32 protein-coding genes (1 of these 32 running past the window's edge) are annotated in these 57,671 nt (G+C 55.6%); 8 read left to right on the top strand and 24 right to left on the bottom strand.

The annotated features are described in order from the left end of the window. From HMPREF1556_RS03655 to HMPREF1556_RS03630, 6 genes are all read left to right on the top strand, one after another. On the top strand, positions 1 to 1,596 hold the 3' portion of the coding sequence (locus HMPREF1556_RS03655; protein WP_021666915.1) for a DNA topoisomerase 3. It extends 462 nt beyond the left edge of the window; 1,596 of the gene's 2,058 nt are visible here — the last part of the coding sequence; its start codon lies off the left edge, out of view; the stop codon is at positions 1,594 to 1,596. Between the two features lie 70 nt (positions 1,597 to 1,666). Then, positions 1,667 to 2,011 (top strand): ribosome-binding factor A, encoded by a 345-nt coding sequence (locus HMPREF1556_RS03650; protein ID WP_044125182.1) that lies wholly within the window; start codon positions 1,667 to 1,669, stop codon positions 2,009 to 2,011. A gap of 17 nt (positions 2,012 to 2,028) precedes the next feature. Next, positions 2,029 to 3,270 (top strand): ABC transporter permease, encoded by a 1,242-nt coding sequence (locus HMPREF1556_RS03645; RefSeq protein WP_021666913.1) that lies wholly within the window; start codon positions 2,029 to 2,031, stop codon positions 3,268 to 3,270. A gap of 576 nt (positions 3,271 to 3,846) precedes the next feature. Next, positions 3,847 to 5,184 carry an NADP-specific glutamate dehydrogenase gene (gene gdhA / locus HMPREF1556_RS03640; RefSeq protein ID WP_021666912.1) on the top strand — a complete coding sequence of 446 codons (1,338 nt, stop codon included), beginning with the start codon at positions 3,847 to 3,849 and terminating at the stop codon, positions 5,182 to 5,184. A 616-nt stretch (positions 5,185 to 5,800) separates the two neighbouring features. Next, entirely contained in the window at positions 5,801 to 6,454 is a 654-nt protein-coding gene (locus tag HMPREF1556_RS03635; protein WP_021666910.1) for a hypothetical protein, read from the top strand. Between the two features lie 78 nt (positions 6,455 to 6,532). Beyond that, positions 6,533 to 7,420 (top strand): YicC/YloC family endoribonuclease, encoded by an 888-nt coding sequence (locus HMPREF1556_RS03630; protein ID WP_021666909.1) that lies wholly within the window; start codon positions 6,533 to 6,535, stop codon positions 7,418 to 7,420. Positions 7,421 to 7,548: 128 nt separating this feature from the next. Here HMPREF1556_RS03630 and HMPREF1556_RS03625 read toward each other — a convergent pair whose 3' ends face one another. Continuing rightward, positions 7,549 to 8,103: a pyruvoyl-dependent arginine decarboxylase gene (locus HMPREF1556_RS03625; protein ID WP_021666908.1), complete on the bottom strand. Its 555-nt coding sequence runs from the start codon at positions 8,101 to 8,103 to the stop codon at positions 7,549 to 7,551. Between the two features lie 468 nt (positions 8,104 to 8,571). Here HMPREF1556_RS03625 and HMPREF1556_RS03620 point away from each other — a divergent pair, with 468 nt between their 5' ends. Together HMPREF1556_RS03620 and fabG are read left to right on the top strand one after the other, a co-directional pair. Next, the gene (locus tag HMPREF1556_RS03620; protein ID WP_021666906.1) at positions 8,572 to 9,162 is read left to right on the top strand and encodes a TetR/AcrR family transcriptional regulator; all 591 of its coding nucleotides are present in this window, start codon (positions 8,572 to 8,574) and stop codon (positions 9,160 to 9,162) included. 55 nt (positions 9,163 to 9,217) lie between these two features. After that, on the top strand, positions 9,218 to 9,964 hold the full coding sequence (gene fabG / locus HMPREF1556_RS03615; RefSeq protein WP_021666905.1) for a 3-oxoacyl-[acyl-carrier-protein] reductase: 747 nt from the start codon (positions 9,218 to 9,220) through the stop codon (positions 9,962 to 9,964). A 111-nt stretch (positions 9,965 to 10,075) separates the two neighbouring features. Here the strand turns inward: fabG and rnr are convergent, their stop codons facing one another. The 23 genes from rnr to HMPREF1556_RS03500 form a co-directional block, all read right to left on the bottom strand. Then, a complete protein-coding gene (rnr, locus tag HMPREF1556_RS03610) occupies positions 10,076 to 12,343 on the bottom strand; it encodes a ribonuclease R (RefSeq protein ID WP_021666904.1) in 2,268 nt (755 codons plus the stop codon). A 156-nt stretch (positions 12,344 to 12,499) separates the two neighbouring features. After that, the gene (locus HMPREF1556_RS03605) at positions 12,500 to 13,225 is read right to left on the bottom strand and encodes a response regulator transcription factor (RefSeq protein ID WP_021666903.1); all 726 of its coding nucleotides are present in this window, start codon (positions 13,223 to 13,225) and stop codon (positions 12,500 to 12,502) included. A 100-nt stretch (positions 13,226 to 13,325) separates the two neighbouring features. Further along, a complete protein-coding gene (locus tag HMPREF1556_RS03600) occupies positions 13,326 to 14,867 on the bottom strand; it encodes a sensor histidine kinase KdpD (RefSeq protein ID WP_021666902.1) in 1,542 nt (513 codons plus the stop codon). A 625-nt stretch (positions 14,868 to 15,492) separates the two neighbouring features. Beyond that, complete coding sequence (locus HMPREF1556_RS03595; protein ID WP_021666900.1) at positions 15,493 to 16,668, bottom strand: porin; 1,176 nt, start codon at positions 16,666 to 16,668, stop codon at positions 15,493 to 15,495. Between the two features lie 40 nt (positions 16,669 to 16,708). Beyond that, positions 16,709 to 18,004, bottom strand: a complete 1,296-nt coding sequence (locus tag HMPREF1556_RS03590) for a histidine-type phosphatase (RefSeq protein WP_044125181.1) — start codon at positions 18,002 to 18,004, stop codon at positions 16,709 to 16,711. Between the two features lie 545 nt (positions 18,005 to 18,549). Further along, complete coding sequence (locus tag HMPREF1556_RS03585) at positions 18,550 to 25,104, bottom strand: DUF4465 domain-containing protein (protein WP_044125180.1); 6,555 nt, start codon at positions 25,102 to 25,104, stop codon at positions 18,550 to 18,552. A gap of 205 nt (positions 25,105 to 25,309) precedes the next feature. Then, positions 25,310 to 26,089 carry a BamA/TamA family outer membrane protein gene (locus tag HMPREF1556_RS08800; protein WP_369795591.1) on the bottom strand — a complete coding sequence of 260 codons (780 nt, stop codon included), beginning with the start codon at positions 26,087 to 26,089 and terminating at the stop codon, positions 25,310 to 25,312. Positions 26,090 to 26,110: 21 nt separating this feature from the next. Next, the gene (locus HMPREF1556_RS03575) at positions 26,111 to 27,898 is read right to left on the bottom strand and encodes a hypothetical protein (protein ID WP_232299032.1); all 1,788 of its coding nucleotides are present in this window, start codon (positions 27,896 to 27,898) and stop codon (positions 26,111 to 26,113) included. Positions 27,899 to 27,928: 30 nt separating this feature from the next. Next, the gene (locus HMPREF1556_RS03570; protein ID WP_021666893.1) at positions 27,929 to 32,713 is read right to left on the bottom strand and encodes a translocation/assembly module TamB domain-containing protein; all 4,785 of its coding nucleotides are present in this window, start codon (positions 32,711 to 32,713) and stop codon (positions 27,929 to 27,931) included. Between the two features lie 37 nt (positions 32,714 to 32,750). After that, a complete protein-coding gene (locus tag HMPREF1556_RS03565) occupies positions 32,751 to 33,839 on the bottom strand; it encodes a GDP-L-fucose synthase (RefSeq protein ID WP_021666892.1) in 1,089 nt (362 codons plus the stop codon). A 4-nt stretch (positions 33,840 to 33,843) separates the two neighbouring features. Further along, on the bottom strand, positions 33,844 to 34,908 hold the full coding sequence (gene gmd / locus HMPREF1556_RS03560) for a GDP-mannose 4,6-dehydratase (protein ID WP_021666891.1): 1,065 nt from the start codon (positions 34,906 to 34,908) through the stop codon (positions 33,844 to 33,846). Between the two features lie 295 nt (positions 34,909 to 35,203). Next, a complete protein-coding gene (locus HMPREF1556_RS03555; protein WP_021666890.1) occupies positions 35,204 to 36,721 on the bottom strand; it encodes a RagB/SusD family nutrient uptake outer membrane protein in 1,518 nt (505 codons plus the stop codon). A gap of 35 nt (positions 36,722 to 36,756) precedes the next feature. Next, a complete protein-coding gene (locus HMPREF1556_RS03550; RefSeq protein WP_021666889.1) occupies positions 36,757 to 39,819 on the bottom strand; it encodes a SusC/RagA family TonB-linked outer membrane protein in 3,063 nt (1,020 codons plus the stop codon). Between the two features lie 806 nt (positions 39,820 to 40,625). Continuing rightward, a complete protein-coding gene (secA, locus tag HMPREF1556_RS03545; RefSeq protein WP_021666887.1) occupies positions 40,626 to 43,928 on the bottom strand; it encodes a preprotein translocase subunit SecA in 3,303 nt (1,100 codons plus the stop codon). Positions 43,929 to 44,047: 119 nt separating this feature from the next. Beyond that, entirely contained in the window at positions 44,048 to 45,634 is a 1,587-nt protein-coding gene (locus tag HMPREF1556_RS03540) for an alkaline phosphatase family protein (RefSeq protein ID WP_021666886.1), read from the bottom strand. Continuing rightward, a complete protein-coding gene (locus tag HMPREF1556_RS03535; protein ID WP_232299031.1) occupies positions 45,627 to 46,985 on the bottom strand; it encodes a DUF4105 domain-containing protein in 1,359 nt (452 codons plus the stop codon). Before HMPREF1556_RS03535 ends, HMPREF1556_RS03540 begins: the two co-directional genes overlap by 8 nt. Positions 46,986 to 47,027: 42 nt before the next feature. Further along, positions 47,028 to 48,542 (bottom strand): D-alanyl-D-alanine carboxypeptidase/D-alanyl-D-alanine-endopeptidase, encoded by a 1,515-nt coding sequence (dacB, locus tag HMPREF1556_RS03530; protein ID WP_021666884.1) that lies wholly within the window; start codon positions 48,540 to 48,542, stop codon positions 47,028 to 47,030. 134 nt (positions 48,543 to 48,676) lie between these two features. Next, positions 48,677 to 49,252, bottom strand: coding sequence for a 50S ribosomal protein L25/general stress protein Ctc (locus HMPREF1556_RS03525; RefSeq protein WP_021666883.1), 576 nt, complete (start codon positions 49,250 to 49,252; stop codon positions 48,677 to 48,679). A gap of 475 nt (positions 49,253 to 49,727) precedes the next feature. After that, complete coding sequence (locus HMPREF1556_RS03520; RefSeq protein WP_021666882.1) at positions 49,728 to 50,765, bottom strand: discoidin domain-containing protein; 1,038 nt, start codon at positions 50,763 to 50,765, stop codon at positions 49,728 to 49,730. A gap of 23 nt (positions 50,766 to 50,788) precedes the next feature. Then, positions 50,789 to 51,973 (bottom strand): DUF1735 and LamG domain-containing protein, encoded by a 1,185-nt coding sequence (locus tag HMPREF1556_RS03515; RefSeq protein ID WP_021666881.1) that lies wholly within the window; start codon positions 51,971 to 51,973, stop codon positions 50,789 to 50,791. A gap of 18 nt (positions 51,974 to 51,991) precedes the next feature. Beyond that, a complete protein-coding gene (locus HMPREF1556_RS03510; protein WP_021666880.1) occupies positions 51,992 to 53,131 on the bottom strand; it encodes a glycoside hydrolase family 18 in 1,140 nt (379 codons plus the stop codon). 36 nt (positions 53,132 to 53,167) lie between these two features. Then, on the bottom strand, positions 53,168 to 54,712 hold the full coding sequence (locus HMPREF1556_RS03505; RefSeq protein ID WP_021666879.1) for a SusD/RagB family nutrient-binding outer membrane lipoprotein: 1,545 nt from the start codon (positions 54,710 to 54,712) through the stop codon (positions 53,168 to 53,170). Positions 54,713 to 54,743: 31 nt separating this feature from the next. Then, positions 54,744 to 57,671: SusC/RagA family TonB-linked outer membrane protein (locus HMPREF1556_RS03500; RefSeq protein WP_021666878.1), on the bottom strand; the 2,928-nt coding region annotated here is incomplete at its 5' end.

Genomic DNA, 57,671 nt, shown 5'->3' with positions numbered 1-57,671 from the left:
TATCAGTCGCTCTATGAGGCAGGGCTCGCCCGTGCCATCGGAGACTGGCTCCTCGGGATGAATGCTACCCGCCTCTACACCCTGCGCTACGGAGGGAGCGACCGCAAGCAACCCCTCTCCATCGGACGGGTACAGACACCGACCTTGGCACTGATCGTCGAGCGCCAAGAGACTATTGAGCACTTCCAGAGTGAGACCTATTGGGAGCTGAAGACCCGCTACAGAGAAGTCCTCTTCTCAGCCGATAAGGGGAAGTACACCGATAAGGCTAAGGCCGAAGCTGCCCTCTCGAGCATCATCGGCAAACCCTTCTCCATCACGAGCGTGAAGAAGAAGGATGGTAAGGAGAGCGCACCGAAGCTCTTCGACCTAACGAGCCTACAGGTGGCGTGTAATAAGAAGTTCAACATGAGTGCCGAAGAGACCCTAGCGACGATCCAGAGTCTCTATGAGAAGAAGCTCACGACTTACCCCCGTGTCGATACGACTTACCTGAGCGAAGACCTTTATCCCAAGGTAGCGGGTATACTCAGAGGACTAGTCACTCCCTACCCCACCCTCGTAGCACCTCTGCTGAGCGGAGCGCCGATACGCAAGGATAAGAAGGTATTCGATAATAAGAAGGTCACCGACCACCATGCCATCATCCCGACGGGCCAGCGTACTGGAGGGCTCTCCGAGCGGGAGCAACAGGTGTACGATCTCGTGGCTCGGCACTTCATCGCAGTCTTCTACCCCGACTGCAAGGTCAGTACGACCACGGTCGAGGGTGCTGTCGAGCGGGTGAAGTTCAAGACCTCGGGCAAGGAGATCCTTAAGCCTGGATGGCGAGTGGTATTCGAAGGGAATGCACCTGAGCCTACGAACGAGAGCAACTCCACGGGGAAGACCTCCGACACAGAAGAGCCCCAAGAAGCGCTTCTCCCTAACTTCGTCGTCGGAGAGCAAGGTGAGCACCTCCCCGAACTCAAGGAGCGCCAGACCCAACCCCCGAAGTACTACACCGAAGCGACACTCCTGCGAGCGATGGAGACAGCTGGGAAACTAGTCGAGGACGAAGAACTCCGAGAAGCCATGAAAGAGAACGGCATCGGTCGCCCTTCTACTCGGGCGAACATCATCGAGACCCTCTTCAAGCGTGGCTACATCGTCAAGGTCAAGAAGAATCAGATCCACGCCACCGACACAGGCCGTCAGCTCATCGGTCTCATCAACTACGAACTGCTCAAGAGCGCTGCCCTCACCGGACAATGGGAATATAAGCTTCGTCAGATCGAGCGACGAGAGCTCGAGACCAAGAGCTTCATCGACGAGCTGAAGGCGATGCTCTACCAGCTGACCCAATCCGTCCTTGCTCCCCAGCCGTCCCCCCCGAAGCCTGAGGAGGTACGAAGCACAGAGATCCCTTGTCCTCGGTGCGGTCGTGGCGTACTACTACGAGGGCGGACAGCCTTCGGTTGCTCGGCTTATCACGAAGGATGCGACTACCGAATACCCTTCGACCTTTGCCCCGAGACCAGTAGCATCGAGGCTCTCCAGCGCTACATCGAGCGATCGCAACAAGAGCCTGTAGAGGAGCCTTCCCTACTCTTCTAAGGTGACCAGAGGAAAGGGCCTCCCCTTTCTTTGACTAACTTTGTAAGAAACAGAATAGTAAAGACCCAAGATGGATAATACAAGAATGAGCCGTATCAATCGGCTTATCCAGAAGGAGGTCAGTGACCTCTTCCGCATACAGACACAGAGCCTCCCAGGTACGCTGATCTCCGTGACCTCGGTGACGGTCAGCCCCGACCTCAGTATCGCACGTGTACGACTGAGTATCTTCCCCTCAGAGCGTGGTGAAGAGCTACTCGAGTCCATCCGTGCCAATGCTAAGGCCATTCGCTACGACCTAGGCCTACGTGTCGGTAAGCAACTGCGCAAGCTCCCTGAACTCACCTTCTTCATCGATGACTCGCTCGATTACCTTGAGCGTATCGATACCCTCCTAGGACTACACGACAAGTAGCCTCCGCCCCACGGCTCGTGCTTAGCTTCCGTATAGCTCTTCGCTACCTCATCAGTCGCACCCGACTGCATGCGGTGAACTATGTGACGGCGATCTCTGCTGTCGCCATCGCCGTCGTGGCTATGGCGCTGGTCTGTGTGCTCTCCGTCTACAACGGCTATGTCACGATGATCCTGGCGGGGACGGAGCAGATAGATGCCGACATCCTGCTACGCACTCAGGAGGGGAAGACCTTTCGTCTAGCCGACTATCCCAACTACCGCGAGCAACTCTCTCAGTTCGGAGCGAAGGCCATTGCCCTGAGGCTCGAGAGCAAAGCACTCCTCCGCTCGGGCCAGCAGCAGTGGGTCGTCGATGCCGTGGGCATTGATTCGGCCTTCTCTTCCGTCTATCCCCTTGCCCACACCCATCCCGAAGCCTCCAAGCTACACGCCCCTACGGCACTGATCGACGGTGAAGGGGAGCCCGTCACACCGATCCTCCTTGGCTCGGCTATTCTCTTCCCGCTAGATAGTGCGCTTAATGGTGGAGGAATAGTCCCAGCAGAAGTGCTCTTCCCCAAGCGTCTCGGCTTCACCAATCCACTGAGTCCCGCCTCGGCCTTCCAGAGTCTTGAGGGGCAAGTCATCGGTCAATATCCGCCGACAAGCCAAGAGACCGACGGGGCGATCTACCTACCCCTCGAAGCCCTCCAAGAGGTACTTGACTACGATGCGGGAGAAGTATCCGCCATCGCCATTCGCCTCAGACCTGAAGTATCTACAGAGCACTTCAAGGCTGACGTCAGTAAGCTCTACAGTGGACGCTTAGTAGCGCTCGACCGTGAGGAGCAACACCCCGATCTCTCCTATCTCATCCGCATGGAGAAGCTGATGACCTACCTCATCATGCTCTTCATCCTCCTTCTGGCAGCCTTCAATGTCGCCAGTTCGCTCGCTATGCTCCTCATCGAGAAGCAAGCAGACACCCGCATCTTCTCTGCACTCGGAGCTCCACCAAGCTTCACTCAGGCAGTCTTCCGTCGTGTCGGGCTACTCATTGCCCTAGCAGGCACGTCGGTGGGTATGCTCATGGGCTGGGGGATCTGCCTCCTGCAGCAGCACTTCGGGCTGATACGTTCGGGTAACGGTATCGAAGCGATGGCGCTCCCCGTGGATGTACGTCCGCTGGATCTCCTGATCATCTTCGCCTCCGTGACCCTACTCTCCTACCTCATCTCCCTCTACCCAACCCGCTTCCTCGGGCGTAGTGAGCGATAGGAGCAATACCTTCGGCTCCAGACCGGCCGAAAGACACCTCCCGATCAAGGGATCACCACCCTCCCCTTACCTTCGTATGCATAGAGCTTCCCCACAAGCTCCCTCAACTACCTCCTGTAATGATTCACATCGCTACAGGTAATGAAGTGGCGAACTACCGGCAATGCGGTCTAGAATTACAGCAGATCTGCCTCTGCTTAGCTCGCTAATTTCTCCTCCGGCCCAGCGCAAGCAAGCCATTCCCCACACGAAGGCGGAGCTCGTATGGATAGAATAATTTCCCCCGACACTCCATAATCATAGAGAAGATCTAAAATTCCTCGTCCTGACTCCAGCACTATACCACGGAATATTTTCATAAATCCGAGGGATAATTCATGATTTTCACACGCCTTGGAGACAAAGAGCAGGCATTTCTCTTCATAGGGAAAACAGCGGTAGTTACAGCCTATTTCCTAAGAAATTAAAAGAAAGAGGATGATTTGCCAAGCCAAAAATCATTGCATACATTTGCCTATGAAATAATGGCTCTCAACCATAAGAGCCGTACACGCAAAACTATTAGATCGATCAGTTATGAAATCAGCTGAGATTCTAGCCTCTCTCGAGGCAAAGCACCCTGGTGAAAAGGAATTCCTCCAGGCTGTCAAGGAAGTACTTCTCTCCGTCGAAGAAGTCTACAACCAGCACCCCGAGTTCGAAAAGGCAGCCATCATCGAACGCCTTGTAGAGCCAGACCGTATCATTACCTTCCGTGTACCTTGGATCGACGATGCCGGTAAAGTCCATGTAAACATCGGCTACCGCGTGCAGTTCAACAACGCTATCGGCCCATACAAGGGCGGTATCCGCTTCCATCCTTCTGTCAATCTCTCCATCCTCAAGTTCCTCGGTTTCGAGCAGACCTTCAAGAATGCACTCACCACGCTCCCAATGGGTGGCGGTAAGGGAGGTGCAGACTTCTCTCCTAAGGGTCGCAGTGACCGCGAAATCATGACGTTCTGTCAGAGCTTCATGCGTGAGCTGTGGCGCCACATCGGCCCAGATACCGACGTACCTGCTGGTGACATCGGCGTAGGTGGTCGTGAAGTAGCCTACATGTATGGCCAGTACAAGCGCCTGGCTAACGAGCATACCGGTACGATGACGGGTAAGGGCTTCACCTTCGGTGGCTCTCGTCTGCGCCCCGAGTCTACGGGATTCGGCGCTGTGTACTTCGTACAGCACATCTGCAAGCAGCACGGCATCGACCTCAAGGGCAAGACAGTCGCTATCTCTGGCTTCGGTAACGTAGCTTGGGGTGTGGCTCAGAAGGCTACCGAACTCGGTGCAAAGGTCGTCACGATCTCCGGTCCTGACGGCTACGTCTACGACCCAGACGGCATCAACACGCCTGAAAAGTTCCAGGCTATGCTTGATCTCCGCTCCAGCGGTAACGACGTCGTCTCTGACTACGCTAAGAAGTTCCCCAACGCTCAGTTCTTCGCAGGCAAGAAGCCATGGGAACAGAAGGTAGACATCGCAATGCCTTGCGCTACGCAGAACGAAATGAACGAAGAGGATGCCAAGCTACTTCACGCTAATGGTGTCACGATCGTAGCCGAAACTTCTAACATGGGTTGCACCGCCGAAGCAGCAGAATACTTCGTAGAAAAGAAGATGCTCTTCGCTCCTGGTAAGGCTGTCAACGCTGGTGGTGTAGCTACTTCGGGTCTGGAAATGACGCAGAACGCTATGCACCTCTCTTGGACCAACGAAGAAGTCGATGCTAAGCTCCATCAGATCATGAGTGACATCCACGAACAGTGTGTCAAGAATGGTCGTGAAGGTGACTACATCAACTACGTCAAGGGTGCTAATGTCGCAGGCTTCCTCAAGGTAGCTCAGGCGATGCTCGAACAGGGCGTCATCTAAGGAGACGACTCCATTCACCTAACATCATACGAGACCAGCCCGCATTCCCTCCACGGGGGATGCGGGCTGGTCCTTTTATGTCCTATCGGCGGGGCTGATGGCTCTCCCTCTTCTACTAGGAAGAAACGCCCAAATGAGAAGCCAAACATACCGAGCTGAGACGAAGAGCCGTTAGAATAGTGCATGCATCTTCGTCCGCTCTTCCCCTAGCGATACTTGGCAGTATAAAGGAAGAAGGTGCGTCATTACTACTAAAAGAAACTTTATTACTAGATAAAAGGCATGCCACTACCCATAACTAGGTGTGCCACTACTAACAAAAACGAACGCACCTTCCTGAGGGGAAGGACTACTGCTACTAATGGGACGAACGCACCTTCTTGAGGAAAGGAGCACCGCTATCGATGAGATGAATCGCTCCTTCTGTATAGAAGGTGTACGAACTCAATTAGCGAGGCACTTCACTTCCACCAGAATAAAGCGCCACGTCCTAATGTAAGAGGTTTCTTCCCGAGCAGACGCTTCGCCATTCTCAAGCGATGAGGCGCTCCATCCCGGACGACTTAGGAGCTTCTCTCCCCGAACAAGTTACTTCACTACTAATAAGACTAGACCCATGATGGAGAAGATCTTCTCCGCCCTGCTTACGATCGGCTCGATCACTGCGGGCGCCCAAGCTCAAAACTTCGAGGGCCGAGCCCTTCAGACTACTGCTTCTCCACAAGGAGTGTCAGCCCTTCTCCCCTCCGAGACTTCGACCAGCGAAGCCAGAGACTATGCACTCAGCTTCAGCGAAGCGGCACCACGCCGTCACTACCAGTATAGAAGCACCTCGGCATCGGCCTATGCGGGGACACTCGAGCTGGGCTTTGTCTCGGCCGATCGCAATGGACGTATCGAGTTCCTCGGTTCTTTCGGCACGCTCGTTAGCCCCACGATCTACCTCGGTGGTGGCTTGGGCTTCGATGGTTATTTCTCTCGTCCCCATCGGGATGCCTTCTGGATGCTCCCCCTCTTCGTGAATCTACGTGCAACATTGCCTACAAGTTCGGTCGTAAAGCCCTTCTTCGACATCAAGCCTGGCTATTCGCTGGGGCTGACTCACTCGGGACTCCACGGGCTCTATCTCTCTATCTCGGGTGGGATAGCGATCAATCGCTTCACGATGAGCCTAGGCTACGGCTATCAGGAATTCAATTCGAGCAAATACTTCGATAAGTACTGGGGGAGCTCGGGCGGGCTATCCCTGAAGTTCGGTGTGCTCCTCTAGAGCCGTGTGACAGCTATCGGCGTGCGCCGACTCGTGAATATTTCGTATGTTTGCCCGACAATAAAGCAAACATCCTATATGATACACTCCATGACCGGCTTTGGGAAGGCCTCGGCACGCTTCGGTAGCCGGACCATCACCGTAGCCATCAAGTCGCTCAACAGCAAGCAAGCTGACATCTCAGCACGTATTGCCTCCGCCTACCGTGAGGGAGAACTCGAACTTCGCTCCCTCATCGCTGACCGTCTACAGCGAGGTAAGATCGATCTCACTGTGACGATGGAGGACGATATGCTAGAGGGAAATGCGACCCCGATCAATAAGGAATCTCTCCTCGGCTACATCCACCAGCTACAGAGCATACGCACGGAGTCAGGGCTTGACTTCCCGATCGATCCCGTCGCACTACTACGTCTTCCTGGGGTGATGGACAGTGAGTCCAGCCGTCCCTCAGAGGTAAGTAAGGAGGAGTGGGAAGTCGTTCGCACCACCACTTTACAGGCGATCGAGGAGCTACAATCCTTCCGTCTGCAGGAGGGTAAGATGCTACGTGAGGTCTGTGCACTACGTATCGAGAAGATCTCTGCACTGCTACGAGACATCACCTTCCCTGAAGCTGAGCGTATCACTGCGATTCGTCAGCGCCTTGAGGAAGGGCTAGCCAAGATCGCACCAGCTGGTGGCTACGACAGCTCACGCCTCGAGCAGGAGATGATCTACTACATCGAGAAGCTCGACATCAACGAAGAGAAGTCCCGCCTGGCCCATCACCTCAGCTACTTCCTGGAGGTACTTGATGCCGATGCTCCAGGTCAAGGCAAGACGCTGGGCTTCATAGCTCAGGAGATCGGACGTGAGATCAACACCATGGGATCGAAGAGCAACCAGGCCGAGATGCAGCAGATCGTCGTCAAGATGAAGGACGAACTGGAGCAGATCAAGGAGCAGGTGCTAAACATCCTCTAGTCACCTCCCCGCTCCCTACAGCCCACCAATGAATAAGCCACGAGCTTCAGTCCTCATATCGAGGTGCTGAAGCTCGTGGCTTATCAGGATATTCGAGGCTCCGCTCTACAGAGGCGAAGCGCTGTCTACTAGAAGTGACGCTCTACGGGCTCTACTTCGGGGAGCTGGAAATCAACGAAGCACAGACCAGCCAGAGCCGTACCATAGCGCTTCTCGATCGTGATCCCTTCGGTCACGAAGTTCAGTTCGCCGAGGTAGTACTGCGAGTAGGTCTTCTGATGCAGGTCATTGATCACACGGATCAGACGTGCTTCGAGCTCCTCGATACGGTAGCGACCGCTGACTTCGCAGACGAGTCCGCCGACCTTATTGTCGAAGTTCTCATCAGCATACATCCAAGCGTAGACGATACCAGCCGAAACGAATTCGTCCTGCTGGCCATGTGAGACCGCCAGGATGGTCTTCATCTCTGAACCGAACGGGGGCAGGTCGATCTCATCCATCGAAGCGATGTGTGCCGTAGCGGGCAGGACGGACGAATAGACCATGATGTTGAAGTCAGAGATCCCTGCATCATACAGAGCCATATGATATGACCCAGCGTGCAGCTCCAGATCCGACTCACCGCTACCCTTCGTCACGAAGAAGGTGTGGGGGATAAGATTCCCTACGTACTTACTCATTTAGTTCGAAATATGCTATATGATTAATGTTTATACTCACGCTTGTCCGCCGGCAGATACCGAAGACTTGTTCTGATGTTCGGTAGGCCAAAGGCTTACAAAGGTACACTATTTTTAAGAACTTTAGCCCTTAGATCGACACCTTTCTACGGCATATACCCCTCTTTCTCGCCAAGAATCGGCTCCAGAGCTCCAGTGTCTAGGAGGCAGGATCAGGTAAGGCGGGGCTAAACTAGCTGAAAGAGCCGAGCGAATCTCCTGAAAACGCTTCGTCACTATCGGCCAATAGCTCGTCGATGATCAGAGAAGCGGGGGCGCTTGCACGAAAAGGCGTGGGGAAGAAGCAGGGCAATCGAATTGCACGCATCGGGCACTTTTGCGCAATTTTTCGTAGCTTTGTAAGAGTTTGGGGCGGGGCTTACCTCCCCCTTACCATAGCACAACGAAAGGAAATACGGTACACTACGCATGGCTACCATCGTCAAAACAAAGGATCTGATGATCGAGGTCGCACGACAGCTCTTCGCTCGGGTTGGGTTTACCAATACGACGATGAACGACATTGCTGATGCCTCGAAGAAGGGTCGCCGTACGCTCTACACATACTTCCGAAACAAAGATGAGATCTTCCAAGCTGTCATCGAGCGAGAGCTCGAGAGACTCTGGCACGATATGGAGCTCATCCGTCGCCTCCCTGCGACTCCCGAGGAGAAGATCCTCACGATGATGCTCACGCATCTGGACAAGATCAAGGACCTGGTCCTTCGCAATGGCTCACTTCGTGCCGAGTTCTTCCGAGACGCTTGGCTCGTCGAGCGGGCCCGCTCTTCCTTCGATGAGAAGGAGATCCATCAGCTCCAGGACTTGCTCGAAGAAGGTAAACGCCTCGGGCACTTCTCGATTCCCAACCCTCGACTCATGGCTTATCTCCTGCAGAATATCATCAAAGGCATGGAAGTCCCCTTCATCAGCGGGTCCTACCGAGCCAAAGGAACCATCGAAGAGATCCGTGCCACCGTGCGTCATCTCATACTACACGGGCTCGAGAGTCCTGAGTAGAGCCGAGGAAGGTATAATAAACAACATCCGAATTCATACTTAATACGATAAACTAATGAATCTACTTGCTAACAAGGTGGCCATCATCACAGGTGCTGGTCGTGGTATCGGTCGAGCTATCGCTCTGAAGTACGCTCAGGAAGGAGCCTCTGTAGCTATCACCGATCTCAAGATAGACGAGTCTGTAGAAGCCTTCATCAAGGAGCTCGAAGCCCTCGGTGTCAAGGCTAAGGCTTATGCATCCAACGCTGCGAACTTCGATGATGCTCACAAGCTCGTCGATGAAGTCGTCGCTGACTTCGGCCGTATCGACGTGCTCGTCAATAACGCCGGGATCACCCGTGACGGTCTGATGATGCGCATGAGCGAAGAGCAGTGGGACCTCGTCATCAATGTCAACCTCAAGAGTGCCTTCAACCTCATCCATGCTGTCACGCCCGTCATGGTCAAGCAGCGTAGCGGTAGCATCATCAATATGGCCTCTGTCGTCGGTGTCTCTGGTAATGCAGGACAGACGAACTATTCTGCTTCGAAGGCAGGTATGATCGGTCTGGCCAAGAGTATCGCTAAGGAACTCGGCGCTCGTGGCGTACGTGCCAATGCGATCGCACCAGGCTTCATCGTCACCGATATGACAGGTGCGCTCTCCGAAGACGTACGTAAGCAGTGGGAAGCTCAGATCCCCCTCCGTCGTGGCGGTACGCCTGAGGATGTAGCTAACGTAGCTACCTTCCTCGCTAGCGATCTCTCCAGCTACGTCTCTGGTCAGACCATCCACGTCTGTGGTGGGATGAACATGTAGTCTTCGACCATTCTACAGCCAGCTTGCCTGATGGCAGGCAAACGAAAAAGGCTTGGCTCCACCCTGTGGAGCCAAGACTTTTGCTTTACTACTTATCGATCGACCGAGGTCCTAGTAGCGACGTGCGGGACGACGTACTGTAGAGCGCTTGTCCTCGAGCTCTTCAGCCAGAGCGAAGTCCAACTGCTTGCGGGCAAGATCAGCCTGAGCTACGACGATCTCTACCTTGTCACCCAGGGAGAAGGTACGGCCTGTATGACGCCCGACAAGTCGGAAGTTCGTCTCATCATAGACGTAATAGTCGTCGGAGAGATCACGAGCGGGCACGAGACCTTCACACTTATTTTCCTCCAGCTCGACGTAGATCCCCCAGTCGGCAAGGCCAGTGATGACCCCAGAGAACTTCTCCCCGAGCCGTGGTATCATGTACTCGACCTGCTTGTACTTAATCGAGGCACGCTCGGCTGTCGCTGCCAGGGACTCCATATCTGAGGCATGATCGCACTGATCCTCGAGAGAAGAGGCGTCGACCGAAGGCTTACCCTCGATGAGATAGCGAGTGAGCAGGCGGTGCACCATCAAGTCAGGATAGCGACGAATGGGCGAAGTGAAGTGCGTGTAGCTAGCAAATCCCAGCCCGTAGTGGCCGATATGCGCCGTCGTATAGCGAGCTTTTGCCATCGAGCGGATAGCCAGCATAGTGAGCATATCTTCCTCTGGCCGGCCCTTAATATCAGTGAGAAGCTGGTTGAGACTCTTGGCAATAGCCTCTGCCCCACCCTCTGTCTTGAGGCGGTATCCAAAGCGATGGACGAAGTCTGCTAAGGAGCGGAGCTTCTCTTCATCAGGAGCTTCGTGGATACGATAGACGAAGGCGGGCTTGCCCTTGACGGTAATCGCTGGGGTAATGTCCCGTCGTCCAGGCTCGGCGATACGCTCAGCTACGGTGCGATTAGCCAGGAGCATGAACTCCTCGATCAGCTGATGGGCGGGCTTACTCTCCTTGATCTGGACGGCGATCGGCTTACCAGTCTCGTCGAGTTCGAAGCGAACTTCGGGGCGATCAAAGGCAATACTCCCCCGCCCAAAGCGCCGAGCACGGAGCTGTTGAGCCAGTCGATGCAGGCTAAGTATAGCCTCTGCGTGGTCGCCGTGGCCGGTATCGATGATCTCCTGAGCCTCTTCGTAGGTGAAGCGTCGCTGACTACGGATCACCGTTCGGGCGATACGAGCCGAGCGAAGATTCGCACCCTCGTCCAGCTGGAATATACAGCTGTAGGCGTACTTATCTTCATCGGGGCGGAGCGAACAGAGGAAATTGCTCAGACGCTCAGGTAGCATCGGGATGGTTCGGTCGACGAGATAGACGCTGGTAGCTCTCTTGTAAGCCTCGTCATCGATGATACTGCCGGGCTGTACATAGTGACTCACGTCGGCGATATGTACACCCACCTCGTAGAGTCCATCAGGAAGCTGGCGGAAGGACAGTGCATCGTCGAAGTCCTTAGCGTCCTTCGGGTCGATCGTACAGGTCAGTACACCTCGGAAGTCCTCACGATGCTGGAGCTCCTCTTCTGTGATGGCTTCGGAGAGAGCCTCTGCAGCACGCTCGACTTCTTCAGGATAGCTGTAGGGTAATCCGAATTCTGCGAGGATCGCATGCATCTCCGTCGTGTTGTCTCCCGACTGACCGAGGACGTCGATGACTTCACCTCGGGGATTTTTACTCTTAGGATCCCAGCCGGTGATACGGATGAGGACCTTGTCCCTACTCGTAGCTCCGAGGGTCTTATCCTCAGGGATGAAGACGTCTTGACGAAGCTCCTTGTTCAGCGTCACGAAGAAAGCGTAGCCTCGTGCCAGCTGAAGGCTCCCGACATAAGTCGCTGGGCGACGCTCGAGAATATCAGTGATCTGAAGGCGTTTGTATTCACCTCGACGATTTTTGACGAAGGAGACGGCGACACGATCGCCATGTAGGGCGGTCGATAGCGCACGTTCGGAGAGGGGCATCGGCTCCAACTCGGGATCATCGGGGATAAAGGAGGGGTGACCACCACGATAGTCGAAGCGTCCCTCTAGGCGGGCGGTGCGTGCACCACCACGGATGAAGCGCCCGGGCTCTACTTGTTCGATCTCGCCTGTCTCGGCCATCTCGACCAAAGCCTGATAGATCGCACGCTTCTGTCCCATGTTTGTCTTGCCGAAGGCATAGCAAACTTGCTTGTAGTTTAAGACTCGCCCTTCATTCTCCTCGAACACAAGGCGAGCAACTCGAAGGATATCCCTTCGATTGATTTGGCGACCTTCGCCCGAAGGTGTCTTACCCTTCTTGGGTTTCTTCGGCGAAGTGACGGTCTTATTTTTCTTACTCATCATTCTATTGTAATAAAGGTCGTACCCCGACAGGGTACAAATGAGCTATCCCTCTAGCGTAGTGCGCTCCTCAGGTGGAGGCACTTCGCCAGGGAATAGGCTCTAAGGGAGGATGTGTAGATGTCTGATGAGTAGAGAAGTCTGTCGTCGGAGTCGAGGCTAATCTTCGACAGGGACGACCAACTTATAGCCCTTGCCGTGGACATTCTTTATCTCGACACGCTCATCGGCATCGAGCATACGGCGGAGCTTCGTCACATAGACATCCATACTTCGCTGACTGAACGAGCTATCATGCCCGCCAGCTGGCTCTGTGATTCCCCAGATGACGTTGAGCGCATGGCCACGCTCGAGCGTCTGATTGGCGAAAAGGCAGAGGAGCGACAGCAGTTCGCACTCCTTAGTAGTAAGACGACGGGACTGCTCACCAAGCGAGAGCGTCTGCGTCGTCGTATTGAAGACGTAGCGTCCTATTTGATAGACACGCTGAGGTTCCTTGTCTCCATCGTGCTTGACGGTGCGTCTGAGGATCGCTTCGATACGAAGGAGGAGCTCCTCCATACTAAACGGCTTCGTGATGTAGTCGTCAGCGCCGGAGCGGAATCCCTCAAGTACGTTCTCCCTCATACCCAGAGCGGTGAGGAAGATAATGGGTACGTCGGCCGAAAGACTACGAATGTCCTTAGCCAGTGTCAGTCCATCTCGCTTGGGCATCATGATATCCAGGAGACAGAGATCGTACTTGGCGCTCTTGAAGGCTTCCCACCCTTGGTCACCATCGGTACAAAGGGTGACGGCGAACTTCTTACTCTGAAGGAGTTCCTGAAGGATTGTCCCTAGGTTCTCTTCATCCTCGCAGAGGAGGATCCTTATAGGTTCGTCCATAGTAGCAGTATTAACGTTCGTTAGTGAATATTACGCTGGAAATATATCTTATTAAGCTGTGCTAATATCTATGCTAAGTTCTTACATCTTATTCCACTATCTACTCCATCGCTGAAGCTGGTAGGCGGATGATCATCCTGGTGCCGACGCCGAGCGTACTCTCAGCGGTGATGGTGCCACCACACTGACGGATGACGGAGGTGACGTAGGCCAGGCCGAGACCAAAGCCTCTCACCTCGTATTTATTCCCCGACGAGACTCGGTAGAAGCGGTCGAAGACCCGCTTAAGTTCTTTCTTCTCCATCCCGATACCATTATCTTCGACGATGATGCATATCATGCCCTCCTCGTCTTTAGTACGGATCGCCAGCTGAAGTGGCTCTGAAGGCTTGCTGTACTTGACGGCATTGTCCAGCAGGTTGAAGAAGACGTTGGAGAGGTGAATGGAATTCCCCCGCACCCAAGTATTGATCGCATCGAGATCTAGAAGAAGATCACCTCCCCGCTGCTGGGCGTGGAAGGTGTAGATCTCCGCTACGGGCAGGAGAAGTTCGTTGACATCGAGTTGCTCCAGTGGGAACTTCCCCGACTGACCATCCAGCAGAGAGAACTGAAGTGCCTTGTCGATGAGGAACTTCATCCGCTGGGTCTCCAGCCCGATGATCGAGAGTGCCGCCTGTACTTTGGGATTCGCCCCGCCGCTCTCCGAGAGATTCTGCCCGAGCGAACGTGTAGAGAGCAGGATCGTACTGACAGGTGTCTTCAGCTCGTGCGTCATATTGTTGATGAAGCTCGTACGCTGCGAGGCGAAACTCATATGCTTGAGCAGGACGCCAAGGGCTGAGAAGCCGAGGATCAGCACGATGACCGTGGAGACTAAGCTCGGGAAAGCCAGACGCATCACCTCTGCTTTCGTCGGAGCTATATCCATGGAGAGCTTCATGTAGGGGCGATCTTCGTTCGACCCATCGGTAGGGACGAAGAGGTGCTGCGTGATCGTATTCTTGTCCTCCCAGCTTTTCCCTGGATCCGTCATAGGAGGTCGGAACTCGTAGAGCAGGTTGCCCTCGGAGTCGTAGAGGGACATCTGGTACGGACCACAGAGATTCTTACTGTCGAGCTTCTCACGGATGAGGCTCTTCAGTAGGCGTACGTTCACCATCTGTGGGATACTATCCCGGGCGTAGCTGTCGTAGATGAACTTGAGGATATGGCGATCGAGGGAGTGAAGATTGGCGAAATAGGCGTGCACCAACCAGTCCGACGGGCGGTAATCGAAGCGACAAGCGTCGCCCGTCTGAGGTATCTTCGAGTAGATAGGATTGCTCTCGATGGTCTTTTTGACCGCCAGCGTGTCGAGCTTTGTCCGTGTCCAGATGTCGAAGTCAGCGACGGAGGTGGGGAGGAATTCGCTATCGACGAAGCGATCATTCTCTCGCTGGAGTCCGTGATTGAGGTAGCGGATGAGTTCGCGTACTTGGAGCTCTTGCGCTACACTACTCATGGCGTCCTTCATCTGCGAGCGCATGGTCTCCTTTCTGAGGGAGAGCACTCGTCCGTAGTACTCATACTGCACCCATGAGAGGAGTCCATAGGCCGAGATCAAGGCCGTGATGATGATCCAGATGACTCGTTTTCTCATGATTAATCCTTATAGAAGGCAGGCCTTCTGAAGGCTCCCTCGTCTATTAATATGCGCAAAGATAAGCATTTCTCTTTGCGTTTTAACATTTGACTGCCCGCAGTAAGTCCCCCGACCTCCTCTACTTCCGAAGGGAAGAAGCTGAAGGTGACGGGAGAAGTTCCTGCACTTCCGAGGAGAAGAAGCTGAAGACGACGGGGGAAGTTCCTTGACTTTCGGCGAAAAGTATCAGAACTTCCCAGAGCAAATTCCTTGGTTTCCGAAGCGAAGTTCGATTACCTTCGATCGAAAGTAATAAGACTTCCCTTCCGAAGTAATATAACATTCCCCCAAAAGTAATATTACTTCTCTCGGAATGTTATATTACTTTCGTCCGAATGTTATATTACTTTCCTCACGAACTGATAATACTTTTATTACGAGATAATAAGACCTTACCCCGAAACTCGCTGAAAATGCTCTCGGAAGTACCTGAACTTCCCCCGTGAAGTACGGGTACTTTCTCCTGAAAGTGTAACGACTTCGCCCTAAAAGGGCAAGTACCTTCGACCGAAAGCAGGTGGGGCGGAGCAGCTACCTTCAGCCACCTCGCCCCACGAATAAGGATGATTCCGATCCGACCTTACTAGAAGATGTACTGCACTCGGAACTGAAGTGCGTCGACCTTCTTCGTCTCGGTCTGGCTCCACTGCTTGACATCCATGTGGTGGTAATTGAGACGCACGGTGACGTACTTATTGAAGAAGTACGAAAGTCCAGCACTGTAGTCGGTCATCTTGCCGGCGCCCGCCATGCCCGGGATATTCGAATGGGCCAGCGCATGCGTATCCCCGAGGTCGAGGAAGCCGTAGCCGAGCATCAGTTCGAGGTTATTCGAGCCCGGAGAATCAACACCCGAGGTCACGTAGTTGTACTTGTAGTCGACGGGATTGACGATGACACCACGTGCCGAGACGTAGAATCCCTTGGTGTCGTAAGCATTGCCGCCGAGGCGATTGACGTGCGACCAATAGTACTGACTACTGAGCTGGAAGTTGCGATAAATACCTTGGAACTCCGCCGTGAACTTGTTTTCCCAGCGAGCATCCGTCAGATCGACCGCAATAGCATTGCGCCTGTCGACGGCCGTCAGGTACTTCGACGCGTAAGCGATGTGTGATCCCTTCTTCAGATCCGATTCGGCCTTGACGTGCATCCCGCTGAGCCCGACGTGGAAGCCTGCACCTTCGCCCATCACTGGACGCCAGATCAGACGCCCCGCCACGGTGAAGCCCTGCGGACCGGACTTATCCGTGCTCGTCGTCAGAGCAGAATTGTCGGCGAAGATCCCGTATTGCCACCAGAGATGGTGATTGGAGATCGTGTGCATCAGCCCTATGCGACGGCCGGGCTGATAGACATTCCCCTCGGGCTCTTCGAGGTATTCCTTCTTCGCAGACCCGTAAGCCGACGACAATCCAAAGGGAACGGTGTAGTGACCAGCACGAAGGAAGTTGTCCTTACTGAAATTGTACTGGACGTAGATATCCTTGAGCGAGACCTTATTATTAGCAAACGTGACGTCGCCACGGAAGAACCAGCTCGGCCCGTAATTGACCTTGAAGCCGATACGCATATCACGGATGCCGGCACCACCGATCATCTCGCCGTCCTGTGTCTTGGCGGCGTCGTTCTGCGAATAGGTAGCTAGGTCGAAGAGTGCACGACCCGTGAGCTTGATATCCAGCTTTTCCTGCGCCTGGATGGCAGTCATCGCACCGAGCGAAGTGACTGCAAGGAGAAGACTATGTCTGATATTCATAATACATGTACTTCTTGGGGGTGGGGAAAGTGATTGGTGACTAGAAGGTGTCTTCGATCTTGTCGTAGGCACGGATCGCTTCTATCAGACGGGTATTGACGTCACTCAGCAGGAAGAGTCCATCAGCATTGCGCTTGAGTCCCTTGAAGGAGAGCGGGTAGATCATCGGAGGATTCTTCAGATTGAGCTGTTGGATCTCCCGAAGTTGCTCAGTCGTCTGGTAGACGATATTGATGTCGCAGTAGAGCTTACCGTCCTTGCCTTCGTACTTCTCGAAGACTACCTTACTGCCGATCGGAGTCTTCTTCTCGATGGAATTAGGTAGTTCGTAGGATTCTACGCCCAGCGCCGCCGTGACCGAAGCGATATTCGAGTCGTGACCGCAGAGGAAGGAGAACTTACGTCCCTTAGCATTCAGCTCGTCGTAAATGTACGTCAGGAGCGGATGAGCTACATTGACCGCGACAATAGGCGCAGAGAAGAGCACATCTCCATAGACATCCTTGATGCGTGCTATCTGAGTCCAGTCCTCGATGGTAAGATTGTGCCCGAAAGCTGCCTTCTTAGCGTCGGGCTCTTCATAGAACTGGAGGATGAAAGCATCCGAACAGGTGTTCGCATCCTTTAGCGATCCCTTCATGCGTGGCTCTTCACCCCGCTCGAGAAGTATCTCTGTATCGTAGTTGTCAAAGGCACAAAGTTGGCCCGACTTACAGGCAGGCGAGTCCTTGAGATCCAGTGTGGCTGCGGTGATCTCATAGGCTTTCTTCAGATCTTCGTTGATCCCACGGATGCCCCGCTTACCACCCATGGCGGCGATTTGCTTCAGCGCTTCCTTCTTGAACGATTCGCTCACCTTCGTCAGACGAGGGAAGAAGATAGGATCCATCTTACTCGGCACGAAGCGGTGATTGACAGAGATGTCTGCGACAGGGAGGAAAGCAGTGGTGAAATATCGTGCCGTGGCGATGCATCGCTGCATGCTATTGGCGTAGATATTGACTTCGTCTTTCGTGGGATTAGCGTTTTCTTTGAAGAGGCCTGCGTCGACGGCCCACTTGCGGAAGTATAGTCCGAACTGATTCTCTAGTGCTCCGCCTCGGGAGGTCAGTTCGCTAGCTCCGGAGGTCCATTCAAACCAAGGGTGAGTAGTGACTTTCTCCAGGAGACTTCCCTTGGTGGAGAGAGGCGCTCTGATATTATGTCGGCTGAGAATGACCGCTTCAGAGAGCGTGTACTTGTCCTTGAATGCTTGGCTTCTTTGCTTCTGTGCCAAGAGCGATGGCGATACCGCGAGTAGCAAAAGTAGCGCCACGTAGTGTCTAAACTGTCTCATATGCTTATAGAAATAGGTCCTCTTTGTGAGGACGTTACCTAATTCATCAGTCATGGCTATCTGTCCGTGATAGCACAATCGAAGTAAACCGGAAGATGCAGTTCTTTTAACTCGACTGAGACAAATGTAGTAAAATTCTCCTTTTATCAAAACAAACGGGACATATATCTTAAAATAAGCACACCAATTCACAGACTTACCAAAAAGATTTAATAAGCAATCGCTCAACTTCTATCATAATACGGGTGGGAGACCTTCGTTTTGTTCTCTCCCCGTCTTCAGGACAGCTGGGTGGGGAATAGCTATAGTAAGGAGCGAAGTAGCATAAAAGGAGGCGGATACTTCCCGTAAAGACGAAGCGCATTGCCTGTAGTGAGGGGCGTCTTTAGCGGTAATGAGAGGAGCAATTACGGGAGAAAGCTAACCGCAGAGCCTTCTCCATAGACAGGGCTCTAGGGCTAAGCGCTTGGAGCATACAAAAGAAGCGAGGCTACACCCACTGGGGGTATAGCCTCGCTCGCTATATCAAGAGATGCTACCTAGTGCTAACGCTTGATGAAGCGTACCACACCCTGAGCAGTGCGTGCTAGATAGACGCCACTAGGTAAACCTGCGACGGAGAGCGCTTGTCCTGCTCTGTAGCCTTCGACACGTAGGACACGCTGGCCCGAGAGGTTGTAGATCTCCAGATCTCCACTGACAGAGACGTAGATCTCTGTAGTAGCGGGATTAGGATAGACCTTCAGTTCGCTCTGCTGCTTAGGATGTTCGCCCGGCTCCTTCGGATCTACCACGGGTGGCTTAGGAGTAACTGTCCCCGTGACTACGATCGGTAGACGGAGATATTCGGAGCGACCGCCCTGACGAAGACGAAGAAGCAGGTGCTTCTCTCCAGCCGATGCCCCTGTGAGCTCCAGGCGACCTGCCTCCAGACGAGCCGTGACGATATCACCGCCATCACGCACGAGGCTATATTCGGGACTGGGAGTCGTCTGCTTCAATAGGCCAGCGTCGGTGAAGAGCTTCGATACATCCTGAGTCGATTGTCCCTTCACGGCAAGCGTGAGTGGCGCTGATTCGGTAGCAATGACTTCGCCACCGAAGTTGTCTAGACAGAAGTAAGCAGGGATCGTCGTACCGCCATTAGCTTGGCGACTACCCTTCATCGAGAAGCGAACTTCCTCTACTTCGCCGAGAGCCGTCAAGTCGAACCACTGCCAGCTATCGATCACATAGTGCTCACGTGCATCGTCAGCTCGGTAGTCGATGAGTGGGAATTCCAGACTCTTCTTACCGTCCTTCGTGCTAGCAACTAGTAGTAAGTAGTCTCCCTTGTGGAAGGGCTTGTCGGGCTCATTACCCATCTTCGTACCCTCCTGTGTGACCTTCTTCACCCAGGCGGTATTGGTAACGTAGAAGCCCGGGAAGGTCACTCGGGGAGCATTCGTGGGCTTTACCTCGATGGGCTTACCGTAGGCATAGGCTACGCCGTAGGTCTTCGAGTCAGCGACTCCATGCCCGACGCTACTATTGAACTGATCAGGGAAGAGCTGGGAGAAGTCAGTCTTCGTCTGATTGCTATAGGCGAAGCCCATCCATGTCCTGAGGTTCTTAGCTGAGCTATTCGAGAAGGCGTAGGTACCACTGTAGAAAGTAGCCTCCACGAAGTCGTCAGGATCCTCTCCATCTCGGCCATACCAAGCACTCTCAGGTGCTAGAGCGAGGTCTTCGAAGGTAGCGACCTCGGAGGGACCACCTGTCACCTTGAGCAAGACCTCACGTGAGAGCTTCTGATCCCAAGCATCAGTGACCTCGAGTGTCACGTAAGCCGTGCGCTCAGCCTTCAGGGTGTAAGCCTCCTTATCAGATACTTGCTTGCCCGATGCATCACGCCAGAGGAAGGTATAGGGCCAGACGCCACCCTCAGGGATACGTACGAGCGTGACTTCCTCGCCGTACTTAGCACCTCGAGACCACGAAAGTAATTGTAGGGGCAATGGGTCAGCCGTGAAGTCATCCATCGAAGCTTCGCCCTCGGGATCGATCTGTAGCGAAGTCAGTGCACCGAGATCCCTGAGGCTGACATAGCGCCAGAGGCCTTCGGTAGAGGGAAGCGTCTTGGATAGCTCCAGGGTAGTGCCTCCCAAAGCTGTCAGCTTCACCGGCGCAGTACTCTTCAGATAGAAGCCCGATAGCGTGACAGGCGCCACGGTATTGGTCGGGCGGACGGTAGCCCCAGCAGAGAGCTTGACGGCACGCTGGCTGGTCCGCTTGTAGGGAGCATTAGGGGAGTAGACCGTCGCTCCAGTGAAGTGGTAGGTACCACTCGTGAAATCAGTCTCTCCTTCTGCAAGAGCTTCGAAGTCCGCGGGCTCTGATGGTAGGCCATCCGTAGCGAAGTCATAGGTCAGCGCTCCTGTAGCATACGCCCCGTCTAGCCCCTGAGGTAGGAGGTAGAGGCGGTAAGCCGTCTGCTCCTTCAGCGGAGGAAGGGTGAGCATCTCAGAGCGCTGAGGGTAGAGTGTCAGTTTGAGCTCCGATGCCTTGAGGTCAGCCACCGAGGGTGCAGCCTCACCCTTGGGTCGGGCGATGCAGTAGAAGGCTCCGAAGTCGGTCGCCTTCACCTCCAGCTCTACCCCTCCGGCACGCAGAGATCGTGGCTTGGGGTAGCCCGGGACTAAGGCTGGCAGGCCGTGCTTAGCCTCTTCGTACGCCCCGACAGATACCTCCGTCTTGGGGCGTGCCACGCCGAGGATGTCTCGAGGTACTTCAGCCAGTGCAGGCGCAAAGCGTAGTACGGAGAAGTCCTGTGGCAGAAGTGCCCGTGCAGGATCTACAAAGTCGACCTTAGCTACTTGGCTGGATGTGTCAAATCCCCTGTCCGTCCAAGAGCCAAGATCCAGAGTCTCCCCACCCAGCTCAGCGAAGGCACTACCAGCCGTATAGCTGAGGTTGCTTGCGAAGACGTGTCCCTCCAGGGTAACAGCCTTAGCGAAGGAATAGATAAGCCCCTTAGTCGCATTCTGCCAGAGGTTGTTCTTCACTACGAGCCCCGACAGCGCTCCCCCTCCTCGTGTGAGGACGGCGACTGGAGCAGTGGCCTTGCCGGCGTAATCGCCCGAGATGAGGACGGAGTTGTGCAGGAGATAGACGTCGGTCATATTGGCCTCGCTGAAGTAGAAGCCATAGACCTCTCGGATCTGGGCGGGTGCGATGAGAATGAGCTCATTGTTGATCAAGCTACTCGCCTTCTTCTCCTGCTGGGCTCGCTCTGTAGTCTGGCGGAGATAGACGGCCTGCACGGAGGTCTTCGTCCCCGTAAAAGCACCGAGATGGATGCGGTTAGCCTGAGCGGTGATCCCATCACCGAGGGTCAAGTCTAGGGCATGATAGTCATAGGAAGCTGTACCCTCGGCTTGGATCTCATTGGATCGGATCACGACATCCGAGACACAGCGGACATAGATCCCCTTAGACCCCTGCGAAGAGAAGGTATTCCCCTCGATCGTGAGGCCCTGCTGGTTGGGAAGGGCTACATTGGAGAGGCCGTCCATATGGACACCTATGTAGCCACCCATGAGCTTGGAGCGGGTGAGCGTCAGGTGATCATTGTTGGGGTAAGCTTCCTCTCCACGATTGGTCTTAATGAGCGCTAGATCACCTTCATTATACTGAGTCGTCTTAGGCGCTGTGAAGCTACAGCCGTCGATGGTGATACGCTGGCTCGAATTGCGGATGAGGAGGAGGGCTGGAGCTTCACTCTTGGTCGTGAGGAAGCTCAGTGCACGGAGCGTCACATAGTCTGCTCCATCCAGAGTGAAGTAGCCTGGCTTATCATCTCCGTAGGGGACCTTCTTGTACTGCTTGTTCTCGAGTGTGACATCACCGAGGCGACCCGTCGTGGGTTCGATGACGAGGGGATTAGTCAGGGATAAGCCTGGGATAGCTGGTAGTACAAGGGGCTCGGTGTAGTGCCCAGGGCTGAGGCGTAGACGGACGGGGCCGTCGACACCACGTGTCTTGAGCGCCTCGATAGCTTCGGAGATCGTCTTGAAGTGAGCTCCCGACTCGGTGCCGATCGTGAAGTCTCCGTGGAGTCCTACCTGTAGTTCGTAGTCCGTGGTAGGAGGTTCGGTGAGCTTCACCTCTTCGCCAGAGACCGTGATACTACGAGGGCTGACCGTGATCTTCCCTCCCGCAGGGGCCTTAGTACTAACACTGGCAGCGAGGAAGAAGTAATAAGTACCAGGAGCGCTGTAGCGGGCTGATCCAGCGAAGCGAGTCCCCTCGGCAGGGTCGATACTCGCATAGTGCTCCTTCGTAGAGAAGGTCTCCGAAGTACCCGTCTTGTAGAGGCGAAGTACACCGATGGATTCCGAACCAGCACTCTGGAAGGGAGCGAAGTCAAAGCGCTCTAGATCAACAGATCCTTGTTCGCCGACGAGCTTGACAGCGATCTTGAGGAGGGGCACATCGCTAGCGCCCTTCGTCAGGCGAGCGCCAGGGATGACCTCTGCCTTGGCTGACTCCACATGCACAGGGACAGGGCGCTCGGAGCGCACCTCTATCTCCCAGCCGAAGTCGGAGAACTTGCTGGAGAAGGTGACGGTCATAGAGCCATCAGCGGCGGTAGATACCAGTTCGTCAGCCACCTTCTTGTAGCCCGAGAGCTTCTGCAGGAGCTTATCCTCCTCGGCCTTCATCCCATGGTAGAAGGAGAGGGCATCGAGGCGGTGCAGACGTAGCGAATGGATACGACAGCGGATGACTTCACCCTTACGAGGGACGAAGTGCACCGTCCCCGAGAAGCCCTTGGTGTACTTACCATCAGCACCTCCGTCATCGTAGAAGGTGATCGGAGCGGAGACAGAGATCGTCTCTTCGCCCGACTTCATCGAATAGAAGCGACGGGCTGTACGTGAGCCGTCGGGATCAGGAGAGGCGACAGCCGTCTGCTCCCCAGAGAGGGTGAGTGAGGGGAGGGCGAGATCAAGAGCGACGCCAGCCTCGACCGTCTCCGTGAGGTCTGCGGTGAGGTAATAGTAGCTCTTCCCTTCCTTCAGCTCGAGGGGCTCGGTGAGCGTCAGCGTCACCTCATCACTTGCGGGCGAAGTGATCTCCCCGAGGAGCTTCCGATCCTTATACGCCTTAGGCGAAGGGAGGGAATAGAGGGCGACACGAGCGAAGGAGCTAGCACCACCCTTGAGACGAAGACCGACTGCTTCGAGCTTCTTAGGCTCGAGATAGCCCTTAGTCTCCAGCGTGAGGTCGAGGAACTCTAGGTCCTTGGCTCCGACAGCGACTACTTCGGTGGAGGCCTGCTCTACGAGTGTCGAGACGAGCTTCATAGGGCTAGGCACGAGGCTACGCACGGTAGCTTCCCAACCCTTCCTCTGCCTACCCGAGGTCGTAGCCTTAGGATTGAAGACCACGGTCAGCGCACCATCAGCACTGGAGGAGTGGATTAAGCCTGGAGTCCCACCGATGGTCTTCTCATCAAGCTTCCAGAGGAGCTTACCTGAGCGCCCCTTACCCTCATAGATCTCGAAGGTTGCCTTCGTCCCAAGGCTGGACTTCTCGTAGAGGACTTCGAAGCTGTGGAAATCAAGCTGGATGACTTCGCCCGTCCTACCGGGAGAGAAGATCGTGACCTGATCGGTATTGCCTGGGGAATAGTGCCCGTAGGTCATCGTCGGCGTGAAGGTCCAGTCCGAATAGACTGGGATCTCCTGCTGCCCCTCATGACTGCGGTGGGTGTTCTTGACTAGATAGGGCGGCCCCTGTGGCGTGAGACTGAGGCTCTCCTTCTTACCCGAGAGGGTGACGGCCTTGAGCGCTAGGGAGATCTTGTCCCCTGTCTTAGCCTCGGGCGAGACATCACCCGTGAGGAGGAAGCTATTCTCTCCGAAGGAAAGCGTCTTAGCCTCTGCTAGCTGAAGCTGGATGGTCGTCCCTGTGATCTCTACTTCGCCGATCTTGGCCGAGGGCTCAGCACGAGTACCAGCGTAGAGGGTGAGGTGCTTGAGTACACCTACCGTTGAGGCCTCGCTACTGAGCTCCAGCGACTGGAGGGAGAGCGGATCACTGACCCCTTCGGTCTTGAGGGTGAAGGCTAAGAGCTCCTTGCCCTTACCACCAGCTGCGACGGGCTCCTTCTCCTTAGGATAGGTAGCGGTAGCCGACACGAAGTGCATCGGCTGAGGATCTACCGCCTTCACCCGAGCTACGAAGCCATCCTTGGGGACGCCCGTAGTACTCTTGAGTGAGACGGTGAGCGAGCCATCAGCCGCCCCCGAGAGGAGGGTCACAGGGACGGGATCTGTCAGAAGGCGCTTGAGGAGCTGAGCGGGGTCTTCGCTCCGCCCATTATATACGTTGAGCTGGTCATTCTTAGCGGGATTGGTCGAGAAGAGGTCTAGCTTCTCGAAGGTAATCTGGATACGCTGGCCCGTACGCTCAGGGATGAAGGTCACCGAGCCCTCGAACTGCTCCGAGATCTTCTTATCTGGTCCTCCATCATCATAGAAGGCAATGGGCGAGGAGCCGACCTGGACATCACGAGGCCCGACGACCATATATACCGAGCCAGCGGGCTCCTGAGGTACAGGCTGGTCGGTAGCGAGCTTGTCGACGCTCTTGACCTCAGCCTTCCACCCAGCACCCGAGGGACTAGCACCCACGAAGACAAAGGTCAAGGCTCCCTCGGGAGTCGTAGCATGGAAGGTCTTCGTCGTGAGATCACTCCCCCGAAGGGCAAAGAGCTCCTTGACACGAGGCTTGGAGTAGGTCGTCTCCTCAGCCTCGTCATCATACTCCTCGACGAGCTTCTGGCGTCCCTCATAGACATAGAGGACGCCAGAGCCTAGGTCGAGCTCAGAGAAAGTGACTTCGATCGCCTGCCCATAGCGAGGGGTGAAGACCACAGCGGTCGTCCCTGTAGTGGGAGCTTTGGCGCTCGCTCCGCCCGCATCGTAGAAGGTCTCCGAGGTGCGGACGAGGACAGACTGCTGCTTGCCATTGGTGCGAGGCATGAGGATCTCTGCCGAGAGGCTCAGCGCACAGATGAGTAGGCATAGTAGGGATGATAAGAATCGTCTCATCGTCAGTTGTGGTTAGTAGTTGATCGGTATGGATCGAGATAGAGACTGGTGTATCAGGTCTTGGCTCGGTGCGTTACACAGAGCAAACTTACAGAGAAATAGGGGAATAAACAAGGCAGTAAAGCGTCGGCGGGCAGGGAGGTATCACCTCTCTGCCCGCCGATACACGGGAGCTCCCTTCTAAAGGAGCGCTAAGCCCTCCAGACTAGAAGGGATAACCGATGGCTAGATGGAAGCCCAAGGCATCTCGGAAGCGGGGGATATTGTACCAGCCCTTGCGGGTCGTCTCATAGGGCAGGTGCAGACCTACCCCTACGTCGAAGCGCACGACGAGGAAGGAGAGGTCGTAGCGTAGACCCGCCCCCGTGCCGACAGCTATGGCGTCGAGGAGCCCTCCGACAGAGCCCGCTTCACGGAGGGATGCTCCAGGACGAGCGCTGTCTGGCCTGAGGAGCCATACATTACCAGCATCGACGAAGAGCGCCCCGTAGCAGTTGCCGAAGAGGCGACTACGATATTCGACATTCGCCTCGAGCTTAAATTCCCCTACCCTATCCATGAAGGAGTAGGCGCTCTCCTCTGATGCTCTGTAGCGTCCAGGGCCTATACTGCGCACCGTGAAGGCACGTATGCTATTGGCCCCACCGACATAGAACTGCTCGATGTACGGAGCCGTCGTAGCATTGCCATAGGGATAGATCGCCCCCGTTGCGAAGTGTGTCGCTAGCGTCGACTTGCGACTGATGCGGTAGGAGTAGCGGAGATCAAGGGCGGCCTTGGCGAACTGTGCAAAGGGCACGCCGAACATCGTCTTCGTCTCATTGTACGACGCTCCTGAGAGCTTCATCACGGCATTCGACAGATTGCCCGCCTCGCTGACCTCGGCAGAGACCTGTAGGTAATGGGGGCTGTCGTCGGCACGGCGGGTATAGGTGACGGAGTAGCCAAACTTGGGGATGAACTGGTCCCGGAGGCTAAGCCCCAGCGCAGGGTTAGCCTTGATCAGTTAGTCGAAGCGTGATGTCGTCCTCAGTAGCTGGGTATAGTTCAGGCTCAGTGGGGTGATCCTGTGGCTCCACTGGCTCGACGGCTGGAAGCTGTAGTCCATCGTGAAGGAGAGGGAGCGGAGCGTATAGTAGCGGGCGTGGTTGATGCCCTGCAGGGCTACCTTGAAGCTCGTAGAGGTCGGATACTTGTAGTAGGCATCCATCAGACCAGGGAAGAGAATCGAGGGGAAGGTCAGCGCCACATCAGCTCCCAGCTGATAGCTATTGATCGCTACCGAATAGCCGTCAATCGGGTTACGCCCCGTCTGCCATTCGTAGGAGCCAGAGAGACTCGCCGAGAGCTTCTCCCCTCCCCCAAAGACATTGTTACGCTCGAGCGATGCTGAGAGCCCTGGGCCTATATAGTTCGTCGACTTGCGCATGAAGGCAGCCCCGAGGTAGCTACTCCAGGGCTTGTCCTTCCTCAGGAGGATCATCAGGTCCAGCGTCCCGATACTATCGGGCTGAGCGGAGAAGGTAGGGCGCTTAGTAGCGACCGAGTCCGTAGCCTCGGCCGAGGAGAGCGTATCGACCTCCGCCTTCTTCGACAGATCCTCCCGGGGGGAGAAGTACATCTCTACCGAGGAGAAGGCACTCAGCCCGGTCAAGGCCGAGAGGGTACGCTCCTCATCGGTACTGCGATATACCTGTCCCTGCTTCATCCTGATCCGAGTCTTGAGGACACCAGGGCGGACGATCGGACGCCCCGAATAGTAGAGCATCACGCTGTCGGAGAGAGCGACGCTATCCGTGGCAAGGGTCGTAGACGACTCGGCATCCTCTGGGAGCTGACGGAGCATGACCCGACCGAGCTTCCACTGACGAAGGGCCTCGGGAGGAGTGCTAGGAGAGAGGACGGTACGAAGCCACACCTTGCGTGGAGAGATGAGCGTATCGGCCTCGTAGGTGATGTGCTCAGGCTTGAGGTAGTAGTAGCCATGCTCTCTCAGGAAGGCTCGTGCTATCGTGCGGTCATCCTCGAGAGCCTCTAGCGAGAAGGGGCGCCCCCGCTGTAGAGCACTCAGACGATGGTGATAGAAGTAGCGCCCTGGGCGGATGTACACCCGAGGGAAGTAGCGTATACTATCCAGCAGGTAGAGGGGTCCTAGGTCAAGCTTGTAGTCCACCCGAGCCTGTAGGGAGTCTGCCTTCTCGGGGATGATCTCCGAACGAACCTCAGCCGAGAGGTAGCCGAAGGCTCTCAAGGTCTGCTGGGCGACCTTGGCACGCAGGCTGGGACTGACCTCACGCATCCAGACAGGACGAGGGGTGAGGCGTCGGATCAGATTGCCTACGAACGTCGAGTCCTCAGCGAAACGCATGTGGATCGAGGGACCCAAGAGGGGGAAGGGGAAGCGAAGGGAGCTACTGCCGAAGACCGATCCATTGGGGGCATAGCCGAGGCGCTCTTCGGCGGTAGCGATGACTCGGTCGGCATAGGAGCCCTTGGGACGATCGACGACCTCGATCTTGCGTATCCCGATGTAGAGCTGATCATCTTCCGTCTGATACTGCCTCAGGGAGCACCCTCCGAGGGAGAGGAGTATGAAGAACCCAAGGAGGGCAAAAGCCGAGCGAAGGAGTGGAGTATGATGGTGCGTGCTTTGACCCCTAGATGGGGGTGCAGAGGACCCCATGCATGGGTCACCCGACCGACCCATGTATGGGTCGGTCGAGGGGGGCATGCATGGGTCGCTGATGCGACCCATGATCGGGCTATGATGCGGGGATATATCGAGGCGGTTCATAGGGACTAGTAGGAGGCTAAGGGAGGGGGATCACTTACTCTGGAGACGAACGACCGGAGTAGAATCCGTAGAGTGTACCGTCGTCGTATCGCCACCGAGTCGCCACTCCTGGATGGAGGTCTTGGGGAGCGTATCCCGCTTCACCTTCTTCGCTCGGAAGTGGAAGAGGTCACGGAGGCTCGAGAGCTTGCGTCGGAGGACATACCCGACCCCCGTCTCGGAGAATTCCCCCTCGAGGATATTGTCCGTGACCCGCTTGTGATAGAGGCTGAGGTACTGCTCTCCCGACTTGTCGAGCTGGTACTGTAGGGAGACATTGTCGAGGAAGGTCTGTCCTTGGTTCGGCGCTCCTGCCCCACTCTGCACCTTACCCCCGACGATGATGCGGATGCGATCGTTGTAGAAGCGACGGCTGAAGCTGTAGGTATAGTCGGTGCGGGCGGCCTCACCTGAGGAGCCATCATAGTGGTCCATCCCGAGGCTGAGGTCGGTACCCTGCAGGAGCTTGCCCGCTGCCTTATTGATCTGGGACTGCAGGAGGGAGGTCAGGGCAGAGTTGAGATTGAGGTTGCCCGCTCCCGTGCCACTACCGAGATAGATACCCGTGGCCATGAGGGCAATGGCCTGCTTGCTCTGCTCCTCCTTGGTCATCGTGGAGAGGGTATTCTGCATGGAGAGGTTCTCCGGAGCAGCGAGGGAGAAGCCGAGGTTCATCCGACTGACGTAGTCCTTGATCTCGATGCTGACATTAAAGTTCACACGCTCGGAAGATCCCGAGGACGAGGTGACCGTAGCCTTGACCTTGTTGACAGCAGAGAAGTCGAGGTAAGGGTTGGATATCGAGCCGTACCAGGAGAGGGTGCTCGTCGGGGAGATAGTGAAGCGCTTGTTCCCCACGACGGGCAGGGTATAGCTCAGTTCGCCTCCCCCACTCATCTCGTAGCGTCCCGTCATACTCATCTCCCCATAGGGCGGATAGGTGAAGTGGAGCGTCCCCCCTCCTTGGGCATGGAGGTAGTCGGCGCCATCGGCCGTAAGGTCAGCACCGATACGCACCGAGGGGTCGACATGGATGGTGAGGTTGACATCCAGCCCACCGAGGGTAGGTGGGACGACCTCGGGGCTCTTGGTGAAGAGGGTATCGGAGAAGTCTACGAACTGTACCAGCTCATCGCTCTGCTCTCCTGTCTTCAGCGGGTCTTCACGTAGGATATAGGTGCAGCTGGTCCCACTGAGGACATTGATCCCCCCACGTACACGGAGCGCAGTCATCGGGCCCGATACGTTCATGTTCGTCGAGGCGATGATGCGCCCATAGAGGAGCTGATCATCCCTACGAGGACGGGGCTCATCCAGCAGGGTGAGCTCATCGGAGGTGATGCGGAGCGAGGCAGTAGCCTGAGGCGTCGTGCTCTTGCGTATCGAGCCGTCGAGGTAGATCGCCTTCTTGGTATCCACCGAAGGGCGGACGGCGTAGTGATCGAAGTAAATATCGGAGTTCTCCATACGTACAGGCATGGAGTCCAGGACGAGGTGCATCCCGTAGGAGTCGAGATGCACCATGGCATCCGAGAGATTCATCTTCCCTGAGAGGAGGGGCTCAGTGAGCTTCCCCGAGAGGCGGATAGAGCCCTCTGCCGTCCCCTTGAGCGAGGTGGCATTAGCTACTAGGAAGGGATTGGCCAGCTCCAGAGGGAAGGCGTTGAGCGTCAGCGTACCACTCAGTGGGGAAGTCTTCTCCCGTGGGTGATAGATCCCGTCGATCGTCATCGCCGACTGGCCGTTGTAGCCGATATCCGCCGTGATATAATGTGAGTCGCCACTACGAGGCTCATAGAAGAGCGAGGAGGTGAAGTGCCCGAGCTTCTTGTCCTCATAGCGTAGGTCAGAGATGGAGAGGTCGCCGGAGATCGTCGGCTGTTGGCTGAGGTCCCCCTTACGCTGGTAGTGTACATCTCCGAAGAAGATCCCCCCAATATCGGGTAGCCCCAGACTACGGTAGTCCTCGAGGCAGAGCTTATGGATCCCCAGCGTGATGTCCTGCACCCCTGGGGTAGACTCCTCTGCGAGGAGGGAGAATTCCCCTCGCTTCTCTCCTGCGAGCTGGAGTGATCCGAGGAGGAAGTAATCCTTCTTGCGCAAGCTCAGGCTATTCTCTGGGTTGATCTTGTAGTCGTTGTAGGCCAGGCGCAGGCGGTCACCTATGAAGTGGAGTTGGTAGGCCTCTCCCGACCAACTGCCCTCTACCTCGGCGGTATGACGCACCTCGCCACGCTCGTCCTGCCAGGAGAAGTCTAGGTGTCCACTCTGTAGGCTGGTGCGTAGGTCCGTGCTGATGGTGAAGCCCTCCTGCGAGCGGTAGCGTGACTTCATCACCGTGCCGAAGAGCACGAGCGAGAGGCTATCCCCACGGGCGATCGTCTGGCGCTCGGTAGAGAGGTTGAGCTGGGCAGAGTTGATACGCAGAGTATCGACACGAAGGTCAGAGAGGGCGAGCGTACCACTGATTCCCTCCCTAGGTGAAGTCTCCAGCTTCATCGAGAGCGACCCTAGAGCTACGTGCTGATCTGCCAGATAGTAGCGCAGAGGATTATCCTTGCCCATCGTGAGGCTGAGCGTCGAGGTGGGCAGATGTACGACGAGATCCTCTAGGTACTTCGTCGCTGACTTCCCCGAGGTGATGAGCCGTACCTGCTGGAGCGTCTCATCCATCAGCTTCGTGAGCTGCTTCTGTGTAGAGGTAGGCCCTGCACCTACATGGAGCGAAGCCTTCATATCGCCCGAAGTGAGCTCTGCATGCATATCCTCAGGTGAGGTGGAGAGCTGTAGGTCGGCACGGGGTGGAGCGAGGCGCTCCCCACCGAGGACAAAGCTGATCCCATCGGCAGCCGCTGTGAAGCTGTGCGTCTCCTTCATATCCGAGCGGAGCTCACCCTCGAGGCGAAGCTTAACCGAGAGGGGTGTATCGGAGAAGCCCAAGCGCTGTAGATCCAGCTCCACGAGATCTAAGCCAATACCCGTCGTGAAGCCTTGGCGAGAGAAGATACCATCGAGCTGTAGGGAGAAGTTCGCCCCGGGGTTCATGCTGTTGAGAGAGAGGCCTAGGTTGCCGTCCTTGAGCGACCCATCGAGTGTCACATCGTGGAGGGTAGTACTGCCCCAAGAGGCTTCATGGACACGCCCCCTGAGGCTCAGCCGTGTCCGAGGGCTGAGTGGGTCAAAGCCCCTACCTTCGGCATCAAGCTCCAGGCTCAGCCGTCCTATAGAGTCTCGGGGCATGAAGTGGCGTAGGTCTAGCCCCTTCGCCTTGAGGCTAAGCCCGTAGCTCTTCGTTGCCTCGGTGAAGTGCCCCTTGAGAGCTACCTGTCCGGAGCCTTCGACAGCCTTCAGATCGCCCTTGTAGACACCCCGACGAATATCCACCTCACCTGAGAGCGTCATCGGTGAAGGGATCCTATAGTCACGGGCTAGTTCAGGGGAGACGAGGCTAAGCAAGGTCTGTGCCTTCGCACCTACCTGCCCCGTCAGACGGAGCCTGCCTGAGCGTCGGTGCTCATCGAGGAGACTCGTCAGGTACCCCTTGAGGGAGAGGCGGACGACATCGGGCCAGTGGAGGTCGGCCTCGGCCAGCTCTAGGGCACTAAGCGTACCATGCGTCTCGAGAGAGAGACGGATAGGAGCAAGGAGCTGACGGCGGGTGATCGCTGTGAGAAGCTTCTTCCCCTCGGGGAGATCATCGAGGGCTGAGTAGGAGAGGAGTAGGAGGTCCCTAGTGCCGAGGGAGGCCTTCATCGTGAGCTCGATCCCCGCCTTAGGGTCTGAGCGGAGTACGCTCCATGGCATGGTGAGCGCCCCCTGCATGCTCGAGCCGTCGGTATCGAGGATGAAGTCATCGAGGCACATCCCGAGACTATCCATCTCGTAGCGTCCCGACAGGTGATGAAGCTTCAGTCCCGAGCGTTCGTTGAACTGAGCACGACTGAGGAGGAGCGACAGGCGCATCCCCTCGGAGTCGATACTCTCCCCCTCGAGGTAGATATCCCTGAGGTGAATGTGCGAGGCATCGAAATACGGGGTGCGTGGTGGAGTACGATCGACGGCATAGCTTAGCTCCCGCCCTTCGATACGGGCACGAGCTATCTGGAAGCGCATCTTCTCTAGATCCGCTTCTCCTCGGTCCAAACGTAGGCGGGTGACATCCGCTCCGATGAAGAGCGAGTCCAGAGGCATAGCCACATCGATCCGTGTCGACTGTAGGTCGACCTCCCCCGCGCGGATGAGCCAGCGAAGGGGCTCAGAGTCGTCCTCCTTCTTCGTCGTATCTGTGCTGGTGTAGGAGACCGAGCCACCCCGAGTCACGAGACGGCTTAGGTCGACCCGCTCCTTCTCCAGATCGACATAGAGCTCCTCTACCGAGGCCTTCGGGAGACGTGCTCTGACTGTGCTTAGCCCCGTACTATCGGTGTAGTTGAGGGCGAAGCGATCCAGGGTGATGTGGGGAACTTCTATCTGCTTGTCTAGAAGCGGACGGAGGGAAGGCGATAGACTGAGCTCACCTACCGAGAGCAGGGTATCACCAGGGGCACGGACGACGTCTAGCCCCTCAATGGAGAGATCTAAGGGGAAGGAGAGGTGGATGCGATCAAGGGTGATCTTCATCCCCGTCTGCTCGGAGAGGTAGGAGGCGAGGCGATGGACGACGAAGTTCTGTACAGGGGGGACGTACAGCAGGAGTGAGACTAGGAGAACTAAGACAATGGGTGTGAGGAGGAGTCCCCACAGGATACGCTTGAGATACTTCGTTCGTCGTGACATCTGAGCTAAGATGCTAGGCAAGAGGGAGGGAGAGTGATCAGTGCGTGCGGTACCAGTCGAAGAGACGGCGTACCCCTTCCTCGATCTCTACCTGATGATGCCAGCCTAGGGCATGGAGCTTCTCCACAGAGGTCAGCTTGCGCATCGTGCCATCGGGCTTGGTGCTATCCCACTGGATCTCAACGGTGAAGCCCACCGTCTCGGCGATGAGTCCAGCTAGCTCAGCGATGGAGAGCTCCTTACCTGTACCGATGTTGATGTGGCAGTTACGGATCGGCTCGCCCGCCTTGGGACACAGGTCCTCGAAGTCTACATGGAGGAGCACATGTACCGACGCATCGGCCATATCCTCACTCCAGAGGAACTCCCGAAGCGGACGACCAGAGCCCCAGAGGCGCACCTTCGAAGGGCTGATCCCGAAGCGACCAAGGAGCTCAAGGATAGCCTGCTCTGAACTCGTACCCGACTCCCCAGCGACGGGGCGCTTCTCGAGGTCATGGCGTACGGCCTCCCAGTCCCCTGCCCCCAGACGATCCGCCAAGTAGATCTTGCGGATCATCGCAGGTAGCACGTGGCTATTCTCTAGGTGGAAGTTGTCATTAGGCCCATAGAGGTTCGTCGGCATCACCGCTAGGTAGTTGGTGCCGTACTGGAGGTTGAAGCTCTCACAGAGCTTGAGGCCTGCGATCTTGGCGATGGCATAGGGCTCGTTGGTGTACTCCAGTGGGGCGGTCAGAAGAGCTTCCTCACGGATCGGTTGCTCCGCATCTCTGGGGTAGATGCAGGTACTGCCCAGGAAGAGCAGATCCTTCACCCCATGGCGGAAGCTCTCCCCTATGACGTGCTGCTGGATCTGTAGGTTATCGTAGATGAAGTCCGCACGATAGGTATTGTTCGCTAGGATACCACCGACATGGGCGGCCGCTAGGATGACTGCCTCGGGACGCTCCTGGTCGAAGAAGGCACGTACAGCTATGGGATCCGTCAGATCCAGCTCGCTGTGGGTACGTCCGACGAGGTTAGTATAGCCTCGGGCCTCAAGGTTCTTCCAGATCGCTGAGCCTACCAGACCTCGGTGGCCTGCGACATAGATCTTGGTCGAGGGGGATAGCTTGGGAGCTCTCATAGCATTAGTGCTTGTGGGACTGGACATAGGCTACATCGTGGCGGACCATCAGGCGGACCAGCTCCTCGAAGCTCGTCTTGCGAGGATTCCACCCCAGGAGGGTCTTCGCCTTGGTAGGATCACCCAAAAGTGTCTCTACTTCGGCAGGACGGAAGTACTTCGCATCGACCTCTACAAGCACACGCCCCGTAGCAGTGTCGATCCCCTTCTCATCCACACCTTCGCCCTCCCAGCGTAGGGTGATACCCACCTCTTGGAAGGCTCGCTCGGTGAACTCCCGCACCGAATGCTGCTCACCCGTAGCGATGACAAAGTCCTCAGGAGTCTCGTGCTGGAGCATGAGCCACATGCACTCGACATAGTCCCGAGCATAGCCCCAGTCACGTAGGGCACTGAGGTTGCCCAGATAGAGCTTGTCCTGCTCACCGGCGGCGATACGGGCAGCTGCCAGTGTGATCTTGCGGGTCACGAAGGTCTCTCCTCGACGCTCACTCTCGTGATTGAAGAGGATACCATTGACGGCAAACATCCCGTAGCTCTCCCGGTAGTTCTTCGTGATCCAGAAGCCGTAGAGCTTAGCCACACCATAGGGCGAACGGGGATAGAAGGGCGTCGTCTCACGCTGAGGCACCTCCTGCACCAGCCCGAAGAGCTCCGAGGTCGAAGCCTGATAGATCTTCGTCTTCTGCTCTAGACCAAGGATGCGCACGGCCTCCAGCAGGCGCAGTGTCCCGACGGCGTCGGTCTCAGCCGTGTACTCGGGCACGTCGAAGGAGACCTTTACATGGCTCTGTGCCGCGAGGTTGTAGATCTCATCGGGCTGGATCTGCTGGATGATGCGGATGAGCGAACTGGAGTCGGTCATATCACCATAGTGGAGGTTGAGGGCTCGACCACGCTTCATATCCCGCACCCACTCCTCGAAGTAGAGGTGCTCGATACGCTCGGTATTGAAGGACGAAGAGCGACGGATGATCCCATGGACCTCGTAGCCCTTCTCGATGAGGAACTCTGCTAGATAGGAGCCGTCCTGCCCGGTGACTCCGGTGATGAGTGCGACCTTGTTCATAGATGCTTCACTTATTGATATTTCTTAGTACAAAGATACGCACAAGATAGCGACCTACTGTGGTGGGGGGAAAAAACCTACGGTAGGTCGCCCCAGCGACCCACGGTAGGTCGTCATCACGACCTACTGTTGGTTTTTTCGACGACCTACCGTAGGGTCCTTTTTTACCCCCTCAGAGTACCCTAGAGAAGGGGGCATGAGAAGAGGCATCCCCCACCCCGGTAAGGAGTGAGGGATGCCTCGATGATATTGGGATGAATAGCCCTAAGAAGCTATCCCTCCGTGAAGGGTAGACCTAGTAGCCAGGGTTCTGCTGTCCTGCGAGCGTAGCATTAGCATCGAGCTCAGACTTAGGGATAGGCAGAAGTGTACGGAAGTAGGTGTGGTCAAACGAACGGCTTGCTTCGGTCAGAGGCACATGCCAGCCTGGCTTACCATCGTAGAAGCGCTCACAGCGCAGACCATTACGCATCAGGTCGTAGAAGCGATGCCCTTCGCCGACGAGCTCCTTAGCACGCTCCTGGAGGATGCGGTTGAGCGTCAGGTCACCGGAGGCAACACTCTTAGCTGGATTAGCACGCTTGACGATAACATTGAGGTAGCTGAGTGCCTGCGCTGTATTGCCGAGCTTGAAGGCAGCTTCTGCAGCGTTGAGGTAGACTTCAGCCAGACGGATCACAGGGATATCGTTGGTACGCATATCCTTGAAGGCTGCCTTACCTGGATACTTCCCGATGAAAAGCTTCATGTCTTCATTGGTACCAGGGAGGTTCTGTACAGCACCTGCTGCCTTAGTTCCCTTGCTGGCCCACAGGACATTCCAGCGGATATCATTGGGGTCTTCCATCATCTCATCATAGAACTTCTTCGTGATGAGTGCATTGTAGTAACCATAGACACTCAGGATATAGGCAAAGCCTTCACGGTCAGACCAGTCCTTGGAGTCGAAGTTGACGATCGAGAAGATCATCTCCTTCGAGGATGCTTCGCTCCATATCTGCTTGTACTCTGCTAGCTGGGTGGCGAGTGCATACTTACCCCCGTCGATGACTTCCTTGCTCAGGCGTAGCGCCTCGGTATTACCCTCTGGCGTACCCATATAGAGGTAGACACGGGCCAGCAGAGCCTTCACAGCTGAGCTACTCAGATAGCCATAGCTGGTTTCCTCGAGCATGCCACTGGAGAGGGCTTCGGTGAAGTCCTTGATGATCTGATCATAGACTTCCTTGACCGTCGAGCGACCTGGCATAGACTTATTCTCAGGGACAGATAATACGAGTGGTATCCCCAGCATAGCTCCATTGTTTGAGTAGGGATAGGGCTTAGCGTAGAGACGGACAAGGTCGAAGTGCACAAGCGCACGGACGGCCTTAGCCTGTGCCAGCGCATTGCCGACCTCCTGCTTCTGGGCATCGGTGGTAGCCTTTGGCTGGAGGTTTTGGCACATGGAGATCAGACGGTTGGCTCTACGTATTACCCCATAGGCTTTGTACCAAGGACCATACATCGTGGTCTGATCGAAGGACATGTGATAGTAGTCATTCCCACGGGATCCCGTGGTAGGGCACTGCATATCATCGCCTCGGACATCGCCCGAGATCAGGAAGAGACCTCCGTAGTAGGAGGTACTACTACTTGATCCTTGCAGACCGTCATAGACCCCACGAAGGGCAGGCTGGAGTAGGCTAAATTCCTTCTGCACCCTCTCTGTAGGAAGAGATCCCGAAGGCTCGGTAGTGAGGAAGTCCTTACAAGAGGAGAGACCAGCGAAGAGCCCCAGAGCTGCCGCAAGGCATAGAAAATTCCTTTTCATAAGACTTAGATTCTTTTGATGTGATTCGACATGCTCTAGATCCCAACTTGTACCCCGAAGGTGATGGTACGGAGCGCTGGCGTCTGGTAGGCAACGAAGCCGCGAGACTCTGGGTCGACGACGAGACGCTTATCCTTCCATGTCAGGAGGTTGACACCCGAAGCGTAGACACGCAGGGTATTGACCCCTAGCTTGTTCGTCCAGTTCTTAGGAGCGGTGAGCCCGATGGTGAGGTTCTTCAGACGGAGGTGGTCCGTAGGGAAGAGGAAGCGAGTAGAAGTGATGTACTCATTGGTAGGATTGAAGGCGGGGAGCTCTGCTCGGTCACCTTCCTTCTTCCACATCTTGTTGATGTCGTACATCTTGGGGATAGCGAGGCTGAGCACTTCGGTATTACCGTCCTTGTGCAGACCAGGGGCATCATCATAGAGGTACCCACCGAGGGAGTAGCTGAGCGTGAAGTTCAGGTCGACGGGACCCCAAGTGATGCTGTTGATGATCCCCCCAGTGACTACGGGGTCGAAGGGCTTATCATCGATACGGCGAGGCTTAGCCTTCGTATGGTCTGTCGTGAGACTTCTATCGTAGTTGCCCTTAGCATCCAGCTCATTCTTGTAGTACTGAGCCTTACCCGTCTTGGGGTCTACCCCTGCATATTCGGCCATGTAGTACATATTGTAGGCATAGCCGACCTGGTGGATCCAGTTACCGCTGACCTCCTGAGTCTGTACTCCGTCATAGCGAAGTAGGGTATTCTTGTTATGCCCGAGGGAGATGGTAGTGTTCCAAGAGAAGTTGCTGAGGTTGAGGTTCGATGAGCGTAGCTCCAGCTCGAAGCCTGTATTGCGCATACTACCGAGGTTCTGGAGTTCGCTACTGAAGCCCGTCGTCCCAGAGATATCCTTGTAGAGGAGGAGGTCTGTGGTCTTACGAGTATAGTAGTCGAAGGTAACTCCGAAGCGCTTGAAGAGACGGAAGTCTACCCCGAGGTTGAAGGCGTTGTTCTTTTCCCACGAGAGGCGAGGAGCACCGAGGGAGCTCTCTACCGTACCCGTACCCCCATTGTAGTTGTAGCCGAAGCTATAGAGGGAGAGGTGCGAATAGTAGCCAGAGGGGAGAGTCCCGTTAGCCCCATAAGAGAGGCGGAGACGAGCGTCAGTAAGGACAGACTCTAGGGGCTTCATGAAGGCTTCCTTACCGAGGTTCCAAGAGCCAGATAGCGACCAGAAGAGTCCCCAGCGATGGTCTGGAGCTAGACGAGAGGATCCATCCCAACGAGCCGAACCACCAAGGATGTAGCGGTCATCATAGGTATAGTCACCCTTGAGGAGGAAGGAGACCATACGGTCCTTATCCACCGTGCTGGAGCCACCCTGAGTTCCGGAGTTCTCCAGCTCATACTTGAGGTAGGAGGGGAAGTCCGTACCCCACATATAGATATTGAGCAGATCTCGGCTTTCGGTTTCGAAGCTAGCTACTCCTGAGAGGTGGTGCTTGCCGAACTCCTGCTGAGCATAGAGCTGAGACTGAGTGGTCAGTGTAGAGCGCTCGATGTTGGAGCGCTGGAAGACCCCGTTAGCAGCCTCACCGTCACCTTGGCGAGGGTCCCACCAGACGGCATCCTGGTTGTTCAGGTAGTCGTAGCTGACCGTCTGCTTAGCCTTGAGCCAGGGGAAGATGGTGAAGGTAGCTTCGAGCGAGGGATTAGCACGGACGAGCTGCGTCTTAGAGAAATTCTGCGTCGTAGCGAAGAGCGGGTTCAGGTTGTTATTCCCTGGGAAGAGACTGCGGTAGGAGCCATCCTTCTCATAGGGGTAGTCTGAAGGGCTCAGCGTGGTCGATACACCGTAGATAGGGTTAGCGTAGGCAGAGCCTTCACTGCTGGTATCCTGATTGGTCTTACCGAAGAGCATCTTGGCCTTGAGCTCCAGGCGACGATCGGTGTGGGAGATATTGAAGGAGCCCGTGACACGCTTGAAGCCAGAGGCTAGCGATATACCACGCTGGTCAGCGTAGGAGAGCGATGTATAGAACTTGGTCTTCTCGCCACCACCCGAAGCGCTGAACTCATAGGTCTGAGAAGCACCTCTACGGAGGAGGATCTTGCGCCAGTCAGTGTAGCCTGACCAAGGCATAGCGGTAGCTGGACCAGTGACCTTCTTGACCTGCTCTTCTACCTCCTGAGGGGTAGGGTAGAGGAGCTGCTTGGTCTTCTCGTCACGAAGCTGGGAGTAGTAGTTGGTGAAGCCATAACGGATGAGCTCATTACGCTTCTCTGCACTGAGGGTAGGACGGTAGTCAATCGCTATGTCCGAGGAGCCGAAGTCCGCCTTGAAGTTGTAGCGAGTAGCACCACTGCGCCCACTCTTAGTCGTGATGACGACGACCCCGTTAGCAGCGCGAGACCCGTAGAGGGCGGCAGCACCAGCGTCCTTGATGACGGTGATATTCTCGATGTCGTTGGAGTTGATCGTAGAGAGTGGGTTAGCTCCCCCCTTAGCATAGGAGAAGACCGTAGCGTTGTCGGTATTCATAGGCACCCCGTCGACTACGTAGAGCGGGTCATTACCTGCGTTGATCGAGCCTAGACCACGGATACGCACCGTAGAGAAGCTACCAGGCTGCCCAGAGATGGAGTTGACGGTGACCCCTGCAATCGCCCCGGAGAGCTTGTCTTCGAGCGAGACGGTGGGGACGTCCTTCATACCCTTGGTAGAGATGGTCGTAGCCGAACCTGCGAAGGCAGACTTACGGGTATTACCATACCCCGTGACCACGACGTCCTGCACCATACGCTCCTCTTCTGGGAGGACAATATTCATAGGCTTAGTGCTGATGGGGACTCGGAGCGTCTTGTAGCCGATACAGCTAATGAGGAGGGTCTTAGCCTCTGCTGGTAGCTTGAAGGAGAAGTGCCCCTTCACGTCAGTCAGTACCCCTGTGGTGGGGAACTCTACACACGATACGCTAGCAGCGATGACTGGCTCTTTGTCGCCTGAAGAGATGACGACCCCGGAGACCGAGATCTGATTCTTCTGCGACCATCCCACTCCTATTACTAAGAATAGAGAGAGGAGGAAGAATAGTGTTCTTCGCATGAGAATAGTAGTTTTAGTGTTTATATTGCGTACTATTTGGGTGTTATTACTATCCTACCTTGCAGGCTCTCGGAAGCAGGGCTTCAGTTCCCTCGTTTGTTTCTTCATACAGGCGTGCGCTTGGCAGCCCCCCTCCAAAAGATTGCTCTAGTCAAATGTAGGCATTTTTCCTTCTCTTGCAAGTTTCTAGACGAAGTTTTACAAACCTACACAGAGACGCCCCTGCTCCATAAAGGCATTTCCCCCTTCATTGAGCAAGAAAAGGCCCTTCTACCAAGCCAAACGAGAGCTATCTAATCAACTAAAAACAAATAGAATAAGGATCGAACAGAAGCGAAGCGACTAGGCGCTCTCAAGCACTCCTCCTATCCCCAAGAAATCCGCTTCGCATAAGGGGATTTCGCCCTGCTCAGAAGGGTCAAAAAGGCTCGAATTAATCTTAAATTCCTTAAGAAGTCTATTTCTTTTCCCCTCCCCCACCCTGCTTTTTCTCCCCTCAGTTAGGTAGGGGGAGAAGAGGTACTCTGAGCCCCCCTTTTTGCGACCTACGGTAGGTCGCTTCGACGACCCACGGTAGGTCGTCACAGGCGACCTAGTAGGTTTTTTCGGCGACCTACCGTGGGTCGCAAAAAGGGTCTTCCGAGGACAAGCCTCCAGAGCGCTCTACAAGCGACTTCTCTCCCACCCCTCCCGACAGCAAAAAACGCCCCCTAGTTCCTCGGCGGAACTAGGGGGCGTTTTGGATCAAATCTAGGGAGGGGAAGAAGCCTCAGGACTCGTCCCCATCCGGAGAGAGGCGCACGAGGCTAGAAGCCCTTGCCGTGGCAGTGCTTGAACTTCTTGCCACTACCACAGGGGCAAGGATCATTGCGCCCAATGGTGTGGGTCGACTGAGCGGGCGTGTGGCGACGCTCCTCCTGCTCCTCGGCGCTACCTACCTCGTGACGCTGCTCACGATACTGAGGAGCGGGACGACGGCTCTCGGGGGCGGCCTCACGGATCTCTACCTCACGGGGAGCTTCCTCCTGAGGAGGTGCTACGTTGAGACGCACACGCATCAGGACGGAGGCCGTACGGCGGTTCATATCCTCGATCATCTGACGGAAGAGCTCGTAGGACTCCAGCTTGTAGATCAAGAGAGGATCCTTGTTTTCGTAGCTGGCGTTCTGTACCGAGTTGCGTAGCTCATCCATCTCACGCAGATGCTCCTTCCATGCTTCGTCGATGATGTGGAGCACGATCGCCTTCTCAAACTCACGCATGATCGAGCGACCCTGACTAGCATCTGCTTCCTTGAGGTCACAGCCTACATTGTAGCCCATACGACCGTCGGTCAGAGGGATCATGATACGCTCGTAGACATGGCCCTGCTCGGTGTAGACCTGATGAAGCGTAGGATAAGCCAGCTCGGCGATCTGCTGAGAGCGGTGCTTGAAGGCTGCCTCGACAGCGTCGTAGAGGAGATCGGTGAGTTCATCGGCCTTGGAGCGTCTGAAGGTGTCAGCATCGAAGGGAGATTCGATGGCGAAGATACGCATGACATCCGTGGAGAAGCTCTCGAAGTCCTCCATGGGATGATGCGTGTCGATGAGGATACGCCCAGCATCGTAGAGGGTATTCATCACATCCATCTCGATACGCTCACCCATGAGGGCGTGGCGACGACGCTTGTAGATGACTTCACGCTGGGAGTTCATCACATCGTCGTACTCGAGTAGGCGCTTACGGATACCGAAGTTATTCTCCTCGACCTTTTTCTGCGCCCGTTCGACGGCCTTATTAAGCATGCTGTGCTCGAGGACTTCCCCTTCTTCGAAGCCCATCTTGTCCATCATCGCTGCCAGACGGTCCGAAGCGAAGAGACGCATCAGATGGTCTTCGAGCGAAACGAAGAAGATCGACGACCCGGGGTCACCCTGACGACCAGCACGTCCACGGAGCTGACGGTCTACACGACGAGACTCGTGGCGCTCTGTACCGAGGATGGCGAGCCCACCAGCTTCCTTGACTTCTGCCGTGAGCTTGATGTCGGTACCACGACCAGCCATGTTGGTAGCGATCGTGACGACACCGGGCTTACCTGCCTGAGCGACGATCTCAGCTTCCTTCTGGTGGAGCTTAGCGTTGAGCACGTTGTGCGGGATCTTACGTAGGTCAAGCATCTTGCTCAGGAGCTGCGAGATCTCGACGGAAGTAGTACCTACGAGCACAGGACGACCTTCGCCTACGAGGCGGACGATCTCCTCGATGACCGCAGCGTACTTCTCACGAGCAGTCTTGTAGATACGGTCATTGAGGTCCTGACGAGCGATGGGGCGGTTCGTCGGGATGACCACCACGTCGAGCTTGTAGATATCCCACAGTTCGCCTGCCTCCGTCTCAGCAGTACCGGTCATACCCGAGAGCTTGTGGTACATGCGGAAGTAGTTCTGCAGGGTGATGGTGGCGAAGGTCTGTGTAGCGGCCTCGACATGGACACGCTCCTTGGCTTCGATCGCCTGGTGGAGTCCATCCGAATAGCGACGTCCATCCATGATACGACCCGTCTGCTCGTCGACGATCATGACCTTATTGTCCATGACGACATACTGGTCATCCTTCTCGAAGAGCGCATAGGCCTTGAGGAGCTGATTGACCGTGTGTACACGTTCGCTCTTGATGGCGTAGTCCGAGAGAAGGGTCTCCTTGCGCTCGGCGAGCTCTTCGGCAGAGAGTCCCTGGTTCGATAGGTCTGCCAGTAGGCTAGCTATATCGGGTAGGATGAAGAAGGCAGGGTCGTCTGTGCCCTGAGTCAGCAGGTCGATCCCCTTGTCTGAGAGCTCAATGCTGTTGTGCTTCTCATCGATGACGAAGAAGAGTTCGTCGGTGACGATGTGCATCTGACGCATGTTGTCAGCCATGTACTCTTCCTCGACCTTCAGCATCCCAGCCTTAATACCGGGCTCACTGAGGTACTTGATGAGAGGCTTGCTCTTAGGCATACCCTTGTAGGTGCGGAAGAGTAGGAAGAAGCCTTCCTCCTGCTCCTTCTTGTCCTCCGAAGAGATCTTCTTCTTCGCATCGATGAGGAGCTGCTGGCAGAGCTTGCGCTGTGCGTCTACGACCTTCTCGACATTAGGGAGGAACTGCTCGAAGAGCTGGTCATCACCCTTGGGCACAGGTCCCGAGATGATGAGAGGCGTACGAGCGTCGTCGATGAGGACAGAGTCTACTTCGTCGACGATGGCGTAGTTGTGCTTGCGCTGGACTAGATCCTCAGGGCTCGTGGCCATATTGTCACGCAGGTAGTCGAAGCCGAACTCATTGTTCGTCCCGAAGGTGATATCTGCGTTGTAGGCAGCACGACGCTCAGGAGTGTTCGGACGGTGCTTGTCGATACAGTCGACACTCAGCCCGTGGAACATGTACAGCGGACCCATCCACTCCGAGTCACGCTTAGAGAGGTAGTCGTTCACCGTCACCACATGTACGCCATTACCGGTAAGGGCGTTGAGGAAGACGGGGAGCGTAGCTACCAGAGTCTTACCTTCCCCGGTGGCCATCTCAGCGATCTTACCCTTGTGGAGGACCGTCCCCCCGAAGAGCTGGACGTCGTAGTGCACCATATCCCAGGTGATCTCATTACCCCCAGCCATCCAATGGTTCTGGTAGATCGCCGTATCCCCTTCGATACGTACGAAGTCATGCGATACGCTGAGGTCTCGGTCGAAGTCCGTAGCCTTGACTCGGATCTCAGGGTTCTCAGCCAGACGGCGAGCAGTGCTCTTGACGATAGCGAAGGCCTCTGGATGTACTTCGTCGAGGACCACTTCGAGCTTGTCGAGGATATCCTTCTCGAGCTTGTCGACCTGCGACCAGATCGCTTCACGCTCATCGAGGTCCTTACCCTCGACACTTGCCTTGAGGCTCTCCACCTCTGCACGCTCACTCGCTACGTAGTCCTGTATACGCTGACGAAGGGCAGCAGAGCGTGCTCTCAGGTCATCATCACTTAGTGCGTCGATCTCGGGGTACACTGCCTTGATGCGGTCTACCCAGGGTGTGATCTCCTTGAGGTCACGCTGCGACTTGTTGCCGAAGAACTTCGACAATAGATCTATAAATCCCATATGTATTTTGATTATTTATTCTCTGTGAATGGATCGAAGAGGTGGCGCTCCATCTCAGAGCACACCTCGGGAAATAAGAGCTTACCCTAGGGACAAGAAGGCCCTTAGGCTAAGCTAGGCTAGCGGGTAGCATTGGGTGGGCGAATGCGCAAGACATGCGCAATAGCCTTGACGACATCAGGGGCCTCGAGGATCGGATAGTCAAAGTCCTTGGCCGTCACTCCTGCCCCGAAGAGGATGCAGGGAGTATCGATCGCTGTGGACTGAAGCCACAGGCTAGGATTGTCAGCCAGCTCCTCGACTTCCCAGCCAGGAGTCAGCGACCAGTAGACGTCAGCTAGGTAGCGGTTGTGCACCGAGCGACGAAGGGCTCGGGCAGCATCGCTCAGCGAAGACTGCACCAGAAGACGCTCACCTGCGACAGCGAAGGCTATACCCTCCATCTCTTCGAGGAAGGCAGCTGATCGGTCTTGTAGTTCGGTGAGTGCGATGCGCTTCGTCTCTGCTAGCTTACGGTTCAGATAGAGGCGACCATCAGCAAGGCGCTCTACCCAACTCCCCTGACCATAGATGGCGGAGAGGTAAAGGTTCAGCAGGGCTGATCCCTTCTTCGAGCTAAACTGCCCATAGCGAGCTTCAGCGCCCTTGAGTCGGGGACGACGGTAGTGGGTGTAGCCCGTGCCTGTAAGGGCTAGGAGATAGTTCCCCTCGCCGAACTTCCGCTGAAGTTCTGTGAGTATAGCTTGGATGTTCTGATCGAGGCGAACATAAGCATCGACCTCTTCACTCGTCAGCTCACTAGTAGCTTCCTTAGGAGCTACATTGAGGCTGTAGGAGAGGGCAAGCATACCGAGGGACTTACTCTCAGCGTAGCCCCCTTGGTCGAGCAGTCGTAGCGCTAGGCTCGTCACCTCCTCATTGGCCAGAGCACTGCGCTTGAAGTCTGCGCCTTGATAGCCTTGGTAGCGATGGGAGAAGCGTGCCCCCCAGTCCGACCAAGCACGCTCAGGAGAAGTATAGCTCCTCAGCGGTGCCCAGACCATCTGACCTGCTATGAGGCGCTTATTCGGCCCATCGGCAGAGCGGTTGTACGCCTCGATACTCTTAGGCATCGCCTCATAGTAGCTGGAGCTCGACCACGAGGCGATCTTGGTATCGAGCCAGAATGCTCCGTTAGCGAACCATCCCGCCGAAGCGATCGCCGCCTCAGCATCCGAAGCGACGGCATAGACTAGTCCTGCGCCCGAAGAAGCTTCCTTGATTCGGTCGCCAAGGGTATTGACGAGAAGTGCCTTAGGAGAATAGGTATCACGTGTGTAGCTCCCTATGACCGAAGGGTCTTGGAAGATAGGTCGCCAGCTGTGCTGCTTAGTATCCCAGAGGGTCGAGCGCTCTACTCCATGGATCTGAGGATAGGCACCTGTGTGCAGTGTCGCCGTAGCCGAGGCTCGGTCCAGCTCCGCTAGAGGGAAGCGCACCTGAGGGTAGACCTTCCCCTCCTGGAGCATGCGCCCGAGTCCATCCTTAGAGAAGAGCGGGCTCAACTGCTGGAGGTAGTCCCCACGCAGATCCTCGATGGTGATGTAGACGACCACACGAGGGATATCCCCCGCCGAGAGCGGGTGCTGCAGAGCCACGAGGGCTAAGAGCGACGTGAGGAGGTAGCGCATACTACGCTGCTCGAGGGAGCTCTTAGTCTTACCCATGACGGCGGAAGGGATTATGGATGAGTCGCCCTGCGCTGAGGAAGGTCAGGCTCATGGCGATCAGAGAGAGACTACCATTGAACTTCTGCCCAGAGAGCAGTCCGACGAAGGGCAGTGCTATCAGTGCCACGAAGCAGACGGCATGGAGCACGTAGCGTACACGCTGCGTCTTAGCACCGAAGGGCATCAGTAGGGCAAGAAGGAGATAGCCAGGGTGCAGGGCTAGGAGATTCCAGTTCGGAGACACCATCGGATGCTCCGAGAAGAAGGTGATGAAGGTAAGTAGCGATCCCGCAAGTCCAGCCCCTAGGTAGAGGACAAATTCGATCGCTCCCGGCACAGGCTTTCCCTTGCGTCGATAGACGAAAATCCCCCCAGAGAGGATGAGGACTAGGGTAAAGACAACTGAGGGCTGTGTGAGGGAGAAGGAAGCTGGCTCTATGCGCTGGAGCTTCCCGTAGCTTCTCGTGGTGAGAGCTGGTCGCACCCAGGCGTTCTCAGGCAAATGCTCATTCCCTACGGAGAGGAGAGGCAGGAGCGCAGCGGCCTGCATCGGTATGAAGAAGCGATCCCGCACACTCATGGGCTGGTCCAGCTCGGGTCCCATAGCTAGGTCCGTACCCAGCACGAGCCAAGGGGAAGACGCCTCAAGCTCATTGATGGCTTGGCGCCAAGTCAAGGGAGGGAGCGCTCCAGGGTCTATCCCTGGGAAGAGCTGACGGAAGAGGGCATCATCCCCCGAGGCGAAGGCAAAGCGCACGCTATCAGCCCCACCCTTCTCTGAGCGAAGGGGCGTGAGGGTCTCTAGGTATAGATCCAGCGGACGTGTACTGCAGTTGTTGCGGAAGGCATTGTAGCGGTAAACACGATTCTCCGGCTGGATATTCTCCAGCAGGAGCGACCAGATACGGGCACGCTGGAGGCTATCTGTCGTGAGGACGATCTCCTGGATCAGTCCCCGATGCTGGTAGTCTTCGATGAAGAGCTCCGTCGCTATAGGCAGGACGATGTAGTCGGTCCTACCCTGCAGGTAGCGCAGGGTAAAGTCCTCGGAGAAATCGAAGATCCCATAGTTGAAGGTCACGTCGATCTCCTGAAGGCGGTCATATACACGTAGTCCTGCATGCCCGTAGAGGGTATAGGACTCCTCGCTACTGGGCTGAGCGGCGAGGAAGCTCACTTGGGCGGAGGGACTCAGCTCGGTAGGCAGTCCGAAGGTCTTGTCCCGCTTGCTCTCCCCTTGGGCATCAGCGCTCACCGATGAGCACAAGAGAGCGACTATCGCCAGGAGGAGATAGCGCACTATGCCGAGGGACTTCATCGGGGAATATCGCAGGAGAGTCTTATGCATCGAGCTCAATGATTCCTAACAAAGATACGAAAAGTCTCAGCTCTAGCGCTTCTTGCCCTTTCGCTTCGAATGCTGAACCTTTGTCTTCCCCACTTTCTGTGCCTTCTTCTTGGTCTTCACGGCGGAGGGTTTCTTGGGGCTTAGGTCGGGCAAAGGCTGATCTATGAAGAGACAGCTGACGAAGTGCGTAAATAGCGAGCGAGCTTCTCCCCCCGTGATTGCCCCATTAGCTATATAGACGAGGCTGTACCACTTCCCCTCATGATGGATATAGCCGGCATAGCCTCGTACGCCTCGCATCGAGCCACTCTTGACGAAGGCCCTGATCCCAGAGGGAAGGGACACACTGCGCACCGAGCCTTCGACACCCGCCTCGGGGAGGGAGGCTAGGAAGGGAGCATTCAGGGCTTGATCACGCCAGAGTTCGGAGAGGATGAGGCTAAGGGCTCCTGAGGTAAGTCTCCCATAAGGGCTCAGCCCTGAGCCGTCCATCGGGAGGAAGTTCGACGGCGTGAGGTGAAGGCGCTCCCTCCAGTAGTCCCGCATAGCTATAGGATAGCCCGTCGTCCTGTCCTTCGGCGAATTGAGGGAATAAGCCAGCGCCTCTGCATAGATATTGGAGCTACGGAAGTTGGTGATCTTCACCAGCGTATCGACGGGGAGCGACGTGTAGAAGCCAAGGGTATCGAGCCCCGTCATCACGGAGTCGTAGACCAGCCGGGGAGCCTGTGGAAGTTCGATTCCTCGCTGACGGAGTCCTTCGGTGAGCCAGAGGGCGGCGTAGAGTGGAGGATCGGGGAGCGACCAGCGCTGATGTCTTCCCGAACTACCGGAGCGTACCTCACCAGAGACTAGGATACTATCCCGGCTCACCGGCATCGTCAGCTCGAGGTTCGTCGGGGAGCCCGTCGTGAGGCTCTGCCGTGTGGGTAGTGGCTGTGAAGCGAGCTGTACCTCTACCTCGGGATCGGATTCTTCGGCGTAGAGGTAGAGGTCGGCATAGTTATCCCCGACATTGAAGCCCGAGACCAGCGCCCCATAGTATTCGTCCAGATCTTCCTCGGGCCAAGTATCATTAGCAAAGGGTCGAGGGAAGCCATTCATATCGAGGAGTAGGCGACCCGTCACCCGCTTGATCCCTCGCTCTTCCAGTAGGGTCTTCACCTCCCGAAGGAGGCGGTCAGGCTCAGGGATGTAGTGCGACCCCACCGAAGGGTCTGCCGAAGCTCCGAGGATGAGATCACCCTCGAGGACACCCTCATGTACCCGTCCACGGATAGCGACGGGGATATGGAAGCGGTAGTCGGCACCACGAAGCGCCAGGAAGGCCCCCGTCGTAGGGATCTTCACCAGCGAGGCAGGGCGAAAGAGTTCGTCCGTGCGATGCGCCACGAGCGTCTCCCCTGTCTCTAGATCTCGAAGGAGAGCCGTGACACGTACCCCAGGGCGCTGCTCGTAGCGGCGTAGGAGCTCCACTGCCTCGGGATAGGGCTGAGCATATACTAAGAGGGGGATGAAGAGGTAGAGGACGAAGAGGGCGAGCCGACGAAGATTCATCTGGTGAAATAAAGGGTGCGCTACGAGCGCATATAAGTGAGCTAGAGGCTACCCTACTCTCAGGTAGGATAGCCTCTAGGATAGGATATATAGGGTATGAGCCTCGTTTGTAGCTCACACCTTAGGCTACGGGCTTACTTACCGCTCTTAGCCATAGCACCACGAGCAGCACGAGTGAGCTTGACGGCGCAGACGACAGCGTTCTTAGCGTTGATGACTTCGAGGCCTTCGAAGGAGAGGGCACCCACCTGAATCGTCTTACCAAGACCGAGCTCGGTGACGTCGATGAAGAGCTTCTCGGGGATCTCGGTGTAAGGAGCACGAACCTTCAGCTTGCGCATTTCGAGGCTGAGCTTACCCCCTGCCTTAACCCCTTCGGCGTGACCCGTGAGGACTACAGGTACTTCCATGACGATAGGCTTCGTAGCTTCTACCTGGAGGAAGTCGAGGTGAAGGATAGCGTCAGTCACAGGGTGGAACTGAAGGTCCTTCAGTACAGCCTTGACCTGACGACCTTCGATGTCGAGGTCGATCACGAAGATGTCTGGAGAGTAGACGAGGTTACGCACGCCATCCTGGCTTACGGTGAAGTGGATGACTTCGTTGCCTCCGTAGAGGACTGCAGGGATCTGATCCCCAGCGCGAAGGCCCTTAGAAGCCTTCTTGCCAAGCTCTGAGCGGAGCTGACCTGAGAGTTGGAATGTCTTCATTCTCTTACTTAATAATTGTGTTACTCAAAATTAGTGTCTTCTAATTTCCCATCACACGAGTCCCTGCCTGCTGGAGGTCTAGGGGCTTCTCGTCGTTTCGAGACAATCGTAAAACGCCAGCAAAGGTAGTGATTTCTATCGACATAGACAGTCTCGACCTCTACCCCGTAAACGTGGGTCTCCGACGGGCTCCTCTACCCCACCCAAAAACAACCTACGGTAAGATCGTCGAAAAAACCTACTGGTCGTCGAGACGACCCACGGTAGGTCGCATCCGCGACCCACCGTGGGTCGCAAAACGGGGGTACAGAGGCTCGTGGAAGAGAGGCCTGGAGCAAGGGCTTTCGCTGGGTGCGTAGGTAGGGAAAAAATCTATGGGCTAGCTACCCTGCTTGCCCCTGGATCTAAACAAAAGAATCCGCCCCTCGAAGGACAGACCTTCGAGGGGCGGATCGTAAAGGGGAAGGAGGAAAGATTATCCTTGGTTCTCACCTCCGAAGATGTCGTCGGCACTAGCCTCAGCGGGATCTTCGAATGCGTAGAACTCAGTCACCGAGGTACGACCCACAGGCTTCGTGATCGTGTAGCGGACGTAGCGAGCAGGATAAGCCTTCTTCAGACCGACGAAGGCCTTATTTTCTCCAGTAAGACCAGAGATATCGGCACGACCAAGGTTAGTCCACTTCACGCCATCTACCGAGCACTCGAGCTGGATCTCACGGGGAGCAGCCCAGTCTGCCCAGTAGTAGACCGAGACACCACGGAACTTGGGGACGACCTTGCCGAAGTCAACGACGAAGCTGAAGCCTCTGTTGTTCGAAGCGAAGTCTGTGCCGTAGTTACCATCGATTACACGCTTGGGATCATTGCCCCCGTCAATACCGGAGGTCACCTGAGATACCGTCCACTTCGAAGCACGCTCTGCCATATCGAAGTAGTTGACCGCCGAGAAGTCGATATCCGAATTTCCTACGACAAGAGCATCTTCACTACGAGCAGACTTCGTGAAGGTAGCCGTGTAGAGGTTGAGATTGCTACTGATAGCGACACCGCTAGCAGCGCTCTTGATCGACTCGATGACGACCTTGACTGTGTACTCCTCAGCAGCTTCACGAGTAGCCAGGGCAGCTAGGTCGAGGGTCGCAGAGACTTGCTCGCTAGCGATCTGACCAGCCTTGATAGTGACTTCGGTAGCACTGAGCGTGAGAGCGCTAGCGATCTCTTCGTTGCTCACCGTCGACTTGAGCGTCACGACGACGTCCTGAGTCGAGGGACGATTGAGGCGAACAGTGAAGTAGCCGACATTATTCCCCGTGATGCCCGTACTGCTGTGCAGGAGGGGGTAACTATTGACAGGTACCGAATAGCGGTCTGCCTGAATATAGACACGAGGAGGATAGTTACGCTCTAGGAGGGTATCTACCGAATCCGCATCCTTCTTACACGAAGCTAGGCCAAGTGCCATCGTGGCAGCACAGAGGCCGAGGATCCAATGCTTATTATATCTCTTCATATGGATGATAGTCTATGTGATGATTAGTCTTCGTCAGAGCGAATGTCTACCCACTGAGAGGGAGCCGTACGCTGACCCTCGCCATGGTAGAGCTCGAGATCGTGGCCGTGGCCCGTAGCATCCTTGAAGGTCGTACCCGTCCCTTCGTCCAGCTTCCAGTACGCAACTAGGCCTGGAGTAGCAGGGTCGATAGAGAAGCGATTACGACGGATCTGTGCAGCCGTGAGGGCACGATTCCAGAAGCGGATCTCACTCATGTAGTAGTTCGACTTACGATAGGGGTGGTTTCTCCAGCGAGGATAAGCGAAGGTGAAGTCCTTGTACTGACCGACGGTAGCGAACTTGAGGTTCTGCTCCTGCTTGTTCAGCTGACCGTTGACGTAGATCGAGAGCGTACCATTAGCGCAGACAAGAGCCACGTGATACCACTTGTTGGATTCGGGCTTGATCGTAGCCGATACACCATCATGACCATTGACCTTGAACTGGAGGACATCGCCTTCCCAGCGACCGAAGATGAAGCCTGAGCCTTCACCACCTCCATCAATACCGGAGGAGATACCCATGAAGGACTGGTTGTTGTAGTTAGCACGGATGTCATCACTCTTGACACGCATCTCGACAGACCAAGTATCGGTCTTGACACCTTCAGCGAAGGACGTCTTCATCCCCTGCTGGGGTAGAAGCTTGATCGCCTTGGTCTTGATCACCTGATCGCAGGCGATGATGAAGTCCTTCTCGCCCTGGAGGACGGAGAGGTCAGCCCCAGAGACCGAGGTGATCGAGAGGGGGATAGCGTACTTCTTACCACTCTTGCTCAGCTCTTCGGTGAAGGGCTTGATCGTGACCGTGAGCTCAGGCGTGGAGACCTTGCCCTGCTCGATCTTGAGCGAAGTAGCAGAGAGGGTATAGAATTCGGTAGGTAGCAGTACATAGTTAGCATCGTTACGCTTGTTGTAAGCATCAAGCGCCGACTGCTGTACAGCGAGATTCACCGTGATCGTCTGCTTGGCAGGAGCTGCAGAGCGGACTAGGATGGACGTCGTGCTACTTGCATCACCTACCGTGATGATGCGCAGGGGATCAGCCGCAGCACCATTAATATAGATCGAGTTGTCTAGGGGCTTGTACTCTGCATTGGAGCAACCAGAGAGGAAGGCAGCAGCCAGAGCAAGACCACCAAGCATCGTCTTATTCATCTTATTCATTGCTTTACGGATGATTAGTTACTTGACAGGAGGAGCCATGATACGCATAGCCTTGCGCAGTGCAGGGTACGTACCTACTTGACCAGAGACGGTATACTCATACTCCATGTGGTAGGTCCCTACACCTGCCTTCTGGAGCGTCTTCCCATCTACGACGGGGAGCCAGCGAGCCATACCTTCGACACTTCTCATCACATTACCAGAGCGGTCAGTGTAGGCAGCACCACCTTGACCAGCCCACTTCTCGAAGTTCTCCGTGACGATGTACTTACGAGCGACATCAGCTGCTTCGAGCTGACCGCTGTAGTTGTCGATCGTGCTCTTGAGGCGAGCATCGAGGTCTCCATCCCCCCAGCTGTCATAGGCCTGGACGATGAAGTAGTTGAAGTACTTCCCGAGCTCTGGTACCATCTTCTGTGGCTCACCATTGAGCGTGAGGAGCTTACCCGTGCCTGACTGAGGGCCAAGGCGCTTACCAAGCGTGGAGATGAAGGTGGTCATGTTCTTTGTCTTGATCACCTTCTCTTCTGCCGTGAGCTTACGCCAGCCAGCGTTAGCTTCCGTCCACGTGTGGTCGAACCATAGGTTCCCTTCACCTTCGTAGTTAGGCTCGAAGTCGTAGTCGAAGCCATCAAGGCCGAGCTTGTCGACGAGGTCGCAGAGTGCATTAGCATACTTGATGATAGCAGCGGTCTGCTTGGCCTGAGCCGCTTCACTCGTACCGCTCTCCCATCCCCAGTATTCCTCTGTGGTCTTACCATGAGGGGTCAGCTGAGCACCGACGCTATTAACCTGGAAGCCTGTCAGGACCTTCGTACCCTTGAGCGTCTGTACCTTCTTGAGGTCTTCACGGCGAGCTTCATCGAACTCAGCCGTACCAGCTCCCCACAGAGACACGATACCAAGGCTATCGGGTAGCCCCATGAGCTGCGTCTTCATCGAAGCACCTACACCCGTCCAACCACCAAACCAACCAAAGCCAAGAGGAGCACCGCTCTTCTTGAAGGCACGCAGGTTAGCGTAGTAGTCCTCAGTCGTGATATTACCACTCTTATCTGTTGGCTTGTACTGCTCGAGCTCCGTCCACTTAGAGCAAGAGCTTGCTCCAAGTGTGACGATAGCACCTACCGCTAGTGCCAAACACTTAATATTCTTCATATACGTAGTTCTTAAATATGGATACTATGGCGCACCTTAGTTCTTCTTCTGCCACCACATCTTAGTGGTATAGTCGTCAGGTCCACCGAGGAGCTTGATAGCAGCCTGTACGTTAGCCGAGTTGACATCATACTCCGTACGAGAGAAGGGCAAGCGGTTAGCTACATCCAGGTGAGCATAAGCAGACTCGACAGTCCCTACGACAGGGAAGAACTTAGGATAGCCCGTACGACGGTGTTCGCACCAGCCTTCGAAGCCGAGAGGCCAGAGAGCGATCCACTTCTGCGTGATGATACGCTCTAGGTTCTTCTCCTCTGAGTCAGAGTCACCCCACTGAGGAGTGATGGAGCTGACTGCACCCGTGCTATAGCGACCAGAGGGGTCGGTATAGTTAGCAGGGGTAGCCGTGCTAGCTAGGTAGCTGTCAGCAGAACCTGCGCCCCACTGAGCGAAGGATAGGCGTACACCATCTTCATATAGGCTCTTAGCCGTAGCACCACCGACATTCCATCCGATGAGCGCTGCTTCTGCCTTGAGGAAGGCTACTTCACTTGCCGTAAGGATGATCGTAGGATCGCTGCTAGCTACCTTGACATTGGAGTACTTGTTGTACTCACTGCCATCCTGGTTAGAGCCAGAGCGAAGACCATCATAGCCAGCACCGGGGAAGCCTGAGTTGGTGAAGTAAGCAGAGCGACGTGGGTCGCTATATCCATTCATATAGCTCGTCAGGTCTGCTGCTACACGAGCATCACTCCAAGCATTCGTGATGAGCCAGAGCATGCTGTTACCCTTCTGATGGATGATCGCATTATCTGCATTGTCCGTGATCACACCGATGGAGTGGTTCACAGCTTCCTCTACCGCAGTCTTAGCTAGAGCAGGCTCGACGTAGCGCATACGCATAGCTAGACGAAGCTTCAGAGAGTTAGCGAAGCGCACCCACTTCTTCAGGTCACCACGATAGATCAGATCTTGGTCTGCCATCAGCTTAGCCGTTGGGTTAGCCGAGACGTAGATCGTAAGATCATTGATCGCCGTATTGAGGTCAGCGAGCATGGCCTTGTAGACCACTTCCTGAGAGTCGTAAGCAACCTTGAGGTTCCCCCCTTCGATCTGAGTATAAGGGATAGGACCATAGAGGTCGGTGAGGCGGTGCATCAGACCGACACGATTGATCAGCGCCAGAGCGAAGGTGATGCCTTGACCATTCGTAGCCTCCTTGACCTTACGGAACTCTGGATAGAAGCTCGTCAGGATGTTGAAGGGAGTATTCAGCCAACCCTCGTGCATGTAGCGATACACGGAGAAGTTGTTATTCCACTTCGTGTTGGACATGAGGAAGCGTCCCCAGATATCCCCCGTAAGGCTGAAGTGCTGGAAGTAACCGGACTGGTCAGCGGGGACGATCAGTGACTGAAGCTTAGGGAAGGAGGCAGCGATCTCGTAGTTGTCACCACGGAGCTGGTCCTTAGTGAAGGTATTCTCAGGAGCGTTGATCTCATCGAAGCCACTTGTGCAGCTGGAGAGGGCACCCGCTATGACCAGTGAGGTCACGAGGATCTTCTTAGATATATTCATTGCTAATAGTAGTGCTTAGTGGGAGCGAAGCTTAGAATTCCATCTTGATGCTGAAGCCGAAGCTACGCAGCGATGGCATCATGAAGATGTCCGAACCCTGGTTATACGTACCCGTCGAAGCCGTTGCCTCTGGGTCGAATGGAGCATGATTGTAGATCATCAGGAGGTTGCGCCCTACGACAGAAGCCGTCAGGCGAGCCTTGTTAGCAAGCCACTTCTTAGGTAGCGTATAGCCGAGCGATAGCTCCTGAAGACGTACGTTAGTAGCATCATAGAGATACTCCTGGGTGATACCACCACGACCACCGACGACATTGTAGTAGCCTTCGGCATCTACACGACCCTTGTTGACTACGACACCACCGGCATTACGTGCATCAGCAGACGTCTTAGATACACCATAAGCATCCATCATAGCCTGCGTCATGGAGGTCACCTGACCACCGAAGCGAGCCGTGAGAAGAGCTGTCAGGTTGATCCCCTGGAAGGAGACGCTATTACGCCAGCCGAGGTTACCGCTAGGTAGGACGGAGCCGATCTTACGGGGCTCAGAGAGTTCTTCCTTGACGACGTTGTTAGTCGAAGGGTCGATCCAGATATTCCCCTCCTGGTCACGCTTGAAATCGGAAGACGTATAGAGGTCACCCATGGTACCATTCTTCACCAGACGGACATTCCCCTGGTTGAGGAAGGGCAGGCTGTAGGTTTCCTTGGTGACGGGGTCGTAGTAGTTGTCTAGGAGCTCGACGATACGGTTGCGGTTGAAGCTGTAGGTGACATTGGTCTCCCAGTGTAGCTTACCGAAGTCCTGACGGTAGCCGAGAGCGAACTCCATACCGTAGTTGCGGACATTACCCGACTGTACGTACATCGAAGAATAACCACTAGCAGGAGAGGTCGTCACGTTGAAGGTCTGGTTCTTCGTATCGGAGAGATACCAAGTGACATCCAGCGAGAGCGCATTGCCGAAGAAGCGCGAGTTCACCCCAGCTTCCCAAGAAGAAGTCTTCTCTGGGTAGAGCTTACCAAGAGGACGGTAGGTAGGAGCGACCCACGTACGAGAGTTGCTGTCCCACGTGTAGCGAGGCTGTGTGAGGTTGCGAGGCAGAGGCGAACCTACGTCAGCGTAGGACACACGGGCCTTGAGGTAGTTGACGGCCTTGGGGAGCTGGATCATATCTGAGATCACACCCGAGAGACCGATCGAGGGGAAGAAGTAGGAGAGCTGGTCCGTACCAGCGAGCGTAGAAGACCACTCATTGCGAGCCGTCATCGTAAGGAAGAGCAGACGCTTGTAGCCGATCTCCGCACTACCAAAGACAGCAAGAGCACGTTCTCTCCAGCCACTTGCACTAGGAGCACCGTTGTTGCGGTCTACGTTGTACACGTTGAAGCCGTTGGGGACGTCTGCTAGAGGACCACCATAACCCAGCGAATTGTAGGAGGTATTAGAGAGGCTACCCCCGATATTAGCAGAGAGGCTATAGTCTTCGGCGAAGGTCTTGTTGATGTTAGCCATAGCATCGGCGTACATCTGCTTTTCCTCTGCCTTATTCTGGTTGTAGCGACCCTTGGTGCTACCACCCGTCCAATAGGTATCGGTACCAGCATAGAACTTATCCTTACCGTTGACGATCGAGTTGTCGACGCGGATACGACCCGTCAGATCGATCCAGCTAGCCACCTTCCACTTCAGGCTACCGTTGAGCATATAGCGCTCACGATTCTGTAGGCGGTTCTTGCGATACATCTGCCAGTAAGGGTTCTCCATATCGATACCACCATTACCCCAGCGCCAGTTCTGCACGCTGATGTTGCGGGCTTCGTCGTAGACTTCGTACTGACGGACTTCGTCGAAGTTCTCCCCACGAGGGTAGAGGTAGAGAGCAGGTAGTGGGTTGTAGTAGTACCCCTGAGCCACCATGTTCTTCTGGTCCTGAAGGATGTACTGCGCACCGAGGTCAAGCGTGAGCTTGTCACCGAGGAACTTCGTCGAGTTGCGGAAGGTGAAGTTGTAGCGGTTGTACTTATTGTTGGGCAGGATACCAGCTGCATTGGTCGTAGCTGCAGAGATGTAGGTCTGGTTCTTCTCCGTACCCGTGGTCAGAGCGACCGAGTTGATGATGTTCGTACCGGTGTTGAAGAACTTAGCAGGATCATACGCCAGTGCGCTACCCTTAGCACCCCAGCTCTTGAAGGAGCCAGGCTGATTGCCATACTCGCTCTGGAAGCGTGGCATGATGAAGGGATTAGAGAAGGTCGTGCTGTTGCTATACTCGAGCTTGACCTTGCCTTCCTTACCCTTCTTCGTGGTGATGAGGATGACCCCCTGAGCAGCACTTGACCCGTAGAGAGCCGCAGCAGCCGGCCCACTGAGTACGCTCATGCTCTCGATATCGTCGGGGTTGATGTCCGAGATCCCTTCACCGCTAGGCTGCGAAGAGTACTCCCCGGAGGTGCTCCCATTGTTCACGTTGAAGATGGGCACCCCGTCGATGACGTAGAGGGCATTATTATTTGCCGAGATCGACTTGATACCACGCATGACGACACGAGTAGCACCACCGACACCTGCAGCAGAAGCATTGATATTCACCCCAGCGACCTTACCATTGAGGCTGTTCATGAAGTTGGCATCCTTGACCGTCGTCAGAGCGTCGTTCTTGACCTCCTGGACATTATAGCTCAGCGCCTTCTGAGAGCGCTTGATACCGAGAGCGGTGACGACGACCCCCTGGAGTTGGTTGTCTTCGCTAGCGAGCTCGATCTTCAGCTCGGTCTGGTTGCCGACGGGGACTTCCTTCTTCGTATACCCGATGGAGGATACGACGAGGACGGCACCTGTCTTCACGTTCTTCAAGGTGAACTTACCGTTGATGTCGGTAGAAGCACCTTGACCTGGGACGCCCTTGACCAGGACCGAAGCCCCGATCACTGGCTCATGATTCGTGGCATCGAG

Origin of the sequence: Porphyromonas sp. oral taxon 278 str. W7784, from assembly GCF_000467855.2 — a bacterium.
GTDB lineage: Bacteria > Bacteroidota > Bacteroidia > Bacteroidales > Porphyromonadaceae > Porphyromonas.
The sequence above is the reverse complement of the archived record's forward strand: the minus strand, read 5'-3'. Positions and strand labels throughout refer to the sequence as shown.

Bases quoted from the DNA above. Each gene is read 5' to 3' on its own strand.
- HMPREF1556_RS03570 (WP_021666893.1), bottom strand. From the start codon at position 32,713: ATGTCACGACGAACGAAGTATCTCAAGCGTATCCTGTGGGGACTCCTC.
- HMPREF1556_RS03650 (WP_044125182.1), top strand. From the start codon at position 1,667: ATGGATAATACAAGAATGAGCCGTATCAATCGGCTTATCCAGAAGGAG.
- HMPREF1556_RS03630 (WP_021666909.1), top strand. From the start codon at position 6,533: ATGATACACTCCATGACCGGCTTTGGGAAGGCCTCGGCACGCTTCGGT.
- HMPREF1556_RS03540 (WP_021666886.1), bottom strand. From the start codon at position 45,634: ATGGGTAAGACTAAGAGCTCCCTCGAGCAGCGTAGTATGCGCTACCTC.
- HMPREF1556_RS03535 (WP_232299031.1), bottom strand. From the start codon at position 46,985: ATGCATAAGACTCTCCTGCGATATTCCCCGATGAAGTCCCTCGGCATA.
- HMPREF1556_RS03520 (WP_021666882.1), bottom strand. From the start codon at position 50,765: ATGAAGAGATATAATAAGCATTGGATCCTCGGCCTCTGTGCTGCCACG.
- rnr (WP_021666904.1), bottom strand. From the start codon at position 12,343: ATGATGAGTAAGAAAAATAAGACCGTCACTTCGCCGAAGAAACCCAAG.
- HMPREF1556_RS03515 (WP_021666881.1), bottom strand. From the start codon at position 51,973: ATGAATAAGATGAATAAGACGATGCTTGGTGGTCTTGCTCTGGCTGCT.
- gmd (WP_021666891.1), bottom strand. From the start codon at position 34,908: ATGAACAAGGTCGCACTCATCACCGGAGTCACCGGGCAGGACGGCTCC.
- fabG (WP_021666905.1), top strand. From the start codon at position 9,218: ATGAATCTACTTGCTAACAAGGTGGCCATCATCACAGGTGCTGGTCGT.
- HMPREF1556_RS03565 (WP_021666892.1), bottom strand. From the start codon at position 33,839: ATGAGAGCTCCCAAGCTATCCCCCTCGACCAAGATCTATGTCGCAGGC.
- HMPREF1556_RS03620 (WP_021666906.1), top strand. From the start codon at position 8,572: ATGGCTACCATCGTCAAAACAAAGGATCTGATGATCGAGGTCGCACGA.
- HMPREF1556_RS03625 (WP_021666908.1), bottom strand. From the start codon at position 8,103: ATGAGTAAGTACGTAGGGAATCTTATCCCCCACACCTTCTTCGTGACG.
- dacB (WP_021666884.1), bottom strand. From the start codon at position 48,542: ATGAATCTTCGTCGGCTCGCCCTCTTCGTCCTCTACCTCTTCATCCCC.
- HMPREF1556_RS03600 (WP_021666902.1), bottom strand. From the start codon at position 14,867: ATGAGAAAACGAGTCATCTGGATCATCATCACGGCCTTGATCTCGGCC.
- HMPREF1556_RS03575 (WP_232299032.1), bottom strand. From the start codon at position 27,898: ATGAACCGCCTCGATATATCCCCGCATCATAGCCCGATCATGGGTCGC.
- HMPREF1556_RS03585 (WP_044125180.1), bottom strand. From the start codon at position 25,104: ATGAGACGATTCTTATCATCCCTACTATGCCTACTCATCTGTGCGCTG.
- secA (WP_021666887.1), bottom strand. From the start codon at position 43,928: ATGGGATTTATAGATCTATTGTCGAAGTTCTTCGGCAACAAGTCGCAG.
- HMPREF1556_RS03605 (WP_021666903.1), bottom strand. From the start codon at position 13,225: ATGGACGAACCTATAAGGATCCTCCTCTGCGAGGATGAAGAGAACCTA.
- gdhA (WP_021666912.1), top strand. From the start codon at position 3,847: ATGAAATCAGCTGAGATTCTAGCCTCTCTCGAGGCAAAGCACCCTGGT.
- HMPREF1556_RS03635 (WP_021666910.1), top strand. From the start codon at position 5,801: ATGATGGAGAAGATCTTCTCCGCCCTGCTTACGATCGGCTCGATCACT.
- HMPREF1556_RS03550 (WP_021666889.1), bottom strand. From the start codon at position 39,819: ATGCGAAGAACACTATTCTTCCTCCTCTCTCTATTCTTAGTAATAGGA.
- HMPREF1556_RS03510 (WP_021666880.1), bottom strand. From the start codon at position 53,131: ATGAAGAATATTAAGTGTTTGGCACTAGCGGTAGGTGCTATCGTCACA.
- HMPREF1556_RS03505 (WP_021666879.1), bottom strand. From the start codon at position 54,712: ATGAATATATCTAAGAAGATCCTCGTGACCTCACTGGTCATAGCGGGT.
- HMPREF1556_RS03590 (WP_044125181.1), bottom strand. From the start codon at position 18,004: ATGAGACAGTTTAGACACTACGTGGCGCTACTTTTGCTACTCGCGGTA.
- HMPREF1556_RS03525 (WP_021666883.1), bottom strand. From the start codon at position 49,252: ATGAAGACATTCCAACTCTCAGGTCAGCTCCGCTCAGAGCTTGGCAAG.
- HMPREF1556_RS03595 (WP_021666900.1), bottom strand. From the start codon at position 16,668: ATGAATATCAGACATAGTCTTCTCCTTGCAGTCACTTCGCTCGGTGCG.
- HMPREF1556_RS03555 (WP_021666890.1), bottom strand. From the start codon at position 36,721: ATGAAAAGGAATTTTCTATGCCTTGCGGCAGCTCTGGGGCTCTTCGCT.